The organism is Frankia sp. AgPm24 (genome assembly GCF_023243055.1).
Taxonomy (GTDB): domain Bacteria; phylum Actinomycetota; class Actinomycetes; order Frankiales; family Frankiaceae; genus Frankia; species Frankia umida.
Window position 1 is genome coordinate 56387 of record NZ_JALKFW010000204.1, and the last position, 54379, is coordinate 110765.

A 54379-nucleotide genomic window follows, 5' to 3' on the forward strand; every position below is an offset into this window, starting at 1 on the left:
ACCTGCTGTACGCGGACGGACACGACCTGTCCGATCCGTTGCTGTCGCCGCTGTTCGCGGACCTGACCGGGTTCCCGCCCACCTTCCTGCAGTCCGGCACCCGTGACCTGTTCCTGTCCAACACCGTGCGACTGCACCGCAGGTTGCGCGCCGTCGGCGTCGACGCCGAACTGCATGTCTTCGAGGCCATGCCACACGGCGGGTTCGGCGGTGCCAGCCCGGAGGATCTCGATCTGAGAGCCGAGATGCGCAGGTTCCTCGACCGCCATCGCGACCCGCGCTGACGCGGGCGCCGTTGATCGGGCGGCCATGCGCGGATGGCCACCCGATCGACGAACGTCAGGACAACGGACGCGGGTTACCCGCCTGAGACGGTGGCCCGGGGCGTGGTGGGTTGGCTGCTGGGCTGGGTGAGGGCGGTGGCGATCAGGGTGCTGAGGGCGGCGGTGCCGGTCGCGTTGGGGTGGTAGGGCGTGCCGGTCGCGTTCGAGCCGTCGATCCAGCGGTCAGTGGCAGGGGCACAGACATCGTGTCCGACGCTGGCGGTGTAGGCGTCGATGAAGGTGATGTGGGCGTCGGCGGCGGCGAGGCGGGAGGTGTTCTGCAGGGTGGCACCGATGCCCGCGAGTGTCACGCTGTCGGCGGTGGAGATGACGTTGCCGGGGCAGGTCTTCGGCTGGTCCGGGAACACCCGTGGGTAGGTGACCAGCAGGATGCGCGCCTTCGGGGCCTTGGCCTTGATCGCGGCGAACAGTGCGGCGAAGGAGGTGCGTAGCTTCGCCGCGGCGGTCTTGGTGTCCTCCGGGGTGGGCAGGCTGGTGCAGGGTTTGCCGGTGCCGGCCGCGTTCGCGCAGATCAGGGTGCTGACGGAGTAGGCGAGGTCGTTGCCGCCGGCGGTGATGGTGACCAGTCGGGTGTCCGCGGTGAGCCCGGCGATCTGGACGGGATGGTCGCCCTGAGGGGTGCTGAGCAGGTTCTGGACGGTCGCGCCGCCACAGGTGACGTCGACGAGGTGGAGGTGGAGCCGGCTGGCGAGCAGGTGGGGGTAGTTCTTGGCGGAGCGCAGGCATCCCTTGCTGATGTCGGCGCCGATGCCGGTGCCGGCAGCGAAGGAACTGCCCATCGCGACGTAACGACCCGTGATCGGGGTGGCCGATGCGGCGGGTGTGGCGGTGTTCGGCGCGGCGGACGGAGTCGGGGAGTCCGAGTTCGAGCCCGAGCTGCAGCCGGCCGCCGCGAGTGCTCCGGCGAGTCCGAGAGCGAGTAACCGGGCCTTCGTTGATGGACGCATCGGTACTACGCCTCCGGGCCGCCCGCGTGACGGCACTGGCATGGTGATCGACATCTGGACAGATAAGCGAGCAATGCTCGTATAGAGCATCGGCGTAGTATCCGAGCAATGCTCGCGTAGGTCAAGATGTCCGTGCGGGCCAGGGTGTCTGTGGGTGGTGACGTGCGCAACTCGACACGGCCGGCGACCGACGGTTCGGGTGCCGACGCTCACCGGCCGGGCTCGACGGTCTGGTGGATCGACCGGGTCGGGGTGGCGGCGCGGCGCCGACCCCGCACGGGTGGGCTCTCGACGCAGCGGATCGTGCGGGCGGCGATCGAGGTGCTCGACGAGCGCGGCTTCGAGGCGCTGACCGTGCGCGCGGTCGCCGACCGGCTCGACACCAGCAGCGGTGCCCTTTACCAGCACATCGCCAGCCGTGACGAGCTGATCGTGCTGATCGCCGATCACTACCTCGGGCAGGCGCGACTGCACCCGGGCGGCGGCACGGACTGGCGTACAGACGTCGAGGAGCTGATGCGCGAGATGCGGCGCGTCCTGCTGGAGGCGCCGCTGCCCCCGTCGGCCTCGACCGACCGGGCGATCTGGGGGCCCGGCACGCTCCGGATCGTCGATGCCGCCCTCGGCCTGTTCCTGGCCGCCGGACTGACCAACGACCAGGCCGGCTTCGCAACGGCCGCGATCATCGACTTCGTCTTCGGCGCGGTCGCGATCCAGCGCGGCAGCGGCGGCCGCGGACCGCACGGAGCCGGCGACATCAGCGCGTTTCTGAACACCCTGCCGCCCGATCAGTACCTGGCGCTGCGCACCGCTGGTCCGGCCTTCCTCGCCGCCAGCGCCGACAGTGTCTTCGCTCAGGGCATGGCACTCGTCCTCGACGGCGTGGCCAGCCGCTTCTTCGGCCAGCGCTGACCTCGCCGTTGCCCGACGGCGAGCCCGCCATCAGGCAGCGAAACCGCTCACGCAGCGAAGTTCACTGCGTACTTTTGGTGAAACAGGGCATACGGGCAGGAGGCAACGGGCTCGTTCCATGTGGAACGGCCAGTTCGGCCTGGCTGGACGGTGAGACCAGATGAGTGACGGAGCCCCTTCGGGTGTGCTTGCTGGATCGGGTGCGGGCCGCTCGCCCACCGATCGTCTCTTCCGGCGAGCGTCGGCGAGCGTCCTCGTCTTCATGCTCGCGACCCTGCTGGCGGGTGTGGTGCTGCCCGAGCGACCGGGGCTGCTCCTTTTCCGATGCCTGGCCGTGGCGGTCTACGCCGCAGGTACGGCGGTGTGCCTGGTCTGTGCTGCCCGCAACCGCGGGCGGGAGCGCCACTGGCGCCTCCTCAGCGCGGCGATGCTGCTGTTCCTCCTCGCGGTCACGGTGATAGTGCTGAGGGCGGCGGTCGTCACCGACTCGGGCCTGATCCGGCTGACGCCGGCTTCGCTGTTGTTCCTGCTGCCATGCGCGTTCGGCGTCGCCAGCCTGCTGACCTATCCGACGGAGCCGTTCGACCTCGCGGTCCGCGGTCCCGGGCCCGTCCAAGACGCTCGCTGGTACGTGATCACAATCCTCGACGGCGTCGTGGTGGCAGGGGCGGCCACGCTCGTGGCCTGGGAGACCATCCTGCACCACATGGTCTCGATAGCCGACAGTCACGCGGAATCAATCATCGTGGGCATCGCGGTCAGTGCCACCACCCTGATGCTCACCGTGGTCGTTGTTCTGATCACCACCTTCCGGTACGCGCACCGGCAGCTGGGCCTGGGCCTGCTGGGAACGGCCTTCCTGGCGTTCGCGGTGACGATGAACGTCTACCTGTACTCGGCGTCCACTGCCCAGACGGATGTCCCCCGATTAGCCGATCTCGGGGTGATCCTGCCCCCGCTGCTCGTGGGGCTCGCCGCGCTGTCACCTCCCGACAGGTCCACCGGCGACGGTCCTGCGGCGCCGCCCGGGGCCGGCCACCGGGACGACGCGCGGACGGCCTCCCGGCGTCGTGGGTGGCACTCGGTCCTGCCCTACCTGCCCCTCCTCGTCGCCGGCGTGGTCACGATGAGCATGGCGGCCCGAGGCAGCCTGCACGCGCAGTACGAGATCTGGGCACTGCTGGGACTGCTGGTGGTCGCCCTGATCCGGCAGCTGACCACGATGGCCGACAACATCCGCCTACTGGCCCGGGTTGAGGAGAGTCAACGCCAACTACGTCATCTCGCCTTCCACGACCCGCTGACGGACCTGGCGAACCGGACACTGTTCGCCGACCGGCTCGACCACGCACTCGCCCGATGGCGCCGCCACCCCCATCGCCTGGCAGTGATCTTCTGTGATCTCAACGATTTCAAGCGGGTCAACGACGCCCTCGGGCATGCCGCCGGCGACGATCTGCTGCGCGTGACCGCCCGCCGGCTGGCCGAGTCCGTCCGCGCCGACGACACGGTGGCCCGTCTCGGCGGCGACGAGTTCGCGATCCTGCTCGAAGGCGGAACGGAGGACTTCGCCGTGATCGGCCGACGGCTCACCGAAGCGGTCCGAACCCCGGTCCACCTCGCCGACACCACATACAGCGCCGCCGCCAGCTTCGGCCTCGTCATCGTCGAACCCGACAGTGCCCCCGTCTCCGCGCAGGACCTCCTCCATCGTGCCGACCTGGCCATGTACGCCGCCAAGGCCCATGGAGTGACCAGCCTGACGACCTACGGCCCCACGCACCCACCTGCGCCACCCGCGCCGCGTCCACCCCCGTTGACGACATGACCGCGGCACCTCCGCGCCGGACACGGGCATCCGGCGGATCACGCGGTCGGCGTCCGCCCCTGGCGACAGCCGACCACCGGACCGCCAAAATGATCACCCTCGACGGGAATCGGCATCCAGCGAACTCCGACGTTGGGACCGGCCGACGGACGCGCCGTCGACGTATCCACCGATCATGACCGGTCGACAGCTCGACGAGGGTGGCCTGGCCCTCGAGGTCCTCGTGGGGTTCGTCCGCGGTTGGGTCTCGAGCGGGCGGGCCTGGAGGCGAGGAGCGGCTGGTTGGTGGACGCGGTGGCGGCTCCTCAGTGGGTGTGTGCGATGAGGATGTCGCAGGGCGCGTGATGGGCGACGTCCGCTGCGATGCTGCCCAGGACCCGGGTGACGCCTTGGACGCGTTTGTTGCCTACCACGATGATGCTCGCTCCGAGCTCTTCGGCGACCCTGACGAGTACGTCAGCCGGCTTGCCGAACTCCGAGCGGGGTGTGGTTGTCAGGCCGGCGAGGCCGGCGGGGAGATCTTCGATCGCCTGTTGGGCCATCTTCAGCGCGGCATCGCTTGCGGACAGGTCGAGTTCGTCGCCGGGCCGGCCCACCTGTAACCGGTCGGTTGAGCTGAAGGCGCTGACGACGATCAGCTCGTGTCCGAGAGCGGAAGCGAGCGCCGCCGCTCTGGCGGCGGCTTTGCTCGCTGTGTCACTTCCATCGACGCCGACAATGATCTTGCCCATTTCGCACCTCTCATGGCCTGCGCGGAAGTGTGACGATAGCCGTATCCGGCATGAGGTTCTGTCCGCGCTGGCTGGTTGCCCAGGTCTCAGTTTTGATGACGCTATCGCCGTTCTGGTCGAGGTGCTTGCCGGTTGCTCGTCCACTCGGTCGGACAGCGTCAGAAAGGTGGACGTGGACGTGCTGGAGGGTGACCATCCGACGGGTTCGCGCCGTGCACCCTGCCACCGCCGTGCAGTCCGGGTATCCGCTGTGGACCCGCGGCGACGAGGCTCGGGCCACCGCCGCCGGGGATCGGCGGCCTGCTCGTGCGGCGGTACGTGGAGACCGCCACCGTATGATGCCTGTCTGCGCGTCCGCGAGGCGGAATCTGAGCCGTGCGGTCGTGGCTGTCTGGCGGCGATGACACCGACGAATCGGACGTCGACCTGCTGTACGTGCTGGCTCCCGACTGCTCTCCAAGCCTCGGCCGGTTCCATCGACCCGGCCAGCGCCAGGCTGCCCGCCGAGGCCGTCCTGAACCCAAAACAAAAAGTTCTCCCCAGGAAATCCTGGAAAGAACTTTTTCGAGTAGCGGGGACAGGATTTGAACCTGTGACCTCTGGGTTATGAGCCCAGCGAGCTACCGAGCTGCTCCACCCCGCGTCGGTGTTTCTGCACTATACAGGGCCGCCGAGGTCAGATGTCAAACGAGTGGGTCGACCAGTATGTTCGGCTGCCCTGGGTCGGCCCGACGCCCCACACTCCGCCCCCTGCCGCGCCAGGCAGGTGGGGCGCCGGCGTGTCGGCGCGGAAGCTCGCCACGCCGGCTCGCACATCATCCGGCCGCGGAGTGGCACCACACGACATCTACCGCGGAGGGCATCCGCAGCTGCGGTCAGGCCGGATTTGGCCGCTATCGGTTTGGGATTGGTCTCGCGGGACGACCACGGCACGCCATATGCCCGTGGGGCCTGACAGCTGCGGAGGCGCGTGGCTCGGGTCTGCGTCGCTGCGTAAGGATCTCCCTCGTACGGATCGAACCGATCTCTCCTATGTCCCAGGGAGGCTCCCTTGACCGACACGAACACCTACGCCTACGTCGACGCTGACACCCTCGACGTCCGGATCATCCGTGGTGAGGCTGACAAGGAAGGCGCTGTCGTCGGCCGCCTCGACGCCGCCGACCTCCCCGCCCTCAGCGACGCCGCCGACAGGCTGCTCGCGACCCTCGGCATCCGCCCCGTCAGCGACTGGAGCGATGTTGAGGGTGGCCTGTTCGCCGTCGTGGAGGAGACCGCGGCGGTGCCGACAGCCAGCTGACCGGCGACCACGAGCGCCCCGGTCTGGGTCCAGGCCGGGGCTTCTCCTTGCCCGGACAGGACGGTGGGGGCGGCGGTGAGCGGCCTCAGCGCCGACGCCATCGACGACCACCCGGTCATGCCGAGCGGGTCAAGCACGAGCATCTCTCCGTCTGTTCCGGTCACGATCATGCGTACAGCGCCGGCGGACTTCGAGCCGGCCGTGCGGTACGCCTGGCCGATCTCTTCCAGCGGGTAGCGGTGCGTGATCAGGTCGGCGAACGGGGTGCTCGGATCCTGCGGGACGCGGGCAGCGATCCCATAGTCGTGGACGCCGCGCACGACCCCGTGGACCACAAGGAAGATCGGCAGCACGCGGTCGGCGCAGTCCACGTCGTCGAGGGGCAGGGCGAGGCGGACCGTGCCGCGCGCCGGGTCGACCTCCGGCACGGTGAGCGCGCCCGAGCCGCCGCCGAGCAGTGCCGCCCTGTGCCACCGCCCTGTCGACCGAGCCTCGCGGATCGTCCGTCCCGCGGGTTGGAGCAGGCGGTCGCGGCCCCGCCCGCGACCCGGCATCTCGCCGATCTCGGTGCCCGGGCGGACGTCTTCCTGCAGAACCTGGCGCCGGGCGCCGCCGACCGGCTCGGCTTCGGCGGCGTCGCGTCACGCGCCCGCCATCCGCGACTGGTCACCGTCGGCCTGCCCGGATACGGTGCCGGCGGCCCGTTCGAGCACCGCCGCGCCTACGACATGCTCGTGCGGAGCGAAGCGGGCTCGCCTCGGTGACCGGCGGGCCGGAGCGTCCCGCGAAGATCGCCGCACCGCGGGCCGCGGGGGCCACCTGACCCGCCTCGACACCCGGTTACGGCCGGGGCCTGACCTCGGCCATCTCCGACCAGCCGGTCGCGTCGGGGATCGTCACGTTGATGATCTCTGGCGTGCCGCTCACGTAGTCGGGCAGCTTGTCGATGGCCGCCTTGAAATGGCCGGAGTTCACGTGCGCGACGCCCGCGTCCTGGTCGGCGAAGGCCTCGACGAGCGTGTACTTCGTGGGGTCCTCGGTGCTGCGGGACCAGTCGAAGAACAGGTTGCCCGACTCGGCTCGGGTGCTCGCGGTGAAGTCTGCGACGATGTCGAGCCACTGGTCCGCGAACTCCGGCTTCACCGGCCAGCGGACGACGATGAAAATCATGTCCTGAGGGTATGGTGTGCGCACCGCCAGATGATCGCCCCGCTCACGCTGGGTGCGGTCCCCACCCGACCACCCGACCAGCCGCCCGAGCCCGGCCGAATGCGCCACCTCGCGGTGCGTGATGTGCCAATAGTAGACGCGTGGTCTCTCGGGGTTCTGGTGGTCGGGGTTCGCCGGTAGGTCGACGACGCCCGAGCGCTCGCCGTGCTCGTCCGTCTCGAGTCTCCTGGTCGAGGAGGCGTCGGGCGAGGTCGTCGGCGCGTGAGCGGGCGTCCTTCTGGCTGCTGGGGGTGGGCCTGGGTGGCATCGTCCTGGCCAAGCTCGGCCAGGACCTTGTGCACGCGTGGGGTTGGTGGACGCTGCCAGCCGGGATTCTCGTGGTGCTCGCGGCGGTCGCGGCGTTGTTCGTCGTGCGCGCTCGCAGGCTCCGCGAGAGCGGGCGCAGGGTGGCCGTGGCCGCCGTCGACGGACTGAATCCGACCGAGTTCGAGCATCATGTCGCGGATCTGCTGAGACGTGACGGCTGCCTGCAGGTGCGCGTGGTCGGAGGCCGTGGGGACGGGGGCGTGGATGTGCTCGCCCGCACCCCCCGGATGGCCCGGGTCGCGGTGCAGTGCAAGCACTACCCGGGTCGCGCGGTGGGTCCGGCCGCGGTGCGGGACTTCAACGGCTGCGCGTGGACGGATCACCGTGCCGATGTCGCGCTGCTGGTCACCTCGGGCCGGTTCACCGCCGCGGCCGCGGACTTCGGTCACCGTCACCGCATCCAGATGGTCGACCGGGAGGTGCTCAGCCGGTGGATGGCCGGCGAACGGATCCTGCCCCGCGCCCCGGCGCCCTGACGATGACCGGGAGGTGCATGATTTGTGGCGCGGGCCTGTCCCGCCTAGGTTTGCGGTTCGTGGAGGTGCGACAGTCCCGGACCGCCGGGCCGGCGGTCGATTCCGCTGACGTGCGGCTCGTGCGGGCGTTGCGCGACGGTGACGAGACGGCCTTCGCGGGGCTCGTCGAGCGCTGGACGCCGACGATGCTCGCGGTCGCGAACGGCTACGTGCCCAGCCGGACCGTGGCCGAGGACGTCGTGCAGGAGACCTGGCTGGCCGTGCTGACCGGCCTGCACCGCTTCGAAGGTCGATCAAGCCTGCGGACCTGGGTGTTCGCCATCCTGGTCAACCTCGCCCGACGGCGGGGCGTGCGGGAACGACGCAGCGTGCCGTTCAGCGCCCTCACCCGCGACGACACCGGTCCGACGGTCGCCGCGGACCGGTTCCTGCCACCCGGCGACGAGTGGGCCGGCCACTGGTCGGCCCCACCCCTGGCCTGGGACCTGCCGGAGTCGGCGGCGCTGTCCGGCGAGGTCCGGCACCGACTTCGGGTCGCGCTCGACGCGCTCCCGGCCCGCCAACGGGCCGTCGTGCAGCTGCGTGACGTGCTGGGCCTCGACGCGGACGAGGTCTGCACGCTGCTCGACCTCGCACCGGGCAACCAGCGGGTGCTGCTGCACCGCGGACGGGCCAGGCTGCGCCAGGCGCTGGAGGACTACATGAACGAGGCACACACATGACCCGGGACCCGGAGATCGACTGTGACGAACTCGTCGAGATCGTCACCGACTTCCTCGAAGGCGCTCTCGACGCCGACACCCACCGCCGCGTCACCGAGCATCTCGGTCAGTGCGACGGCTGCGAGGCCTACGTCGACCAGATGCGCACGACCGCTCGGCTCACCGGCACGCTCCGCCAGGACGAGCTGCCCCCCGAGATGCGCGACCGGCTGCTCGCGGCCTTCCGCGGCTGGAAGGCGGACACCACACCGTCCGCCTGACCCGCCTTCGACCGACCGACCGACCGACCGAGCGAGCGAGCGAGTGCCGGCCGCGGGGCGGCCGCTGGCCTGGCCGTCAGGGTGCGCCGCGTCTGTGGCTGTCGGCGGTGTCGGTGGTCGCGTCGCGTCGCGGGAGGACGGGTGCGTCGCGGCCGGTGCCTTCTGGCCGGCCGGAGGCCGCGGTCGTGTTCTTCTGCTCGTGGTATTCCTCTTCGACGTTGACGGTCCAGATGTCGTGGTGGGTGCCGTCCAGGATGTTCTCGACGGTGAGCATCGCGGTGAGCATGGAATGGTCGGCGTTGTTGTAGCGGTGCATGCCGTTGCGGCCGACGGGGTGAACGTTCGGGACGTTTTCGGAGATCCATTCTCGGATGATCTCGACATTGTGGCGATAGTACTGGTCGTAGGTCGGGTATGCCTTCGGTACGCGTACCACGTAGCCGCACTCGACCGCGCCGTGGCGGACGAGCCCGAGCAGTTCCAGTTCGCCGGTGGCGAGTTCGATCAGCTCGTCGTCGGGCCTGGTCCACATGTCGTCGCCCTCGAAGACGAAGAACTCCAGGCCGAGGCAGGTCCGTCCTTCCTTGACCAGGTACGGCGACCAGGAACCGTAGTTCTGGATCCGGCCGACCCGGACACCCGGGTCATGAACGTAGATCCAGTTGTCGGGGAAGCCGAACTCGGCGGGAACGACGAGCGCGACGGTGAGGTAGTCGCGGTAGCGCAGATCGTGGGCCGCTTCGATGACCGGGGCGGGTGCTGGCGGATCCATGCCCAGGACGAGGGCTGACAGCGGCGTCGAGGAGATCACCTGGTCGGCCGGTATCCGTGTCCGCTCACCTGCCCTCGACTGGACGGTGACCGCGACCGCGCGGCCGCGCTCGTGGTGGATGGCCGCGACGGTGGTGGCCATGGTGACCGTTCCACCCATCTTCTCGACCTTGTCGCGGCAGGTCTCCCACATCATGCCGGGGCCGTACTTCGGATAGTGGAACTCCTCGATCAGACTGGTGATGTCCTTCTGGTTGCGTCTCGGAAGGACCGCGTTGACGATCGCGGAGGACAGCGAGAGGTTCTTCACCCGCTGCGCGGCCCAGTCCGCCGGCATCTCGCTGACCGGGATTCCCCACAGCTTTTCGGTATAGGTCTTGAAGAACGTCCGGTACAGTCGCCAGCCGAAGCGCGCGACCAGCCACGCCTCATAGTTGCTCTGGTCCTTCGGTGGGCGCAGCCGAGCGCGTGCGTAGGAACCGATCGCCAGCGCCGCGGTTGTGGGCCCGAGGTTGCGCAGGGCGTTGAGGGCGCGCAGCGGGTAGTCGTAGAGCTTGCCCTGGTAGTAGATCCGGCTCATCCGGGGCCGGAGCAGGAAGTCCTCGGCGGGCAGGATCTCCTGCCACAGCGCCTCCACGGAGGCGACCTTGGTGAAGAACCGGTGACCGCCGATGTCGAAGCGCCAGCCGTCACGCTCGACGGTGCGGCTGATCCCGCCGACCACGTCGTCGGCCTCGAACACCGTGACGGCCTCGCTGCGAGTGGCCAGCTGGTAGGCGGCCGTCAGACCGGCCGGCCCAGCGCCGATGACCACCGTGTGCGGACTCCGAGTCGACACTGCTTCTCCCATTCCCTCGCTGGACGGCGAACGGCGATCCCCATGGGGCATAGTCGCCTAGATTATTGGACTCTACTGTCTAGATTTCGAGTCACATGAGTCCATGAGGGTAGCGTGTGGCTGTGGCCACCGACGAAGCGGGTGCCAGCGTCGCCGCGCTGGGCCGGGGCAGACTGGCCAAGCGTGAGGCGATCATGCGAGCCGCGTTCGACGTCTTCGCGCGCCAGGGCTACGCCGCCACCAGCCTCGACGACATCGCCTCGGCCACCCCGGTCTCCCGGCAGACCGTCTACAACCACTTCGGCGACAAGGAGAAGCTCTTCCTCGCCGTCGTCGACGAGCAGATCTCCTCGAACCTCGACGCACTACGCGACGCGACGAACACGTTCCCCGCGCGGGTGGACACCCTTGAGGACGCGGCCGCCTACCTCCTCGACCTCGCCCGGCGGATCACCGCGGTCTTCGCCAGTCCGACCACCGCCTCGCTGCGACTGCTCATCCAGACCGAGGCCCCCCGCCACCCGCGACTGCTCGCCCTGTGGCGTTCCCGCGTCACCGCGCCCGTCTGGCCAGCCCTCATCGGCAGCCTCGCCCGCCTCGCCCACGCCGGCGCCCTGACGATCGACGACCCCGCTCGCGCCGCCGGTCAGTACCTCACCCTGGTCACCGGAGTCTCCTGGCAGATGACCGAGCTCGGCACCTTCGCCCTCACAGCGCCCGCGGACCTCGACTCCCCGGAGCTCGACACCGCCATCCGAGCCAACGTCGCCCTCTTCGTCCGTGCCCACACACCCACCGTCACCCAGGCCCCCAACGGCACCAGCGCGCGCGGATAGAAAGATCGCGTGGACACGCGCGCCACCTGCCGATGGGTCCAGCCAGGCTGGCCGGCAGTCATTCACAGGCCACCCTGGAGTGCTCTGAGCAGCGCGGGCCCGGGGTGGGCCGCGACGCTCACGTTCGCCGCGACGAGGACGAGCGACGCCACGATCAGCACCGCGGCCAGCGCGGCGTAGGCGCGTGTCACCCGCTTCGCCGCCTGGTCGGCCGGGTTCCTTCGCCACAGCAGCACGCTGACGGCCAGCAGGGCGACGGCCACGACCGCGGCGACCACGGCCATCACCACGTGGTAAAGGGCGAAGTCGGCTGTCATCACGTCCAGGGGTGGTGTGGTCGGGGCGCCCGCGCGCGCGTCGGCCAGCTGGTGCGCGGCCTGGTCGAGCGCACCGGCGAGTGCCGGATCGGTCCGTCCCGCCGGCAACATGGGCAGCAGGGACGAGAACGGCGCCGCCGCACCCTGGATGTTCGCCATCGTCGCTGCCAGCGCGACCAGTGCGAGCGTTGTCGAGAGCACGCCGGCCGACACCAGACCGGCTCGCCGCGGCGCACCGCGGGTGTTCAGGGAACGCTTCCAGAGCGCGATCGTCAGCATGATGAGGACCGTGAGCAGGAGCGCGGAGACCAGACCTTTGACCAGGTGGAAGCGATACCAGTAGTCGACGACTCTGCTGAGGTGCGGAGAAAGCCGCCGGTCGCCGGAATGCCAGTACTCGACGAATCCGCCGCGCATGGCCGTGACGCGCCGCTGGTTGGTGACGAGGTCGCCGTCCGCGTCGCCCGCGGCCAGCCGGCTCGGGGCGAGAACGAAGGCGCCGAGGAGCGCGGCGGCGGACAGCACGAGTGCCAGCAGCGGGCGGCCCGCGGTGCCCGCCGGGCCGGCGACGCCACGGGTGGACCGGCCCGGACGCGTCCGGGGAGCCCTGTCGGATGAAGGTGTGAGCATGGATCACACGGTGTCGCGGGCGCGCAGCCTGGTCACCGGAGCGGGCCGGACAAACAAGGTGTGGCAGGCCCCACCCGGTCAGCCGGACGGTCGCGCTCAGGCGCTCAGGCGCTCAGGCGCTCAGGCGCGCAGGTGGGCGAGGACGGCGAGCACGCGGCGGTGCTGGGCGTCGTCGGGGGGCAGGCCGAGCTTGGCGAAGATGTTGCCGATGTGCTTTTCGACGGCGCTCGCGGACAGCACCAGCCGCCGGGCGATGGCCGTGTTCGAATGGCCCTCGGCCATCAGCCCGAGCAGTTCCCGTTCCCGTGCGGTCAGCGACGCCAGCGCCCGGCCGCCCCGCCGCCCGTCCAGCAGACGCGCGACGACCTGCGGGTCGAGCATCGTCGCGCCGCCGGCGACCCGCTCCAGCACGTCCAGGAACTCCCCGACCCGACCGACCCGGTCCTTGAGCAGGTAGCCGATCCCGCCCGAGCCGTCCGCGAGCAGGTCGGCCGCGTAGGAGGTCTCGACGTACTGGCTGAGTACCAGCACCGGCGCGCCGGGCAGGTGTGCGCGGACCTCGATCGCCGCCCGCAGACCCTCGTCGGTGTGTGTCGGCGGCATCCGAACGTCGACGACGCTGACGTCCGGGCGATGCCGCAGCACCGCCTCGACCAGGGACGGGGCGTCCCCGACGGCGGCCACCACCTGATGGCCCTCCTCGGCGAGCAGCCGGATGAGGCCCTCCCGCAACAGCACGGCGTCGTCGGCCACGACGATCCGCAGCCCACCCTCGGGCGCGGATCGCCCGTGCGGTGTCGCGCCGGTGGCTGTCAGCGGCACGGCAGTTCCGCGGTGATCGTCGTCGGGCCGCCAGGTGGGCTGGTCAGGTGCAGCCGTCCGCCGACCGCGCACACCCGGTCCCGCAGGCCGCGCAGACCGTGGCCCTTGTCGAACGCGGCGCCGCCGCGGCCGTCGTCGGTCACCCAGATCCGCAGCAGGTCCGCCTCCTGGCGCAGCCCGATCACGCACCGGCCGGCCTGGCTGTGCTTGGCGACGTTGGTCAGTGCCTCGGAGACGACGAAGTACGCGGCCGTCTCGACCGCCGCCGCCGGCCGATCGCCCGTGGCTGGTGCGGTTCCCGGACCTCCCGGACCTCCCGGATCTCCCGCGTCGAGTTGGACGGGAACCGTGGCGCGCAGGGCGAGTTCGGCGAGCGCCGCCCGCAGGCCGCGATCGACGAGGATCGGCGGGGCGATGCCCCTGGACAGGGCCCGTAGCTCCGCCAACGCCTCCTCGGCCTGGACCATGGCATCGGCGAGTGCTTCCCGCACGGTCTCGGGCCTGCGGTCGAAGTGGCGCTGCGCGCGGCCCAGTTCCATCGCCAGCCGGACCAGGCGTTGCTGCGGTCCGTCATGGATGTCGCGTTCGAGCCGGCGCAGCGCCACCGCCTCGGCGCTCAGCGCGGCGGCGGTCTGCGCCCGGGCGGTGTCCCGTTCCCGTTCGAGCCCGCGGATGCGGCGCTGTCGCGGGGAGACGTCCGTGAGCAGGGCCCGTCCAAGACCTGCCTGGACGGCCACACATGACCTGGTCAACAGGGGTACGGCCAGCACCAGCAGCAGCCCGAGCACCGTGCCGAAGAGCATCCGCGTGGTCGGTGTGGTCAGGCCCAGGCTCACGTCGACGTGGTAGGGGCCGCCACCGGCGCGCAGTGTCATCGGCGGTGGTGTTCCCGCGGCCGTACCCCAGTTGCGGACCGCGGTCGTCGCGGCGCCGAGGCCGACGATCCACCACAGCGCCGTGACCACAGCGGTGACCAGCGCGACGGGCGGCAGCAACACCGCGTGCGCCAGACTGAGCCACCACCCCGAGCTGGACGAGGTATCGCCACCGTTCGACCACGGTCGCCGCCCCCGTCCCGGCCATCCTGGCCGTCCCGCTCGTCCAGGCCGCTGCCGTGGCCGCTGGCCGGGTGCCGCCGTGCGGACCCGGTCGATCCGCCACCACTCCAGATCGGCCGACCAGTACACCGGCACCGCGGCACCGGCCACGACCGGCGTGCGCGCGACGAGCCGGCCCAGCAGCCCCACACACAGACCGGCGACCACGGCCAGCACACCCGCGACCGCGCTGACCGGCCCCGTCAGCAGATACACCGACTCCGCCAACGTCCGGCGCCCCACGCGGACCACGCGACCAGCACCCGGGATGGACCAGCCGCGGGCCACCGCGGCGAACGAGCCGGCCATGGTTTCAGCCTAACGGCGATCTTCCGTCCGCGGACACCCCCGCGCCAGGCCGACCCTGTCAGCTCCTGGACGTGTCCGTCCCGCTGGCCCGCGATGCGGCGCGGACGAATATGGCGCAAACGGTGAGACCGGGAGGCGCGTAACCAGGAAGATGATGCCGCGGTGGAGCGGGTGTGAGCCGTGCGGGGGATGAGCGGTTCGGGGGAGAGGTGGCCGGATGCCTGGCCGTCGGCGTCGCTATCGCCGGGATGAGCCGGAGATCGACGAGTCCATGCTGCCCAGCGGGTTCACCGGGCCGGTCGACATTCCGGATCCACCGTCACCGCCGCGGCTTCCCTGGCGTGGACGGGTGCGTGCCGCCGCGGCGAGCGCCCGGGCCACGGCCGCCGGGTTGCCGCGGGTGCTCCGGTTGTGCTGGCGGGCGAGCCCGTCGGCGACGGTGTTCCTCGCGCTGCTCACCGTGGTCGTGGGCCTGTTCCCGGCGCTGACGGCCTCGACCGCCCAGCTGCTCGTCGACGCGGTGGTGCACGCGGTCCAGATTCACGCCGGTGACCAGCCCGACCGGGCGTCGTTGTACCTGCCGCTGCCCGGTCGCCCTCGGGTGGCGACGCTCACCGGCAACCAGGTGGTGTGCTGGCTCGTCGTCATCCAGTTCGTGGTGTCCACCCTCAGCCAGGTTCTCTCGGCGGCACGCGGCATCGTGCAGCGCGTCCTGTCCGACCAGCTCGAGCTCACCGTGGAGACGCTGGTCGTCGAGAGGGCAAGCCAGCTCGAACTGGGTTTCTTCGAGGAGTCCGAGTCGTATGACCTGTTGCAACGAGCGTCGCAGCAGGGTGGCCGCCCGTTCGCCATGCTCACCACGTTCTTCGGACTCCTGCAGACCGTGGTCACCTTCGTCAGCATGATCGGCCTGCTGGTCAGCCTGAACCCGCTGCTCGGTCTGATCGTGCTGGTGGCGCCGATCCCGGCGTTCATCGTCGACACCCGGTACGGCCGGCAGGCCTATCAGCGCAGCCGGTGGGCATCGCCGGTCAGCCGGCGGATCTTCTACCTGCAGCGGGTGCTGACCACGAACCACGATGCCAAGGAAATCCGGATCTTCAACCTTGGCCCCTATCTGGTGGAGCGGTTCCGGTTACTCCTGACCAACTACAACCAGCGCCAGCGTGAGATCGTCATCCGTCGCCAGCTCGCCGAGCTGGGCTGGAGCCTGCTCGCGGAGGTGGCGCGTTCGGGTAGCTATCTCTACGTCGCGTTGCAGGCCGCCGCGGGACGACTCACGCTCGGCGATCTCACCCTCTACGGCACGGCCTCGATCAGCGTGCAGGGCGGCGTGTCGAACATCCTCGGCTCCCTCACCGAGATGTACGAGAACAACCTGTACGTCGACGACCTGTACCAGCTGTTGGCGATACCGACCGAGGCGGAGCAGCAGGCCGCCCGACGGGCGAGGCTGGTGGCGGTCGAGGCCGTCGAGGGGGCCGCGCCGGCGCTGGCACCGCCGCTGGCCCGCCTGCCGACACCGTTGCGTGGACGCGTCGTCTTCGACCGGGTCACGTTCCGTTACCCGGGCACGGATGTCCTGGCGCTGGACGAGATGACCTTCGAGGTCGACGCGGGGGAGACGATCGCGATCGTCGGGCGTAACGGCGCCGGCAAGTCGACCCTGATCAAACTGCTGTGTCGGCTCTACGTACCGGACAGCGGCCGGGTCCTCATCGACGGCGTCGACCTCGCCGACGTGGACGTGGACGCGCTGCGCGCCCAGATCGGCGCCGTCTTCCAGGACCACGTCTCCTTCCAGGCCAGTGCCGCGGAGAACATCGGTCTGGGTGAACTCGACGCGCTGTCGGACCGGCCGCGCATCGAGCAGGCCGGCCGGGACGGCGGCTCGGACGGCTTCATCCGCAAGCTCCCGTACGGCTATGACACGTCGCTGAGCCGCTGGTTCGGCAAAGGGGTGGATCTCTCCGGCGGTGAATGGCAGAAGGTGGCCCTCGCCCGCGGGTTCATGCGCTCCGCTCGCATCCTCGTCCTCGACGAGCCGAGCTCCGCTCTCGACGCACGCGCGGAGCACGACCTTTTCACCCGGCTGCGGGCCCTGGCGACCGGCCGCACCGCGTTCTACATCTCGCACCGTTTCTCCACGGTGCGCCAGGCCGACCGGATCATCTTCGTCGACGACGGCCGGATCACCGAATCCGGCACGCACCGTGAACTTATGGCGCTCGACGGCCAGTACGCCGAACTCTTCACCCTCCAGGCCGCCGCCTACATCGACGATCCGGCCTGAGCAGAACGCCGTTTCCCCGTCACCCGAGGGCGAGGGCCGCCGGGTTACCGATCGTCCATGGTGGGAGTGCGATCGAGGGGAACGGGAACGGCCCCACCGTGACAGGTGGAAGGTGCACGACGGGCAGGCAGATCGGCGGGAACGGACGGGTCACGTCCAGCACGGGGCGGTAGCTGGCCGTCGCGGTCGCCGGAAGGCTCGCGATCTGGGGGCCGAACTCGATCGTGGCGGTCGCCGCGGCGATGTCGGTGATCGAGCCGGCCGCGACGTCCGCGCAGGTCGTGACGTAGGTGGCCGTGCAGATCATGCTCTCCGACGGTGCCAGGTCGGTGCCTGCGCACCGCACCGGGCTGGTACCGGGGTGCGGGTCGAGCACCGCGATGTTCGTGAGCGCGTTGAAGGTGCCGGTGTTGGTGAGCAGGTACTGGTAGGTCAGTGTTTCACCGGCTCCGCGAAACGTCGCCGGGGCGACCGCTTTCGCCACGGTCAGCCCGGACGTCCCGATCTTCGACACGATCACGGATTGCGTGATCGAGAAGTAGGTCGCGCCGCTGGGGGTGACACCGGAGACGTAGGCGTAGTTGCTCACCTGGCCGCGGATGACGTCCTCCTCGGTTGTCAGGTAGGAGAAGGTGCAGATGATCCGGGCGCCCGCGGCGAGGGTGGTGGTGGGGCAGTGAACGGGTGACAGGCCGGGGTAGGAGTCGTGCACGGTCACCTCGGTGAGCGGGGCATCGGTGTTGTTGGTGATCCGGTAGCTGTAGTCGAGGCGCTGGCCCGCCGCGGTGAACCGATACTGCGCCACGGACTTCTGCAGATCGATGTCATCGTTGAACAGCGACCGGTAGGCACGGGCCGATTCCCAGGTGGAGAAGACCGCCGGGCCCGACGGGGGTTGGCCGGTCGCCTGCCCCGCACCGAACACCTGGTTGAGGGTGAAGTCGCGGCCGGAGGCGGAGTAGGGGGCCGTGCAGTTCATCGACGCGCCCGGGTCGAGGGTGCTCCGCGGGCAGGTCGTGTACAGCCCGTACCACGCCGTGAAACTCTCGACCCGGACGTTGGTGAGGGGCACCGTGCCCGTGTTGGTGACCACGAACGTGAAGGTCAGCGCAGTGCGATTGGTGGTGAACTCGGTGGGGGAGACGCTCGCGGCGATCGAGATCGACGCATCCTCGGGTGCCGCCGCCATGGCGGACGTGCCAGCCGCGGCGAGCAGACCGAGGGTGAGGAGCGCGGCGAGAAGCGCCCGCCCGGCCACCTGGCGGGCCGGGCGGCCTCGGGCGGCGGGTCGCCACCGGAGCACATCAGACGAGAACAGGGCGGGCACGACGCGCTCCTCGAGCTGGCTTCAGGCTCCGCTCCGGTTCCGCGGGTCAGCGGACGGTCGGCGGATCGGACGCCCGCCGCGGCGCGGTCCGGAGGAGGCCGAGCGGGGCCCGATCGTCACATGGAGTTACCACATGTGGGTGGAGGGGTAACGGTGTGTCGTCCGGCTGGCCGCTGGAGCCGGGATGGGTCAGGACCTGCGGCGCGGGGTGTGCCAGGAGCCGATGGCCAGCCGGGCGGCCAGGCCGAACAGCCAGAACAGCGCCAGTCCGAACAGGGCGGAGACCATGATCGCGGCGAACAGCGGTGCGGACTGGAGACGCTGGGTGTAGTCGTCGATGAGGCTGCCCAGGCCCCGCTGCCCCTGACGGAAGAAGAAGTCACCGACGATCGCGCCGATGACCGACAGACCGGCGGAGATACGGAGCCCGGTGAACACCGCGGGCAGCGCGCTGGGGACCTCGAGGTACACGAGCCTGGCCCCGCGGCCGGCCTGGCGCAGCGTGAACAGGTCATGCTGCCCGGCGTCGGTCGACTGGAGCCCGAACAGGGTGTTCGTGATGATGGGGAACAGCGCGACCAGGACGCACACGACGGTACGTGACCAGAAGCCGTAGCCCAGCCAGAACCCGATCAGCGGCACGATCGCGAGGATGGGGATCGTCTGGAGTGCCACCGCCCAGGGGTAGAACGACCGCTCGATCCAACCCGCCTGGCTCATCAGCACGGCGAAGACCATCCCGAGGACGGCGGCGATGGCGAGCCCCACGAGCGCGACCTTCGCCGTCGCGCCCAGCGCCACCAGGGTCTCGTGGAAGGTGGTCCAGTCCCCGAACCCGTCGGTGACGACCTCGTGTGGCGGCGGCAGCAGGAAACGGCGGCGGGGAGCCAGCGCGAGGTAGGTCACGGCGTACCAGATGCCGATGACGACCGCCAGGACCACCAGTGGCGGCCCGGCTCGTCGCACCGCACGCACCGCACGGGTCGCACGCATCGCGCCGGCCGCGCGGCGCGGTTCGGTAGCCATCACGTGAACGACTCCGCCAGCGCCGCCGAGACGGTCCGGGCGACCTCGCCGAAGGCGGCGTCAAAGCGCAGGTCAGCGGGCCGCGGGTAGGGGAACGGGACGTCGATCTGTGCGACCACTCGGCCTGGTCGGGCGGACAGGACGACGACCCGACGAGCGAGCCACACCGCCTCGGTGACCGAATGGGTGACGAACAGGCCCGCGAACCGTTCCCGGATGTGCAGCCGCTGCACCTGCTCACCGAGGCGCTGCCGGGTGATCTCGTCCACCGCGCCGAACGGCTCGTCGAAAAGCAGCAGTGACGGCCGCACCGTGAGCGAACGGGCGAGGGAGACCCGCATCCGCATGCCGCCGGACAGCGCGGCCGGTCGGTGGTGCTCGAACCCCTCGAGTTCGGCGAGGGAGATGGCCGCGGCGACGAGCGCGCGCCGCTGGCTCCTCGGCAGGTGGTCAAGCTGGGCGAACAGTCCGACATTGCTCTCGACGGTGCGCCACGGCAGGAGCGTCGGATCCTGAAAGACGTAGCCGGGAGCGTCCGGCCCGTGAGCAGCCGTCCCGCTGGATGGTTCGGTCAACCCCGACGCGATTCGCAGCAGCGTGGACTTTCCCGAACCCGATGGTCCGACCACCGTCACGAACTCACCGTCGGCGACCGTGAATGACACTCCCCGTAGCGCGGCGGTACCGTCCGGGAAAGTTTTCCCCACATCGTCGAACGCCAATGCGATTCCCGGCACAGTGGACACCGACTCTCCCCTCTGGCGCAGGATCCTGTGGTCGTGAGGACGGGCGCCGGCGGCCACCTGCTGGTGTCCTTGGCTGAGCGGATCGTAGCCCCCGGTGCAGAGCCTTCTGAGCGCACTCCGAACGTCTGACCTCCATCATCATCCAGTATGCTGAGGGGAAAGCTGCCGGGCGCAGGTGCCGGGTGAAGGCGGGGTAATGACGCTGCAACGGGCGGGTGGGCCGATCGTGCGCCGCGTTGTACTGGGTACACAGCTGCGCCGACTTCGCGAGGCGAAGGGCATTAGCCGGTCGGAGGCCGGCTACAGCATTCGGGCATCCGATTCGAAGATCAGTCGACTGGAACTGGGTCGGGTCAGCTTCAAGGAACGCGATGTGGCCGACCTGCTCACCCTGTATGGCGTGACGGAGGAGAAAGACCGCGCGCCGCTGCTCGAGCTCACCCGCGAGGCGAACGAGCCGGGCTGGTGGCAGGGGTTCACCGATGTGATGCCGGGCTGGTTTCAGCCGTACCTGGGCCTGGAGGAAGCGGCGATCCTGATCCGCACCTACGAGCTTCAGTTCATCCCCGGGCTCCTGCAGACCAGGGACTACGCCCGCGCCGTCATAGCCGGTGCTCGCCAGATAGACGCCGCCGACGTGATCGAACGTCGGGTACAGGCACGGATGAGTCGGCAGGCCGTTCTCGACCGGGCGGACTCGCCCCGGCTCTGGGCGATCATCGACGAGGCGGCGCTGCGCCGCCCGGTCGGCGGGCCGGAGGTCATGCAGGCCCAGCTCAAACACCTGATCGCGCTGACCGTGAAATCGAACATCACCATCCAGGTGATTCCGTTCAGCGGCGGCCCCCATCCCGCCGAAGGTGGCTCGTTCAGCATTCTGCGGTTCGGTGAGCCGGATATCGCCGATGTCGTCTACCTGGAGCATCTGACGGGCGCCATCTACCTCGACAAGCCGGAGGACCTCACGCGCTACACGCTCACCATGGACAATCTGGCGCTCAAGAGCACAACGCCTGCTGAGACCGCGGAAACCATCGAGCAGATCGCCTTATACCACGCCACCTGACGCCCGTCCTCGACTCGAGAACGTGGCGTCAGAGCTTCCGGCCGACGCCGCACAGGTCATCGATCGCCACCGGCGGCTCGGCCGCGGGGTTCGGCCGCCACAACGGGGTCGAGACCAGTCCCGGTTCGACGAGTTCGAAACCGTCGAGGAAACGGGCCACCTGCTCGGGAGTACGCATGTGGTACGGGAACTTCTCGTGCGCGTGGAGATCGTGGATGGAATCGGCCCGCTCCTCGCCCATGACGGCGTAGGTGCCGTCCTTGAACACCAGGTAGCTGCCGGTGGGAAGGGCGTCGTGCAGTTCGCGCACGACCGCGTAGGCCTCGTCGAGGTCGGCCACGTTCCCCATGATCCCGAGCATGATCAGACCGATCGGCTGGGTGAAGTCCAGGGTCTCGCGGGCGGCCTGAAGAATCTTCTTAGGCTCGCGGACGTCGGCATCGACGTAGTTGGTGACGCCCTCGGGGGCGCTCACCAGCAGCGCCCGCGCGTGCAGCAGGACCAGCGGATCATGATCGACGTAGACGATCCGGGAGTCGGGGGCGATCCGCTGCGCCACCTCGTGGGTGTTGTCCGCCGTCGGCAGACCGGTGCCGATGTCGAGGAACTGCCGGATACCGACCTCTCCGGCCAGATGGGTGACCGCGCGGCCGAGGAAGGCCCGGGCCTGCCGGGCGATCTGCACGATCTCGGGAAGCAGCTCGTAGAGCCGGTCGCCGAACTCGCGATCGACGGGATAGTGGTCCTTACCGCCCAGCCAGTAGTTCCACACCCGCGCCGAATGCGGCACGGTGATGTCGACAGCGGGTGCCGAAGCCTCGCTCATGGGTGACGTTCCCTTCGCCGTGTGGCTGCCGGACCCCGATGTCGGGTGTCGGGGACCGTCCGGGGCGTTTCCGCCCCGGACGCCGCTTTCTTCCGCTGCCATGCCATGCCGTGCCATGCCGTGCCATGCCGTGCCGTGCCGTGCCGTCGCCTGTGTCGACGTCGTTCGCTACTTCAGGGCCACCGTCACTTCAGGGCCACCGTCTTGTCGAGGAACTCGTTGGTCACCAGATCCGACGCGGCCAGCCCCGCCTTCGGCGCGCTGCCCTTCGCGGTGAAGACCGGGACGAGCCGACCGATCAGCTTGTCCACCCGGGCCGAATCGAAGCTGCCCAGCACCCCGTCGTTGCCGTTGGCGATCAGTCCGAGCTTCTTCTGGGTGGCGTTTCCGTACTCGAGAAGGCCCGCCGAGAGGGTGAACCCTCCGGTGTGCAGGGTACTGACGACCTTCAGGATGAGCTTGTTCACCGGCGCCGGGTCGGCGACGTAGTCCCGCTGCGCCTGCTGCAACAGGGGTACCAGCTTGGCGAGGCAGGCACGCTGGGACGACACCTTGTCCGCCCGGACGGCGAGGGCCGAGATGTACGCCGGGTACTCGTCCTGGAGAAGCAGTTGCTTCACCGGCTTGCCCCAGGCCTTGACGTCGTGCTCGAGCAGATAGGGCTCGTTCGTGACGAACGCCTGCTGCGCGATCTTGCCGTCGGCGGCGACGAACCGGTCGGGCGAACCCTGATAGGAGGTGTCGACCTGGGCCTTGTTCAGCAGCCCCTCCCGGACGAAGACATCGGGAAAGGACGTCCCACTCGCACTGGCCAACACCGTCGCGCCCGAGTCACGAACCTGGGCGACGCTGGTGAAGTTCCACTCCGGGTTGCCCCAGATCAACGCCAACGGAGATTTCTCATAGGGTGCGAAGACAGCGACCGACCGCTGCTTCCCGGAGGCCTGCACGGCTTCGTCCGTGCCCACATAGCCGGCCAGGATGCTGTCGTCCTGAGCGAGGAGCGCGGTTACCGGTTGGAAGCCGGTCGCCGGCCCGCCCGCGCGCACCTGAAGTCGCACACCGGTGGTGCCGAGTTCACCCTCGATTCGGTTCTTGTTCACGTCGATCGTCGGGTTCGGACCCAGAAGCTGATAAAGGTAAGCGTCGGGAAGCCCGGGCCACCAGTTCGCCTGAATGGCGACCGTGGACGGGCAGATCCCCTTCAGCGGCGTCGTGTAACGCGACGCGGCGGTGGACCCCGTGGCGGCGGACCCTGTGGCCGATGAGCTCACCCCGGCGGACCCACCCGACGAGCCGGAACACGCGGTCAGGCCGAGCGCCAGTACCGCGGCGCATCCCGCCACCCAGTGGCGGCGAAACATCGAAACTCGCACCAGCCCAGATCTCCTCAGTACTGTGATATTGGCGAACACCCGCGGTGAGAACATCCGGGACTCGCGATGCTCCTGACACGGCGGGTCGCCTCCGCCCGCCGTCAGGATTCCACACCCTAGGGCGCCGGATGATGCGAGGTGTCAGTTTCCCGAAGAAGTCAGGTACTGGTGGTCGGCGCACCTGCGCCACCCGAACCGGCCTGACATCACGAAAGCCCAGGTCAGACCACTGGTTCTCGGCATGATGGCCGGGCTGAACGGAACATTCGTTCGGTTCTGTGGCACCGTCTGGTCTTCGGGCGACCCGCGCCGTCAGCCGAGGTCGGCGGCGCGGGCCAGGAGATGGTCGCGTCCGCGTTCGTTGCTGGTCAGGGCGGCGCCCCGACGTTCACCTACCAGCCCCGCGCCGCTCCCGGCGACCGCGCCCTAGCCGTCCACATCGCCGGCGCCGGCGATGATCAGTGCGAAGGCGGCCAGGACGGCCACGAGAAAGCCGAGGACGGCCAGCGGTGCGAGTCCCGCGCGGGCACCGTCACCCAACAGCAGTGTTCCGGCCAGGGCCGGTAGCAGCGTCTCGCCGGCACACTGGCCGGCCATCGCCGTGGTGACCGCCCCACGTTGCAACGCGACGGCGAACAGGGCCAGGCCCAGCCCGCCGTAGGCCAGCAACGCCCAGGTCGCGGGGTCGGTCGGCACGTCCGACCATGGTCGGGCCTCGATCAGCCGGGCACACAGCGCCGCCCCGCCAAAGGCCAGCCCGGACAGCAGCCCGAGCAGCGCGCCCGCCCGCCGCGGCCAGGCCCGCAGCACCAGTCCGACCAGGCCGACGAGTACCGGGACCCCGGCGACGAGCCCCCAGGAGACCGCCGTCGACGCCGGATCGGCCCGTCCCGGTCGTGCGGTCAGCGCCAGCAGCACCATTCCGGCGCCCAGCGTGGCCAGGGCAACCACCTCACGGCGGGAGAGCCGGGCGCCGAGCGTGGCTACCGCGAGCACCGCTGTCACCCCGACCGAACCGGCGAGGATGGCCTGGACCGCGAACAGTGGCAGGCCCCGCACCGCGAGCAGGGAGAGCAGCCAGCCCAGCAGGTCCAGCCCGAGCCCGGCCAGGTAGGGCAGCTGGACGGCGAGGTGGGCCAGCGCCGAGGGCCGGAAGGCCGCGGCGACCTCCCGCGCACCGTCTCCGCTGCCGGCCTGACCCGTCGCGCCGCCCGCCGACGCCGACGCCGTGGACGTGGACGTTGGCGTGGACGTGGACGTGGACGTGGACGTTGGCGCGGTAGCGGTCGTGGTGCGGGCCGCACCTACCGACTGGAGAACCGAGCCGGCCCCGTAACACAACGCACAGGCGAAGGCGGCCAGAACGGCGAGCAGCACAGCCGCGACGGTACGCCAGCACCATCCACCAGAGCGCGAGCGGTGACCGGGCACCGTTGCCTTCATCGCGGATCGTCAGGCCCACCATCGCCGTCACCAGCGCTGGTCCTCAGCCGGTTCGGAGCTGACCACAGGCTCGAAGGTGGAATCGCCACCGTCCGTGACGGTCACGATGTGGACGTCATGAGCGGTGTCTTTCCCTCGCCTCGGCTATGCGCGGGTGAGTGGGACGGCCGCCGCGTAGACGACCACCTGCTGGGGACGAACGATCTGGTCGCGCCACAGGTAGCCGGGCCGGACGGTCCCGGCGATGCGGCCCGCCTGCTCGGCGTCCGGTGCCGGCCGGGACGCCACAGCCTCATGCCTGGCCGGATCGAACGGTCCCTCATCGGCGATCCAGCCCACCTCACGGTGGATGATCATGGTGCCGATTCGCCGGGTGATCCAGCGGGCGAAGGCGGCCGCTGCCGCGGGGTCGGCGATCGCCTCGTCGTCGGTCAGGTCGACCAGGCCGTCGGCCACGGCGATCAGATCGTGGACGATGTCCGGCGGCCGTCGGTTCGGCGCGTCCTGGCAGTTCGGTGGTTCGCGCCGCGGCGACAGCAGCCGTCGGATGCGCACGAGACCATCACCTCACCTTCGACGCGTCACCCGGCCGGGCGGTCGCCTCTGGCTCGTCCCTGCTGACGAAACACGGCCACTCGGTGCCCGCCAGTGGCGAAACCTCCAGCTCCTGATGGCGTGGGTGGACCGGAAGGACGGTGCCCGCATCCATCGTGTTGTCCGGCCCGGCCTCCCCCCGGACGGCCGGGCCGGACAGAAACATAGCCGGAACCGTGGCACCGAAAGTGGCGCTTTGTCGGCATGATGAGTACCGGTTGTCCCGTCCTGTCCTGTCAGGACGGGCGAAACGGGCGAAAACCACCCACGTGCCCGAACGGGATGGCAGATGCCGCGGGACGTGCCGCGGCCCGGCCGGGGACGGAAGCGATGTCGTACACGGGGGAGACAGCGTCGGAGGACCCGGACGGGGTCGCCAGCTACCAGGATCCGCACGAAGCGATCACCCGGCTGTGGGGACGCTCCAACGACCGGTCGGTCGAGTCACGAGCCGGGCTGTCCAAGACCACCATCAACGACCTGCGTAACCGGCGACGTCGGGTCACCGAGCACTCGGTGACCCGGATCGTCGAGGCCTTCGATCCGCGGCGACGCACCGCCTGGTTGGCCGCCTGGCATCGGCTGCAGCACAGCGCCAGCCTCGGCCAGGCGCCCTGCTGTTCGGCGGCACCGCCTCGACCGCCTCGACGGCGTCGAGCGCGCTGCAGGCCGCGCGTACCGCGACCGGCCCGTCGGGATGCTACGACCTGCCGCTGCGAACGACGGCGACCGTGGTCGACCAGCGAGGTGCCGCGCAGTACGACGTCCGGGTCTCGCAGGCGCCCTACACCTGTTACCCTGCCTGGAACCCGTCCTTTACTACCCCGGGGACGTGCTCACCGTGTCCGGCGAGCTCTGCTTTCGTGGGCCGCGGGGCATCATGGGCTATCCCGGCTATCCCGGGATCACGACCCGGATCCACATGATGCTGGTTGACCGGGGCGGGGCGACGGTGCTGGCCCGCGACGCCGAACGGCTCGACGGATTCACCGACCGCGATCTGGCCGTGCGCGGGGCCGACATCATCGGCTACTTCGACATTCCCTCAGCGACGATGACGCCCCCGAACAGCTGACCCGTCAACCGTCCGTGGATCTGAGGGAGTCGCGGTGCGGCGGCGATCCATCCCGGCGGTGGACCGGCTCGTCCGGGGGCGCGACGAGCCGTGACCGGTAGGCCAGCACGACGAGCTGCGCCCGGTCGCGGGCGCCCAGTTTGGTCATCGCCCGGTTGACGTGGGTCTTGGCGGTCAGCGGGGAGAGGTACAGCTGTTCGGCGATCTCGTCGTTGGACAGCCCCGCCGCGACCAGACGGACGACCTCGGCCTCGCGGTTGGTCAGCCGGCCGGAGCCGGCGTCACCGATCGGGGTGGCCGGCGTGGTCGGGCGGGGCCTCGCGACATAGTCGGCGATGAGCTGCCGGGTGGCCAGCGGGGACAACAGGGACTCGCCGCTGGCCACCAGCCGCACGGCCCTGACCAGTTCGTCCGGCTCGGCGCCCTTGCCGAGGAAGCCGCTGGCTCCGGCGCGCAGCGCGTCGAAGACGTACTCGTCGATCTCGAACGTGGTCAGGACCAGGACCCGGGTGTTCGCCAGCCGCGGCTCGGCCATGATCGTCCGGGTTGCGGTGATCCCGTCCAGTCCGGGCATTCTGATATCCATCACGACGATGTCGGGCTGCGTGTGCAGAGCCAGTCGGATGGCCTCGTCACCGTCGGCGGCCTCACCGACGACCGTGAGGTCCGGTGCCGCGTCGATGAACACCCGGAAACCCGCCCGGATCAGCGGCTGGTCATCGGCCAGCAGGACCCGGATCACCATCGCAACTCCACGGTGTGCGTCAGGTCGACCTCGGTTGCCGGGGGACCCGCCGATACGGGGTCCGCGTGCGACGATTCTGCCCGCACGGATGCTGCGGCGCGCGGCTGCGCGGCGGGTTCGGTCGACTGTGCGGGTTCGGTCGACTGTGCGGGTTCGGTCGGTGTGGGCGGTTCGTTGTTTCCGTCGGGCTGGGGCGGAAGGGGCAGCTGCGCCGACACGACGAACGAATCGTCGGGGGTGCGCCCGATCCGCAGCCGACCATCGAGTGCCGCCGCCCGTTCGCGCATACCCGTGATGCCATGTCCGGCGACGAAGCCGGCCTCGATGATGTCGGCCTCGGCGACCAGATGGTTGGTGCGGCCCCGGCCCGCACCGCTGTTGAGGATCTGAAACCGTAGTTCGTGCTGGTCGTAGGTGAGGCGGACCGAGGCTCGTCCGCCGCGGCCATGTTTGTAGGCGTTGGTCAGGGACTCCTGGATGATCCGGTAGGCGGCAAGGTCGACCAGGGCGGGCAGCGGCCGCGGCCGGCCGTCCACCTGACAGGCCAGCGGCAGGCCGCTGGACAGGAAGCTTTCCACCAGCTTGTCGAGGTGGGCCAGCCCCCGCGCCGGGCGGGTGAGAACGGGTTCGCCCGGGTCGCGCAGCACCCGGACGAGGGAGCTGAGCTCGTCGAGCACCGTCCGGCTGGCGCGCCGGACGTGCCCGAGTGATTCGGCGGCCCGCCCGGGGTCGCTGGTCAGAACATGCTCGACGACGGCGGACTGCACGTTGATCAGAGCGATGTGGTGGCCGACCACGTCATGCAGCTCCCGCGCGATGCGCAGGCGTTCTTCGGTGACCTGCCGCCAGGCCTCCTGCTCACGTCCCTGTTCGGCGCGGATGGCCCGGTCCTCGACAGCCGCGACATAGTCCCGCCGGCCGCGCACCGAATAGCCGGCAACCGCGCAGAAACCGACCCAGCTCCAGGCCGAAAGCAGATTGTTGACCGAGGGTCCGCTGAGGACGTTGATGATGGCCAGAAAGACGGCGATACCGGCGGCACAGTGCCAGCCGATACGGCCACGACGGTACTGGGTGACGGTGTAGAGCGCCGCCCCCATCGCCAGCCCCAGCGTCGGCGCCGCGCGGCCGTCGCTGATCCAGCCGACGGTGACCAGCGAGACGGTCACCGCGAGGACACCCACCGGTCGGCGCCGACGGGCCAGCAGCACCAGGGCGGCCAGCACGGCCAGCGTGAGGGAGAACGGGTCGTAGAAATCCGACGTGGCCCGGGACGAGTCGAGGCCCCCGACCATGCCAAGACCGAAGGCGAGCAGCGCTACCAGGCGGTCGACCGCCCTGGGCCGTGCCGCTGCGGCGCGGATGACGAGCCAGGTCGGCGTGGGTCCGGCGGACATCCTCCTCACGGTACCCGTCCAGGGAATTCCGTCATCCACCGTCCGTGGTACTGCCGAATACCACGAACGCAGTACCCGTAAATGTCTGCGGCTGCCAGATGTTCTTACCGCCGGCGGCGGGCAGTTTGTAGCGTCATGGCTCACTTCCTACAACTGCTCGGACGCGTCTCGTTCCGGCGACGCCGGCTGGTTCTCGTGCTCTGGTTGGGTGCCCTGTTGTTGAGCGGTCTGGGTGCCGCCACGCTGTCCGGTCCGACGTCGGACAGCTTCACCCTGCCGGGCACCGAGTCCCAGCGCGCCGGCGATCTGATGGCGCAGCGTTTCCCCGCCACCCGGGTGGACGGGGCGACGGCAAGAATCGTCTTCGCCGCACCGGCCGGCGCGCAGCTCACCGAGCCCACCTGGCGATCCGCGGTGACCGGGGTGATCGCCGAGCTGACCGGCAGCGCCGACGTCGCCTCGGTGTCCGACCCCTACCAGGGTCAGATCGCCAGGAGTGGCGGCGTCGGCTACACGCGGGTCACCTACGCCGTGCCTGCCACCGATCTGTCCGAGGACGCACGGGACACCCTTACGCACGCCGTCGACGCGGGCCGGGCCGCCGGCCTGACCGTCGAGGTCGGCGGGGATGCCACCGACGAGGAGGGCAGCGGAGCCACCGAACTGGTGGGGCTGATGGTCGCGGCCCTGGTCCTGGTCGTCACCCTGGGTTCGCTGGTCGCGGCGGGTCTCCCGTTGCTGGTCGCCCTCGTCGGCGTCGGCATCTCGCTGGCCTCGGTGACGGCGGCGACCGGTTTCCTGGAGCTGTCCTCGAACACCTCGACGCTCGCCCTGATGCTCGGTCTCGCCGTCGCCATCGACTACTCGCTGTTCATCGTCTCCCGCTACCGCGACGAACTCGACCGCGGCCTCGACCACGAGAGCGCCGCTGGTCGGGCGGTGGCCACCGCCGGCTCTGCGGTGGTGTTCGCCGGCCTGACCGTCGCGATCGCCCTGGTCGGCCTCGCGGTGGTGAACATTCCCTTCCTGACCGAGATGGGCATCGCCGCGAGTTTCGCGGTTCTGCTCGCCGTTGTCATCTCCCTGACCATGCTGCCGGCCCTGCTGGGCTACGCGGGCGACCGCGTCCGCACGCGTCGGCGGCACCAGGACCAGCGCCCGCCCCGGCGCCGCCTCCCGTCCGCCGGTCGTCACCTTCCGTCCGCCGGGCGTCACCTGCCCCCGGCTGGACGGCACCCCGAACCCGAACCCGAAGCCGAAGCCACGCGCGGGCGGCGCTGGGCGGAGCGGGTCACCCGGCGCCCGGCCGCGGTCCTCGCCGCCACCGTGATCGGCCTGGGTCTGGTGGCCATGCCCGCCCTCGACCTCCAGCTCGCCCTGCCCGACGACGCCACCGCGGCACCGGACAGCTCGGCCCGTAAGGCCTACGACCTGCTCTCCAGTAACTTCGGCGCCGGATTCAACGGTCCCCTCACGATCGTGGTCGACGGGCATCCGACCGGCGGCGCCCGGGTCGATCCGATGGAGGCCGCCGGTGTGATCGCCACGCGGATCGGCGCGCTTCCCGACGTCGCCGCGGTGACACCGGCGACGCGGAACCCGGCCGGTGACACCGCGGTGTTCTCCGTCGTCCCGCTCTCCGGTCCGGCGGACGCGAGGACCAGTGACCTTGTCCGCGCCATCCGGGAACTGCCCGTCCCCACCGCCACCGAGGTCTCGGTGACCGGAAGCACGGCGCTGGCCGTCGACATCACCGATTCACTGGGCGATGCGCTGCTGCCCTATCTGATGGTCGTCGTCGGTCTCGCGCTCGTTCTGCTGTGCGTGGTCTTCCGCTCGATTCTGGTGCCGCTCAAGGCCGTCGGAGGATTCCTGCTCACCGTCGTGTCCGCGCTGGGCGCCGTCGTCGCGGTCTTCCAGTGGGGCTGGTTCGACACGCTGCTGGGCATCGAGGGCCAGACCGGCCCGATCATGAGCCTGCTTCCCGTTCTCGTCGTGGGTCTGGTCTTCGGCCTGGCGATGGACTACGAGGTCTTCCTGGTCACCCGGATGCGTGAGGAGTTCGTCCACGGCGCCCCGCCCAGACAGGCGGTCGTCACCGGTTTCGAGCACAGCGCCCGCGTGGTCACGGCCGCCGCCATCATCATGATCAGCGTGTTCGCCGGTTTCGTTCTCACCCCCGACGCTCTCATCAAGCAGATGGGCTTCGCGCTGGCGCTCGGTGTCGGCATCGACGCGTTCCTCGTCCGGATGACCCTCGTGCCCGCCGTCATGACCCTGTTGGGACGCAGGGCCTGGTACCTTCCCCGCCGCCTGGACCGAATCCTGCCGAACGTCGACATCGAAGGCACGTCCCTGCGGGATGACTCGCAGACCCTCGCGGTGAACATCCTGCCGCTCCAGACGGACCTGCCCCCCACCGCCACCGCCACCAAGACTGGGAGTGACGGTCGGTAGGTGCTCGGGTGGACAGGGTGCCGGCGGGTCGTCTCGATGGCGACTCGCCGGTGCGCCGATGGTGTGCGCGGGCGCGCGGGTCACCCCTGATCCGGGCGGACGGTCGCCCGCGGGTGGTCGCGGCGGCGGGCCAGGTAGGCGGTCTCGGCGGTGTTGGTGCTCAGGGCGAGAGCCCGGTCGTAGGCGGCGCGTGCCTGCTGGTCGCGGCCGAGGCGACGTAGCAGGTCCGCCCGGGTGGCGTGGTAGGCGTGGTAGGTGGACAGCGGGGCCGCGAGCCGGTCGACGGCGGCCAGGGCGACCTCCGGTCCGTCGAGTTCGGCGACGGCGATGGACCGGTTGAGCACGATGATCGGCGCCGGGTCGAGGCGGATGAGCTGGTCGTAGAGGGCGATGATCTGCGACCAGTCGGTGTCGTCGGCGTCGCGGGCCGACGTGTGGACGGCGTTGATCGCGGCCAGGATCTGATAGCGCCCCGGCGCCGACCCCGCCGTCGTGGCCGCCGCGACGGCGGCGAGACGTTCGCGGACCAGCCGGTGGCCCTCGGCGATGAGCGCCGTGTCCCAGGCGCGGGGGTTGGGTGGGACACCGTCGGTCGGCCACCGTTCGACGGCGGTCGCGAACGCCTCGGCCGCCGCCTCCTCGGCGCGGTCGAGGTCGCCGAGGCGCCTGGTCAGGATGGCGACCACCCGGGCCCACTCGGCGCGGTGGGCCCGCGTGATCGCCGCCTGGACGTCGACCTCGCTCACAGGAACGGACGGATCTCGATCCTGCGGTTGCAGGCCTTCGAACCCTCGGCGGCAAGCGCCAGGGCCACATCGAGATCGGCGGCCTCGAGGATCCAGAAGCCGGCGAGGAACTCCTTGGACTCCACGAACGGTCCGTCGGTGACCAGCGCCTCGCCACCCCGGTTGTCGACCACGGTCGCCGTGTCGGGGAACCCGAGACCGCCGGCGAAGACCCAGTGCCCCTGCTCCTGGAGCCGCGCGTTGAACACGTCGATCGCGGCCTGCTCCTGCTCGGTGCCGAGTTCGGGACGGTCCTGGATCACGGACATCAGATACCGCATCGCGAGATCAGCTCCTGTGGTTCGCGGGCGCCCCGGTGGGCGACCGTCGCTCACCCCTGCTACGAACGCCGCCGCCCCGATTCGACACCGGGCCCCGCGGAAGTTCCCACGACCGTTCCCGCACACGTTCGCATGTCGCCGCGCGGCCGGGTCGGGCCAGGATCGATCCGGCCACGCGGCGACGTCCGTGCGCTACTCGCGGCTGGCCGGATGCCCGGTGCACAGCGCGGCGCGCAGATGGGCGTCGCGGGGGGAGGGCCGACGGTCGAGTCGGCTCCGCAACAGGGCCTGGGCGATGTCGGGCCGGCCGGCCTGGACGGCGCAGTAGATCGTGGTGTCCTCGACGATCTCGCGCTGGGCGGCGCTGCCCCCGAGCCGTTCGACACCGGGCAGGGCGACCAGCGCCTCGGTCGCCCGGTCGGGATCGCCCAGGGTGAGGTGGATCAGGGCGTCGGCCAGCGGTGCGACCGTGTCGGTGAACACGGTGCTGGTGCGGGCCGCCGCGGACCGGCGCAGTGCGGCGAGGCGCTGGCAGTCCCCGACGGCGGCCAGCGCGATGGCCGCGTGCAACGCCACGAACGGCGTCGGCGGATCGACGAGCAGGCCACCGGGGACGGTGTCCAGCACCGGGCCGAGATCCACCGACGTCCAGGTGCCGGCGGTGAAACCACGCCACAGCAGCGACGCGGAGTCGACCAGCGCCCGGACACCGGCGACGGCCGGCGGCGCGAGCTGGGCGGTGAAACGTGCCCGGACCGCGCTGTCCTCGCCGAGGGCGATCTCGTGCATGGCCGCGTGCCAGGAGAAGTGGGCCCGGTGCGACGAATCCGAACCGCAGGCCGAGATCCAGGTGTCCAACCAGGCCAGCCCGGCCGCATGGTCACCGGTCTCGTAGTGGACGTGGGTCTTCGCGTGGACGGCGTGCCCGGCGGTCGGCTCGACGGCGAGCGCCAGCGCCGAAAGCTCGGCCGCCTCCTCGTAACGTCCCTGTTCCTGACGGGTGAAGGCGAGCAGCCCCCGGTACCACCAGTTGTCGCGGTAGACCGGAGCGAGCCCTTCGACCAGCGCCCAGGCCTCGGCCGGAAGTTCCGTCGCACCGCTGAACGCGATGGTGGGCACGGCGATGCTGACCGCCAGGGCGTCCTCGGGGTAGGCGTGGATGTAGCTGAGCAGCGCCGCCGCCGACCCGGCTCCGCCCGGTTCGTGGATGCGGGCGGTGACGACGTCGATGAAACGCCGTTCCCGCTCGTCGGCCCGTCCGGCGTACCGCCGGGCCTGCGCCAGGGCGGCCTCGACGTCGACGTCGGCGCCCCATTCGGCGCCGAGCAGCGCCAGCACCGCCTGCCCGAGGGCGAACCGCGGGTCGGCCTCGACCGCCTCGGCCACCAGCGTCTCGGCGCCCGACCGGACCCGCAGGATGCGACCGAGCCCGGCGACGTAACGACCGGCCGCCGCCGAACTCGCGGTCAGCGGCAGACCGTAGGGGTCGTGCACGCGTCGGACGCCCCGAGGTCCGGGGAGCGCGGCCACGAGGGCGGGGGCGAGCGCGGCGGCCTGGCCGCGGATCTCCGGCATCGCCGTGCTTTCCCACAGCTGCCCGCGGCGCAGCGGTCCGATCGCCCAGATCGCCGGGTGGGGCCCGTCGGCGGCGGCCAGGCGGCCGGACGCGTCGGTGGCGAAGCCCAGATCGAGTGCGTCCGGGGTGGCCAGGCCCGCGGCGAGCAGGTTCATGACCAGGGGATCGTGGCTGGTGCGCACACCGGAGCCCGCACCGGTGCAGTTCAGGACAGCCGCGGCGAGCACCCGGGAGCCGTCGCTGAGCGAGACCTCGACACCGGTCTCGGTCTCGCGTGCGCCGACGACCCGCGCGGCGTGGGTGACCAGCGAACCTTCGGTGCGGCGCTGCTCGAGCCAGGCGTGGACGGCGGGGTCGACGCGGTGACGCACCTGATCCCAACGGCGCACCGTGGTCGCCAGGAACGTCGCCTGGTCGGCGACGGGCAGCCGCGACCACAGTTCGGCGGTCAGCGGGCGCAGCGCGTCCACCGCCCGCCGCCAGTCGCCCCCGGCGGCGCGGATGTGCGCGAAGACCAGCCGGCGGGCCTGCCCGAGGCTCATCGGCCCGGCGGGCAGCCGCGGGGCGGCCAGCGGCGGCGCCGGTTCGACCGCGTGCGGCAACGGCAGCAGCCCGTGCCGCGAGGTGACGTGCAGCCGCACCCCGGCCCGGCTCCAACGCTGGGCCATGTCGGTCATCGTCAGGCCGGCGCCGACGAGCAGCACGTCGCTGCCGGTCGGCACGTACGCCTCGGCCTGCGAACGCCACGGATCGGCGATGAACCGGGGTGAGCGGGCCAGCGCCGAAGGCACCCAGGAGGTCGTCGAGGCGCCGTGGCCGAGGGCCAGGACGACACCGTCCACCGGGTGGCTGGTGCCGTCGTCGAGGGTCAGGCGCAGCCGACGACCATGGCGGCGGATGTCGGTGGCGCGGGCGCGCACCTGCTCACAGCGCACACCGCTCGCGGCGCGCAGCGTCTCCTCGAGGGTGTGACGAAGATAGTCGGCGTAGAACTGGCGGGGCGCGAAGCCACCCGGCGGAAAGTCGACCGCGACATGCCGGCGAAGCCAGCGCAGGAAATGCTGCGGATCATCATCAAAGGCGCTCATCTTCGCGGCCGGCACATTGAGCCGGTGCCGCGGATCCCGGGTCAGATACGCCAGACCCGTACCCACCTCGTCCGGTTCGACCAGCAGTATCGTGAACCTTCGGCCGGTAACCGACGCGGACCTTGCCAGCTGGGCGGTGGCGAGGCACCCGCTGGCCCCACCACCCACCACCGCGACGACCACCGGCGCACTCATCGGGACCGTCGACAGCTTGTACGCGGACACCTGAGCATGAAGATCTCCTTTTCCGTCCATTCCCGTCGCCAGCAGAGTAGGCACAGTCGGGGCGGTCGGTGAACTGGAATGACGGAATACGGACACCCCGGACACACTCGGTCCCCGAGATCGACGGACCAGAACGGCGACGTCGGGAAAACGCCTGCGGATCCGTGCCCCCGCCCGAAGCCCCTCGGTCGTGTGGGTCGGTGGCATCACCGTGCTCCCGCAGCGGCGCGGCCACCGCGCTGCGGGGAGCGCGCAGTAGGCTGACCGGCCATGCCAGCGCAACCACTGCGGGAACTCGTCGAGGCGGGCTGGGCGCGGGCCCTCGAACCGGTCGCCGACCAGATCACGGCCATGGGCGACTTCCTGCGGGCGGAGATCGCCGCCGGCCGTAGTTACCTGCCCGCCGGCCCGCACGTGCTGCGCGCCTTCCAGCAGCCCTTCGACGACGTGCGGGTGCTGATCGTCGGCCAGGACCCCTACCCCACACCCGGTATGGCCATCGGCTACAGCTTCGCGGTGGCACCCGAGGTGCGCCGGCTACCGGGCAGCCTGCAGAACATCTTCCAGGAGCTGAGCACGGACGTCGGCGCGCCCCGCCCGTCCAACGGCGACCTGACCCCCTGGACGAGCCAGGGGGTGCTCCTGCTGAACAGGGCGCTGACGACGGCCCCGCGCCAGCCCGGCTCACACCGCGGCAAGGGCTGGGAGCCGGTCACCGAGCAGGCGATCCGGGCGCTGGCCGCGCGGGGCAAACCGCTGGTCGCGATCCTGTGGGGCGCCGACGCGCGCAGCCTTCGGCCCTTCCTGGACGGCGCGGCGGTGATCGAGTCGACCCATCCGTCCCCCCGGTCGGCCGATCGCGGTTTCTTCGGGTCCCGTCCGTTCAGCCGGGCCAACGACCTGCTGCTGCGCCAGGGCGCCCAGCCCGTCGACTGGAGCCTTCCCTAGCCGGCAGCCGGGCAACACGGCGATCACCTGGTGGCGAATGCCGGATCCGTAGAGTGGTGATCGTCGGGGCTGGTAGGTGGGAAGGGCGGTCCGGTGGCGCGCTGGTTCAACACCGCTGGTCCGTGCGTGCCACGTAACCATTTCATGATCCCGGCGGCTCGGCGTCTGCCGGAGATCCCGCGGCTGGTGGCGCGGGAGGGCTACTTCGTCGTCCACGCGCCTCGGCAGACGGGCAAGACCACCACGTTGCAGGCGCTCGCGGACGAGCTGACCGCGACCGGCCAGTACGCGGCGCTGCTGTTCTCCTGTGAGGCCGGACGTGCCTGGGGCGACGACATCGGCGCCGCCACCCGCGCGATACTGGCCCGGGTACGAGCCGAGGCGCAGAACGGCCTTCCGGTGGACCTGCTCCCGCCGCCCTGGCCGGCGGCTCCCGACGGTGCGCTGTTCGCGCAGGCACTGACGGAATGGGCCCGGGCATGCCCGCGGCCACTGGTGCTGTTCCTCGACGAGATCGACGCGCTGCACGGACAGACCCTGATCAGTGTTCTCAGCCAGCTGCGGGACGGTTCCCGTGGCCGGCCCGCCAACTTCCCGATGTCGGTGGCGTTGTGCGGCCTGCGTGACGTCCGTGACTACCGGGCTGCCTCCGGGGGCGACCCGTCCCGGCTGGGTACGGCGAGCCCGTTCAACATCAAGGTGAGGTCGTTGCGGCTGGGGAACTTCAGCGCCGACGAGGTGCGGGATCTGTACGCCCAGCACACGGCCGACACCGGTCAGGTCATCACGGCGGACGCGGTGGCGCGGGTGTTCGAGCTGACCGCGGGCCAGCCGTGGCTGGTCAACGCCCTTGCCGCTGAGATCGTCGACGAGATGGCCGTTCCCGTGTCGACACCGATCACGGGCGACCAGGTGGAGCTGGCGAAGGAGCGGTTGATCCTCGCCCGCGCGACGCATCTCGACTCGCTGGTGGACAAGCTGACCGAGCCACGCGTGCGACGGGTCATCGAGCCGGTCCTGGCCGGAACGACGCTGCTGTCCGACCCCTACGACGATGACCTGAGCTACACCCGCGATCTGGGGCTCATCACCCCCGACCCGCCGGTGCGGATCGCCAATCCGATCTACCGGGAGATCATCCCTCGGGTGCTGGCCGCCGACGTCACCGCGAACGTCACCGCCGAGCCGCGGTCGTTCGTACGCGAGGATGGACGGCTTGATCTGGCGAAGCTGCTGGCCGAGTTCGCCGACTTCTGGCGGCTGAACGGTGATGTTCTCGCCGCCCGGCAGGTCTATCACGAGGCCGCGCCGCAGCTGGTGATGATGGCGTTCCTGCAGCGGCTCATCAACGGCGGTGGCTATGTGGAACGTGAGTACGGCGTGGGCCGTGGTCGTATCGATCTGCTCATCCGCTGGCCCCATCCTGGTTCGGACGGGCGGCGGGTCTGGCAGCGGGAAGCACTCGAACTCAAGGTTCGGGGCGGGGGTGACGCCGACCCACTGCGGGAGGGCCTGACCCAGCTTGACGCCTACCTGGACCGTCTCGGCCTCGACACCGGAACGCTGGTTGTCTTCGACCGCCGTCCAAGCGCCCCGGCCATCCACGAACGCACCTGCATCGACACCACCACCAGCCCGGCCGGGCGCACCATCACCCTGCTCCGCGGCTGATATCGGCGTCCACCGCAGTCTCAGGGCTTTCGGGCGACGCCGACGAGGAATGCTGAGGCTCGCGTCGGTCTCGAAGAAGTGGAGGATCGGGAACAGGGACAGGCCGATCGACCGGGTGAGGTCGAGGGTCCCGCGCAGCTCGGCCGCGTTCAGGATCTTCGTCACGTCATGCGGGTCGGCGTCGAGGTAGGCGGTAGCGCCAGCCGGTGTGCTTACATAGAGGCAGACGGCTCACCACCTCGCCGGTCCCGGAGGATGCTCAGTCAAGACAAAATTCGTTTCCCTCGACGTCCTGCATCACGATGCAGGAATCGTGGCCGTCATACAGCAGTCGCACGCGCACCGCGCCGAGCGCGGCCAGTCGTGCGCATTCGGCTTCGAGCGTGACGAGGCGCTCTTCACCCACGAGCCCGGAGCCGACCCTCACGTCAAGATGCAGCCGATTCTTGACGACCTTTCCCTCGGGAACGCGCTGAAAGAACAGTCGCGGGCCCAAACCTGAGGGATCAATGCAGGCAAACCATGAACCCTGATTCTCGGGAAACCGGGAGTCGTTGAAGTCGTCCCAGGTGGCGAACCCTTTCGGGGGAGGCGACACAACGTACCCCAACACCTCGCACCAAAAGCGAGCCACGCGCTCAGGTTCAGCGCAGTCAAAGGTGACCTGGAACTGCTTGATCGATGACATGGGCGCACCATGGCATGGGATGCCTTTGTTCATCTCCCGCATTTTGGCGGGAGGATGGACCCTGAGGGCTGCCGCTGCGTCGTGCGGTTGCAGGAGCCGGGCCGTGCATGTACAACGCGGGTATGGAATTGTTGTTCGCCCGATTGCCAAAAGAGGCTGACGAGAATTCTGAACCTACACCGGCACGATCGGTGCCACCCGTTGGTTGCACATGTCTACGTGTGGAGATCAGTGTGGGTAGGGCCGCGACCACTCCCGCGCGGGAGCTGGGCCGCCCCAGGATGGCGTTCGGGTAGCCAGGGGATCACGGGTGGTGGGATGTCTGGCATGCCGTTCCGAGCGCACATCGGACATCCCCCGAGTCGTTGGACTATCGGTTGTGGATCCACCAGACCGCAGCCGTGGCTGCGGCGCCTCCGGCCGTGGTGCCGGCGCCGCGCAGGGCGGCGATGCCCACGATGGAGAGGAGGTGCCGCAGGGCACGGGGCCCGCGCCGATGGTGGTTCTGGCTCGGGTTGCCTGCGGGTGGATGGAGGGCGGTGGGGGTCTTGGCGCTCATGTGCCCAGACTGGGGTGGGTGTTGTCCGGAGCGGTCCGGTGGATGGGTCGGGATGCCGGACATGCCTCTTCGATCATCATTAGGCTGAACCCAGTCAGGTGCTAGGGGTCACGGGGGTGGCTGTGGTGAGGCGAGATTCGATCGGTCGGACGCGGGCCGCCGTGCGGGAGCTGGTGGCCGCGGTGGGTGACCCGCGGCCGGATCGGCTCCTGGATTGCATGGTCGGCGAGTACCAGGTGGGCCGTTCCACGGTGTACGCCTTCTTTTCCGGTCGGGATCTGGCTGAGTGGAAGACCGTTGCGGCACTGGTCCAGGCGTGCCAGGAACATCACCGGCGGGGTCACCTGAACGGCCTGGCGCAGCGGGAGCACCAGGAGTGGGTCTCGCGGGGCCGGTTTGACCTGGCTGGGTTCGCCGACGTGTACCGGCAGGAAACCGAGCCTGGTGAGGGCGAGAATCCGGCGTGGGTGGCGGCGCGGACGCGGTATCTGCAGCGGGTGCGGGAGCGGTATCCGCGGGTTGATCTGGAGATTCTTACGCCGCTGACCGATCAGGGTGAGCATCCGATCATGTTGGTGGAGCAGGTCTTCACGCCCCAGCATGTCCGTGCCGACCCGCCGCCGATGGAGGTGCCGCGGGAGGTGTGGCGGCGGCTGGCCGACGCCGGTCACGACGAGTCAGACCTGCCGGACGAGGTCGACCGGGAAAGGCTGCAGGCCGCGCTTCGCGCCTATCGCGACCGGCCGGCCCGTCCCGTCCTGGACGTCCTCGCCGATCCTGCCTGCAGGAAGCTGGTGGTGCTGGGAGATCCGGGTGCGGGCAAGTCCACGCTGGCCCGCTACCTGATGCTCACCCTCGCCTGCCCCGCCGGCGCACCGGACGAAGCCGTGTTGGGCCCCGCCGCGGACGGCGCCCTGAGCGCCGGTGCGCCGGGCCCTGCTCGGCGGGTACCACAGCCGCCGGCAGGGCTGGCGGGATGGCTGCCGCTGCTGGCCGAAGCCACCAGCGCCAGACCCTCGACACCGCGGGGTTCGGCCACTGGATGCTCCAGGACCTGGACCCTGATCAGATCCGCTCCTTCACCACCGGCTGGTACGCCCGGTCCTGCCCCACCGATACCGCGCAGGCCAGCCGGCTGACCGCCCGGCTGCTCGCCGCGGTCGACGGCTCGACGGCGGTCGCGGAGCTGGCTGGTAACCCGATGCTGCTCACCATCCTGGTGATCATCGGCCGGCGCCGCGAGCTCCCGCGGGACCGGCGCAGCGTGTACGAGCACGCGGTCACCGTGCTGGTCGAGCACTGGGACGTCAACAAGCATCTGCGCGACGCCAACGTCGACACCGATAACGCGTTCCTCGACGTGACGAACAAGCTGGAGCTGCTGCACCGGGTCGCCCGCGGCATGCAGGACGCCCCGGCTGGGCTGGCCGGCAATCACATCCCCGGCCCCGACCTGGTCGCAGCGTTCCAGACCTACCTGATCGACGAGTTCAGCCTGCCCGCCGTCCAGGCGATTACCGCCGCACGGGCCATGCTGGAGCAGTTCCGGACCCGCAACTTCATCCTCGCCCGCTTCGGATCCCAGGTGTACGGGTTCGTGCACCGGACATTTCTGGAATACCTCGCCGCCGACGACCTCAACCAGCGCCTTATCAACCTCGACATCAGCCAGGAACAGATACTCGCCGTCTATGACCGCCACTGGCCAGACCACGCCTGGGCCGAGCTTCTTCTCCTGCTCACCGGGATGATCCCGGACCGGCTCGCCACCCGAGCCATCCGCCAACTGCTCGCCGCTGATCCCCGATGGCGGGTCCGCACCACCCCGCCCCGGCACCTGATCCTTGGACTGCAGGCCGCCGCCGAGATCCGCAAAGCCTCAGCCCTCACCCCTCACGCCGAAGCGATCACCGACGCCCTCATCCTCCTCCTGGGAGAGGCCGATGCACGCGAAACGCGGTTCGCACCCAACGACTCCCTGTCCGCGGATGTGAATGCGGTGCTGGCTAGGCTGTTGCCTCATATCGGCCCTCATTGGGCAGGCCGTGACCGGTACCAGAACTGGTACCACGCCAACGGTCAGCGGCCGGGCTGCTCCTACCCGTATACCGCCGCCCGCGCCGCCGCCCGGATCTACATGGCCCAGCTACCCCACCCACCTGCTGACCTGCATGACGCCGCGACTCACCCACACTGGGCGCTCCGCGAAGCGGCGGTCGAGGCGATTGCTGCGGGTTGGGCTGACGACGAGGCCACCCTTCCGCTTCTGCGCGACCGAGCTACCACCGACGACGACAACGACGTGCGGCAGGCTGCGGTCGAGGCGATCGAGCGGATTGAACTTGGATATCGACGCCGATCACGCGGAGGTCGGTAACTTTCGATAGCCTGACCATCTTCGCCTGGCTGGCCGACGCCGACCCGACCAACGCCAAGGCGCAGCGTGACCTGAACGCCTCCTACAAAAGTTGGGGGATCTGGCACGGGCGACCGGGAACCTGGCGCGGCCGAACGTGCCTACCGCGACAGCCTGACCATCGCGGAGCGGCTGGCCGGTGTTCAGATCGGTTGGGCCTCGATCCGAGAAGGTCGGCATCGCCGGTGTCCGGAGCCAGTCTCGTTCCGCGCCCGCCGTGGCACTCAGGCCGGCGTCCTGCGCATCGGTCGTATCGCTGACGAACATCACCATGGTGACGCGATCTGATGCGCCGACAGAAGACCACCCAGAGTGCGGTGGCTACCATCGCAGCGTAGAAGTCGTTCGGGTGGCGCGGTATCGTCGCGGATGTCGGTGGCTGTTGGCCGCCGTGCGGCGGTGGGGCTCGCCGGACCCGAACCGCGGCATCCGCTGCCGCCAACGGTCCCTACTTGTGCCAGGTCGTGTCCGGTTGCTCGGGCACCGCGCAGGTAGGGAGACAGATATGGACGGCGCGTTCCCGCCGAAGGCCGAGCGACCCACCGATCCGGATGTGGATCTGCGTGTTCCGGCGCAGCGTCGGGAGCTGGGCCGTGGGCCTGTGCTGCTGCTGGCGGTGATCGCGGTCGGTGGGGCGGTCGGGGCGTGCGCCCGCTACGGCGCGTCGCTGCTCTGGCCGGATCCGGCCGGGGTGTTCCCGTGGACGACCCTGCTGGTGAACACGGTGGGCTGCGCGCTGATCGGGCTGCTCATGGTCGTGATCACCGAGGTGCCGGCGGTGCACCCGCTGACCCGGCCGTTGCTGGGCACGGGGGTGCTGGGCGGATTCACCACCTTCTCCACCTACGCGGTCGACGCGCGACGGCTGATCGACGGTGAGCACACCGGTCTCGCCCTGGCGTATCTGGCTCTGACCATGGCGCTGGCGCTCGGTGCGGTCTGGGCGTCGGTGGTCGCGACCCGCCGGCTGGTCGGGCGACGGTCGCGGTGAACTGGCTGCTGGTGATTCTGGGGGCGATGGTGGGAGCGCCGGCGCGCTACCTCGTCGACCGGGCGGTGCAGGCCCGCCACGACAGCGCGTTCCCCTGGGGCACGTTCACGGTCAACATCGCTGCCAGCCTGATTCTCGGGCTGGTGACCGGTGCGGTTCTGGCGGGGGCCGCGTCGTCCCGGGTGGGGCTGCTGGTCGGCACCGGGCTGTGCGGGGCGTTGAGCACCTACTCGACGTTCTCCTACGAGACGCTGCGCCTGGCCGAGAACGGCAGCGGCCTGCTCGCCGCCGCGAACGTCGCCGCCAGCATGTTCGGCGCCCTCGGCGCCGCCGTCCTCGGGATGGAGGTGGCCCGGGCGGTGTGGGGATGACCGGACGCGGGCGGGGCTTCGCCCACGAACACCCTGACTGCCGCCTGGGGCGGGGTCGGTCTGCCGGCGGTCAGGCGGAGTCGGAGGTGGAACCCGAGGGGGAGTCGGGCGCTGACGGGTCGTCCGGGCCGGGGCTGATGGGGGAGGGGGAGGCATCGTCCGGGGGTGTCGTGCGGCGGTGTCGACGGGTCCGCAGGACGGCGAATCCGCCGGCTGCCAGTGCCGCGGCGCCGGCTACCGTGCCGGCCGCGTAACCCCACGGGCCGGGCAGGCCGAGTGGGCCCTCGGAGTCCGTGTCCGCGGCGGCGCCCCGGGCACCGCTGGCAGTGGCCGGGGCGCAGCGGGCGGTCGTGGCCTCGTCCCGGTAGGTCCTCTCCTCGGCGGTGGGGGTGTCCTGGCCGAGGGTCGGGTCGCCGGTGCGCAGGGCGGCGCGGTCGGCGGTGTCGAAGCGGCCCACGACGTCGGCGTAGAAGCCGACCTGCGCGGCGGCCAGGTCGGCGTCGAACTTCTCGAGTTCGCCGTCCGGGGAGACCACGACGAGATAGCTGGGCCCGGCGATGCCCGAGACGTGGGGAACACCGGCGAGCTTGTGGAACGGCGCGCCGGGGGTGATCTGCAGTGGCGGTTTGAGCAGTGCGTGCCGTTGCAGCCCGGAGGCGACCAGCGCGGGCTTGGCGATGGTGTCGAGGGTCGGGCCCTGGGTGGTCCAGATGGCGTAGAGCTCGTTCTCGCCGGTGGCGTGGTAGCCGCGTACGGGATCGTCGATCCATTCGGTCGCGCCGAGATGTTCGATGCTGACCGCGCCCACCGCGCGCCGGACCAGATCCGGGTGCCGCAGGATCCAGGCCCGGGAGTTCTCGATGCCGACCCGTCCGGACATGTGCCCGGGGTACAGCGCGAACACCAGCGTCCGGCGCAACCGCTGCCCGGGCGGCAGCGCGGCGAAGTGCCGGGCCAGGGCGACCGCCGCGACCCCGCCGTTCTCCTCGAACGCGTTCTGCCCGTCGGTGTGGGTGTTGACGATGACGCACTCGTCGCTCTCACCGGGCAGCACCGCGGTGATCTGGCGCAGTCGGGTGCGCCGGACGGGGGAGATCAGGGTCAGCCGTGTGCGTGGCCGGGCCGCCGCCCGCTCCCGCAGCCGCGCGCCGACCTCGCGGTCGACGACGAGGGCGGGCAGCGGCTGTGGCCGGGTGGTGTGCGGCGAGTAGTTGCCGCGCAGCGCCGGGCGGGACGCGGCCGTGGTGAACACGACGCCGGCCAGCCCGAGCACGGCGAAGTCGTTGAGGTCGGGCCATAGCCCCAGCCACAGACGGGTGTAGTCGATCCGCGCCCAGTCGGCCTCGTCGTGCCCGTCCCACTGCAGGTAGGCGGAGATCGCGGTGAACACGTTGGCGGTCAGCCGGCCCGGGGTGGGCAGGTCGACCAGCAGGACGGCGCCGTGCAGCGATCCCGCCGGCACGGCGGCCACCCAGGCCCGGATGGCGGCGGTCACCGCACCCGGGTCGAGGAGCGCCTCGAGCGGGCCTGGCATCGGGAAGCCCTTGGCCAGCACCAGCGGGCCGGTGACGCCCTGGGCGGAGGTACCCGCCGAGCGCACGTACGAGGTCGCCACCTCCACCGGGCCGGCGCCCGGGCCGTCGAGGATCTCCAGGGCGAAGTCGGCCGGCTGGTAGCTGTCGTAGGTGTACTCCTCGCAGGGCTCGATCCGCAGCCCTGCGGCGGCCAGTTCGTCGGTCAGCCAGGTGCACCACTCGTCGTGGCCCGGCCAGCCCGGCAGCCGTGGCCCACAGTCGACCATCCGCCGCACATCCGCCCTGAGCCGCTCCGGAGTCGCCACGGCCACGACCCCGGCCGTCGCCGCGCCGCCTGCTGCCACGGTGGACGTGCCGGTGCCGGTGCCGGTGCCGGTGCGGGTGCCATCGGTGTCGGCGGGTGGCGCGGCGGCTGATCGGCGGGTGAGGCTGGCGCCGATGGACGCGGTGGCCGCCGCGAGCAGCGCACCGCGGACCAGGGTGCGCCGGGTGGCGCTGGAATCACCGTCTGCCACCGTCTCCCCCTCGTCGCCGTCAGGACCGCATGACCGTCAGGACCCCGCCGTCGGTCGTGAGCTCGCCGTCCGCGAGTTCGTCCGTGGGCTCGTCCGCGGGCTCGTCGTCCGTGGGCGTGCGGTCCTCGGGATGGGCGGCCGATGTGCGGGCCGCCAGTCTGTCACGTAACGTCGTGAGACGGGTGATCTCTGCGTCCAGCGCGGCGATGCGACGTTCGACGACGCCGCTCGTCGCGCTGCACACCCCGCGGGGATCGCCGTAGCGCGGCAGGGTGTCACCCTCGAGCAGGTGCAGCCGGTCGGTGCAGGCCCGCACGTCCTCGACGGTGAGCCCGAGCGCCAGCAGCTCACGGATGATCCGAAGCCGGTTGACATCGGCCTGGTCGTACACACGCTGCCCCGAGGCGGTGCGCCGCGGTGGTGGCAGCAGCCCGCGCTGCTCGTAGAACCGTAGCGCGCGCTGGGTGGTGGCGGCCGCCGCCGCGGCCTCCCCGATCTTCATCCGCGTCCTCCAGGGTGCCCTACACCTCGACGATGACCGTGCCGAAGTGCTGTCCCGCGATGGTCTCTGACAACGCACGTGCGGCGTGTTCGATACCGGAGACACGCACCGAGGGAAAGGTGATCTCGCCGCGGCCAAGCCAGTCGCCGAACCGCTCGCTCCAGTCGGTGGCCACCGTGTTGTCGAGCCCGCGCAGCGTGATGTGCTTGAGGATCAGCGCGAAGGTGTCCAGCGCGACGGAGGCGACGGTCCCCGTGGAATCCGGGGCGAGCTGCCCGGCCAGCGCCCCCACCAGAACGATCCGGGCGCCTGGTCGGGCGGCGGCCACCGCCGCCTGGAGCTGTTCACCGCCGACGTTGTCGATCACGACGTCGATGCCGTCCGGGGCGGCCTTCGCGAGCCCGTCCACGAACGGCGCACCGCCACGCAGGACGACGTCGTCGTAGCCGAGCTCGTCGACCAGCCGCCGCGCCTTGGCCGCAGAGCCGGTGCTGCCGATGACCCGCCCGGCGCCGAGCAGCCGGGCGATCTGCCCCGCCAGAGAACCGACCGCACCGGCCGCTCCGGACACGAAGACCGTCTCGCCCGCCGCCAGCCCGCTCTGCCGCAGTGCCGCGTAGGCGACCCGCGCCGAGGAGAGGTGGGCCGCCGGATCGGCCAGTACGTCACCCAGCGGCTGGACCTGCGCGACCGGCACGGCCGCGTACTCCCGCCAGCCCTGCCAGTGAAAGACCAGCGCACCCGGCCGCAGACTGGCGTCGGCCGGTGCGGCGACGACCTCGCCGACGGCCGCGCCGAACAACGTGTCACCCGGATGGATGGGCGGGAACGGCGCGTCCTCGACCCCGCCGCCCAGTACCGTGCGCAGCGCTGCGAACACATGGAAGTAGCGGTTACGCACCAGCACCTCGCCGTCACCTGGCGTGGGCACCGGCACTTCGGCGACGGCGAAGTCCTCCGGTCGGGGCAGACCGACCGGTGTGCTGACAAGACGAACCTCACGGGAACCGGACATGCGCGCGACCGTAGCCCCTGACCCGCACGTCAGGGTCAAACCCCGGTGGTCAGCAGACGGGTGGTCAGCAGACGGTGGTCAGGAGACGGCGGTAGGGGTGCGCAGGGTGATGAGGGTTTCGAGGTAGGTGGAGGGGAGGGCGACGGGCTGGCCGTCGAGGTTGCGGTTCCAGCGGCGGGCGAGGGCGGTGAGGTCGGCGGCCAGGGCCGCGCGGCCGGTGTCGTCGAGGGCCTCGAACGCCTTGTGGGTCGGGCCGTACCAGCGGCGGAAGGTGTCGGTGAACTCCTCGGGGGAGGCGTAGCGGAACACGCAGGTGCGCTCGAGCGTCCGGATCTCGGCCGCGTCGGCGCCGAACAGGGCGGCCAGGTGCTCCCGGGTGCCCCACAGCAGCGGGGAGGCGACCCCCGCCGGCGGGGGCACGTGGCGGCTGATCGTCCGGAACATCTCGCCGATGAAACCGTCCGGGGTCCAGGTGACCAGCCCGAGCAGGCCCCCGGGCCGGGCGACGCGGATCATCTCGGCGGCGGTGCGCTGGTGGTCCGGGGCGAACATCGAGCCGAAGACGGACAGCACCGCGTCGAACGAGGCGTCCGGGAAGGGCAGCGCCTCGGCGTCACCGAGCCGGAAGTCGACGTCGAGTCCTTCGGCGGCGGCCCGGGCACGTCCCCTGGTCAGCAGTTCGGGGACGTAGTCGACGCCGACGACGCGGGTGCCCGAGCGGGCGGCGGCGAGCGTCGCGTTGCCGCAGCCGCAGGCGACGTCGAGCACGTCCCAGCCGGGGCGCAGGTCGGCGGCCTCGGCGAGCAGCTCGCTCTGTAGCACGATCCGGCCGGCGATGACGGTGTAGTCGCCGCTGGACCAGATCTTCTGCTGCTTCGCCTTCACCGCGGCGAGGTCCGGGCCGGGGGCGGTCGTCGTGGGGCTGGTAGTGATCGTGGTGGGGCTGGTGGTCATGGTGGTTCCTCCGGTATCGGGCCAGCTCAGGCCGGGTGGGCGAGGCCGGCTGGGGCGCCGTGACGAACGCGGCGCGGTGTCTGTCCCGAGGTTGCGCCGGGGGCGGTGGGGTCGACCAGTCGCATTTCTGGACCTGGGGTGTCGGCCGGACGTCAGTGCTGACCGCTGCCGGGCGATGCCACCAGCGCGCTGGGCGTGATGCAGTGGTGGGGTGCCGATCCATTCCGACTACTGCCCCATCGCGCTCGGCGTCGAGATCCTCGGCGACCGGTGGACACCGCTGGTGATCCGCGAGCTCATGGCCGGCGCCGAGGGGTTCAACGACATCCACCGGGGCCTGCCGCGGATGAGCCGGACCCTGCTGACCGGACGGCTACGCGCGCTCGAACGGCACGGGCTGGTCCGCCGGGAGGTCGCCGAACGGGGCCGGCCAGGTCGTTATGTGCTCACCGAGGCCGGTCAGGCGATCACGCCGATCGTCTGGTCGTTGGGGCAGTGGGCCGCCGAATGGGTCTTCGATGACCCGGATGACGGTGATTGCGATGGACTGTCGCTGATCTGGCGGCTGCACCAGCATGCGGTGCCCGAGCGACTACCCTCTCGGCGAACGCTCGTGCACCTGACGTTGACCGGCCCCGGTGCCGCCCAGGGCTGGCTCGACGTCGAACGGCCCGCGATGACCGTCTGCAAGGAGGAACCGCGTCAGGACGTGCACCTGCGGGTCACGGCCAGCGGCAGGCAGATGCACCGCTGGTTGGTCGGACGCACGCCGTTTCGCGCCGTGCTCGACGCCGGCGAGGCCGAGCTGCACGGGCCGGCGGCGCTGGTCCGCGCCTTTCCCACCTGGTTTGACACCACGACCTTCGCCGCCGCCCAGAGCCGTCACCATCAGCACACGGACGGTCTGGGCGAAGCCGGTTAGCACCCGGGCCGGGCGCACCGCCGTCGGTGCTTGTGCCCGGTGAAGGTCCGCGCACGAACGATCTCGGTCATGGACAGGAGAGGACAGTCATGGTTCGTGGGCTCGCACACGCACGTCTGGGAGTCGGCGCGATCGCCGGCCTGCTGACCGTCGCCACGCTGGCGGCCGGTTGCGGGGGCGACACCACAGGGGGAACCAGCATCGCCGCCCCACACGCCTCGGTGACGGAACACGTCTCGACGCCGGCCCCCGACGCGACATCGTCATCCCCGTCATCCCCGTCGGCGGCCACCTCCGCCGAAGCCGACATGGGCGCGATGACGGTGAATCCGTCGGCGACCCCGGCCAGCCAGGTTCCCGGGGCTCGCGAGTCGACGTTCATCCTGCTCAACACCAGGCCGCCGGGGCACAACGACGTTCGGGGAACCGCCTGGCTCGCCCAGAACGCCACCAGCGGCACCACCCTGACCGTCACCGCGACCGGCCTGGTAGCGGGTGGGAAGTACGTCGCGCACCTGCACGCCAAGCCCTGCGCGGTGGACAACGGCGGTGGACACTTCAAGTTCGACCCGAACGGTCCGGCCGCACCGCCCAACGAGGTGCATCTGGCCCTGCCCGCCGACGCGGCCGGCGCCGTCCAGGGAACGGTCACCAATGCCCGTCCGGTGGGCGACGCCGCCCAGTCGGTGGTCATCCACCCCGTCGACGCGTTGGACAAGCGGGTGGCCTGCGCCGATCTGTGAGCCCGCGCCAGCGGTCCAGCCCAACGATGGTGCTCCTCGAGCCCTGTGACGATGACCTGAGCCATGTCCGCGACAACATTCCCGCGCTCGGCGTCGCGTTCGTCGGCTTCGGTGCGGTGGGCGGGATCGTGGCGCAGTGGTGGTGTTCGGCTATGCGGCGGTGAGCGCGGTCGGCGCGATCGCGGCGGTCGTGTCCAGGAACGAGTCGGGGACGGGATAGTCACCGAGAATGTAACGGAGAACCGCCGCGTGCATCGCCTCGACGGGGGCGATCGTCGCCGCGGTGGAGATACCGGTGGTGTTCGTGACGTTGGCCAGCGCGGAAAGATACGTCTGGGCCGCGCCGGTCTCCAGATCGAGGGCGATTCTGGCGACCTCGGGCAGCGTTTTGGCCTGGTTCAGTTTCGCGACCTCGCCGGCGGCGATCGTCAGGGGTGCGCCGGTGATCTCCGGGAGTTTCGCCGAGGCCAGCACACCGTTCCAGGCCCTCCCATGGTCGGTGTGCTGCGACCGGACAACGGTGACGAACTCGCCGATCGCCGGCGGCACGGTGCCGTAGGTGCCGGCGCCGGCCTTCGTCAGCACCGTCGAATAGGCGGCGACCGCGAGGTTCTCCAACGCGGCGGCGAGCGCCACGACCTTCAGATCACCGGTGTACCGGCCACCGGTGGTCGCGGCCGCGGACGAACCCATCCCACCGGTGTTCGAGCCGCCACCGGACGAGGAACTTCCGCAGGCGGCGAGGACACCGGCACCGACCGCGGTGAGCCCACCGAGCAGAACTCCCCGCCGGTTCGCCGCCCGCGCGCCCAGGCCCCGGCCCAGATCCCGACCCAGGTCGGTGAGCTGCGCGGCCGCGGCGGGAAAGGTGTCCCGGTGAGCCTGATCGAGATCGGCGGTCATCGCCCGCAGTTCGGCGTCGCCCACGTCCAGTCGCCTGCTGCTCATCGGAGGGCTCCTTCGGTGGCCGGCGAAGCCATGGTGGTGGGGTAGAAGGCGTTCGGGAAGGCGACGCTGCCCGCGGCCTTGGGCAACGTGGCCAGATTCGGCGGCAAGGTGATCAGAGCACCATTGCTGACCGGCAACAGCGCCTGGACGGCGAGCAGCACCGCCCGGTGCTGCGCCTCGACGGCGGCCACACTGCCGAGCAGCATCCGCAACATGGACGTGCCCACCTGGCTGACGTTGCGGGTGTAGGTCTGCGCGGCGACGTCCTCGAGGGTGATGGCGAGCGCGACGACATCCCCCGGGCCCTTGATGGTCGGCACCGCGGCCTTGACGACCGCCGCGTATTTCGGGTCGGGACCGTTCTGCTCCCTGCCACCAAGCTTCACCACGGCGGCGTTGAAAGCCTGGGCGTGTTCGGCATGCTGGGCCATCGTCTTCATCGCGAAGGCCTTCACCACACCGTTCGCCATGGTCCCGCCGATGAACGGCAGTGTCAGCGCCGTCGTGTAGGTACTGACCGCGAGATTCTCGATCGACGCCGCCGTCTGCAGAATCGCGATGTCGGACGTGGCGGCCGAGGCCCGTCCCGCGCCGGCCGCGACCAACCCGGTTCCGGCGATCCCCACCATGGCCGCACGCGGGGACCTGCGCCGCCTCGTCGTCCCGCGTCCCCGCCACCAGCCGCCTTCGCCAGCCTGGGTCTCGGCCTCGGCCTGGGTCTCGGCTTTGGTCTGGGTCTGGGCCTGGGCCTGGGCTTCCGCAGCGTGCGCTGCCGGCGGTGCGTCGGTGGGCCGTTCGGTGGCGCCGCCAGCCTGCTGTCCGGGGGAGGCCGTGGCCTCGAGGTAGTCACCGACAGCGGCCCGGTGGCCGCGCATCGCATCGCTGTGCAGGTCCTGTGACTGTTCGACCAGCTCATGTAGCTGCTGGTCATCAACGGCGTCGGTCACCGCACCCCTCCCTGTCCGTACCGTGTGACCCGCGCTCGCCTGGTGCGGAGCTCGGTGGTGCACACGGTGGGAGTTCGAGGCCGCGGCCCGACCGGATGGGTGTCGCCGCCGGAAATCTGCCGTCGGACCGCTGTGGTCGCCGCCCACACCCCCGCTTGGTGATCGGCGCTTCGCCGCCCTGCTGGACGTCGGATCATGGGGCCGTATGATCGTCGATCGCGTTCTCCGGATCGTCCGATATATGCACAAATAGGAGATTTGTGCAGCGTAATGGCGCGATGCCGGGGCCACGACGCCCTCTATCGCTGCCAGATCACGGTCATGTTCATGGCATGCCGAGGGTTGTTCAAGGATCTCGGCCTCCCTGCACCGAACATCCCTCGGCATGGTGTCGAACAGCCCTCGGCATCCGACCATGAATCGGGATGGCGGCGGGGAGAGGTGTCGGCGCTCAGCCATCCAAGAGAAAGGTGCGCAGAGACCGGCGCCGAACGTCTGCGGATGGTCGCGGCTATGGAAAACGGGGTGAGTCCCCGCGGCTGGGCCCCGGTGCCGCCCGGCGTGGTGAAAGCGGGGCAGCACCGGGACCCAGCCGATCGAAGGCGCGGTGACCCGGCGGCGCCGCGACCCGGCGGTCCGGCGACGCGGCGGCCTGGCGACGCGGCGGCCTGGCGACGCGGTGGCCTGGCGACGCGGTGGTCCGGCGGACACGCGGATGTGGTGTGGTGCGTGGACCTGGCCCGTCCGCGGGATCAGGTTCGGTCAGGTCCCGTCAGGTCGACTCAGAGGTAGTCGACGTAGTCGTCGTGGTCGAGTCGAGGGAGGCGGGGGAACCAGGGGTTGGCGCCCGGCTTGCCGATGTTGACGACGAGGATCGACCTGTACGAGCGGTCGGGGAAGAACTCGGCGTCGACGCCGGCGGCGTCGAAACCGGCCATCGGCCCGGCGGCCAGGCCGGCGGCGCGCACGGCGAGGATGAAGTAGGCGGTCTGCAGGGCGCCGTTGAAGCGGGCCACCTCCGCGCGGCGCTCCGGGTCACCCGTGAACACGTCGCGCATCTCGGGGCGGGCCGGGAACAGCTGCGGCAGCCGGTCGTGGAAGTCGACGTCGACCGCCAGGATCGCGACGACGGGGGCCGACTCGGTCTTGGCCCGGTTGCCTTCGGAGATCAGCGGTAGCAGGCGCTCCTTGCCTTCGGCGGTGGTCACGAAGGTGATGCGCAGCGGGTTGATGTTGGCCGACGTCGGTGGCCACTTGGCCAGCTCGGTGATGGCGCGGAGCTGGTCGCGGGAGACAGGCTCGTCGCTGAAGGTGTTGGCGGTGCGCGCCTGCGTGAACAGCAGCGCCACAGCGGCGGGGTCCAGCACGAGGTGATCGGCAGCCAGCTTCTCGACGGCCAGGCTGGCTGTCGACGGATCTTCGCTGGTGGGGATCTCGGTGGTGGAAGTCACGGGTCTCCGATGGGTGCGAGTGGGCGTCGTGAGGATCTACATCTGGTGGCCGGGCCGGCTGGCAGGCCATCCACGTCCTGCGGTGCCGGCGCGGCCGACAGGTCAACCATGTCGCCGGCCGGGTTATGCCGGCGCCCACGGGCCGAGGGGGCCGCGTTCAGTGGGATGCTGTGGCGCGCACCGCCCAGCAGGCCGCGGTGTAGCGGAAGTGGTCGGCCTCACGGAAGGGTTCGAAGGCGGCGCGGACGATGTCGACGACTGTGGCGCGGGTGGCCTCGTCCAGGTCCGGTAGAAGCCGGCTTACCGGGCCGACCAGGGTGAAGTACTGTTCCAGCTCCAGTTCGGACAGGACGCACGGCTCGTCCACCGGGACGATGTCGATGTTCGTCCAGCCGCCGCCGCGCAGAAGTCGCTCGGTGTGTTCTCGGCGGGCGAGCGAGAACGGGCCGGGTCCGTCAGGATCGCGTTGGGCGAGGCCCGGAAGAATCGGTGCCGCCGCCCGTTCGGCCGCCGTGAAGAAAGGATTCTCGGCCGGGCTGCGCCAGGAAACAAAGGTGAACTGCCCGCCGCCGCGGGTGGCGCGGCGGACATTCGTGAACGCGGCGACCGGATCGTCAAAGAACATCACCCCGAACCGGGAGATGACCGCGTCGAACCCACTCGGCGGAAAGGGATGACGCGCCGCGTCGGCATGCACGAACTCGACCGGCACCCCCGCCCGCAGCGCACGCGCACGCGCCGCGGTGAGCATCAGTTCGGAGACATCGACACCAACACAGTGCCCTCCCGAGCGAGGTTCCCCCGCGTCACCTCCGGCGGTGCCGCCGGCCCGGCGGGCGGCGGCGAGCGCCGTCGCACCGCCGCCGCAGCCCACGTCGAGCACCCGGTCACCGTCGACGATCCCGCTGGTCAGCAGGTCCGCGAACGGTTGGTACATCCGGTCGAGCAGGTCCTGCGCCGCGACCCATCCGCGCCCTGCCGCACCGTTCCACATCGTCTCCTGCCGCCCACCGGTGATCACCGCGTTGCCGCCCGCCGCGACTTCGGTGCCGCCGACGGGCCCGCCGACGCTCTCTCTCGACCCATTCATGATCTTGGCTCCTTGTTCTGACGCTCGCCGCCCGCGAAGCGGGTAGCCCCGCCCGCGGGCAGCACGTGCCGCCCGCCCAGGGGGCACGTGCCGTCCGCGGTGGGATGGGTCAGGCGGCGGCGAGGCCGGCGAGATCGGTGTGCATCTCCCAGACCAATATCTCCGCCGGGCCGGACGCCGCCGCGGTCACCCGATGGCCGCCGGTCGCGGTGAACCGGACGGCGTCCCCCGTGGCCAGTGTGCCCGCGCCCTCGAGTTCCACCTCGCCCGCGGCGACGAACAGATGCAGCCAGGGGGCCTCGGGCAGGGTGACCTCGCCGCCGGGCCGAAGCCTGGCGGCATGCAGGGCCGCGTGCCGGTTACGGATACGGATCGCGCTCTGCCCGTCATGACGCGCCATCCCGGACGCGACCGGCACCAGCCCGCCGCGCAGCAGTTCGTCCCCGATCTCCAGCTGCTCGTAGCCGGGGTCGATGCCGCGCGTGTCCGGTGCCACCCACATCTGGACGAAGTGCACGGGCTCGTCGTGCGGCTCGCCGCCGAGCCGCCAGGAGTCGTTCTTCTCCGAGTGCAGGATGCCGCGACCGGCACTCATCCGCTGGGCCAGCCCCGGGTAGATGACCCCGGTGGTGCCGATGGAGTCCTGGTGGACCAGCGAGCCGCGCAGCACCCAGGTGACGATCTCCATGTCGCGGTGCGGATGGGTCTCGAAGCCCGTCCCGGCGCGGACCGTGTCGTCATTGCTCACCAGCAGGACGCCGTGGTGGGTGTTGTCCGGGTCGTAGTGGTGGCCGAACGAGAACGAGTGGTGCGAGTCCAGCCAGCCCGTCCGGCTCGCCGCCCGGCTGTGGGAGCGGCGGATGTCCACCGACGCGGTGCTCGTCATGACGGAAACCTCCTACCTTCGGCGCATCCGGACCACTCCAGTGGATGCTTGCACGTGCAACTACCGAGGTGGTCCAACTCTTCCCGGCCCCGTCCGGTACAGGACGCGCCCACCGGGTATGCAGCCGGGCAGTGATCGGCAGAGTACGGATCGGCAGAGTACGGATCGGCAGAGTACGGATCGGCAGAGTACGGATCGGCAGAGTACGGATCGGCAGAGTACGGA

51 protein-coding genes, 1 tRNA gene and 3 pseudogenes (1 of these 55 only partly in view) are annotated in these 54379 nt (G+C 70.5%); 23 read left to right on the forward strand and 32 right to left on the reverse strand.

The window, feature by feature from the left end; genetic code table 11:
* Positions 1-284: the end of an alpha/beta hydrolase gene (locus tag MXD61_RS19135; RefSeq protein ID WP_248814850.1), read on the forward strand. 658 nt of this gene lie to the left of the window's left edge; 284 of the gene's 942 nt are visible here — the last part of the coding sequence; its start codon lies off the left edge, out of view; it ends in the stop codon at positions 282-284.
* A 74-nt stretch (positions 285-358) separates the two neighbouring features.
* On the opposite strand, the gene MXD61_RS19140 is transcribed toward MXD61_RS19135, so the two are convergent.
* Complete coding sequence (locus MXD61_RS19140; RefSeq protein ID WP_248814851.1) at positions 359-1291, reverse strand: SGNH/GDSL hydrolase family protein; 933 nt, start codon at positions 1289-1291, stop codon at positions 359-361.
* A 162-nt stretch (positions 1292-1453) separates the two neighbouring features.
* Here MXD61_RS19140 and MXD61_RS19145 point away from each other — a divergent pair, with 162 nt between their 5' ends.
* Positions 1454-2203, forward strand: coding sequence for a TetR/AcrR family transcriptional regulator (locus MXD61_RS19145; RefSeq protein WP_248814852.1), 750 nt, complete (start codon positions 1454-1456; stop codon positions 2201-2203).
* 160 nt (positions 2204-2363) lie between these two features.
* Positions 2364-4031, forward strand: a complete 1668-nt coding sequence (locus MXD61_RS19150) for a GGDEF domain-containing protein (RefSeq protein ID WP_248814853.1) — start codon at positions 2364-2366, stop codon at positions 4029-4031.
* A 73-nt stretch (positions 4032-4104) separates the two neighbouring features.
* On the opposite strand, the pseudogene MXD61_RS19155 reads toward MXD61_RS19150, so the two are convergent.
* From MXD61_RS19155 to MXD61_RS19165, 3 genes and pseudogenes are all read right to left on the reverse strand, one after another.
* Positions 4105-4197: pseudogene (locus MXD61_RS19155) on the reverse strand (IS6 family transposase); the annotation flags it as partial.
* A gap of 139 nt (positions 4198-4336) precedes the next feature.
* Positions 4337-4762: a universal stress protein gene (locus tag MXD61_RS19160; protein WP_248814854.1), complete on the reverse strand. Its 426-nt coding sequence runs from the start codon at positions 4760-4762 to the stop codon at positions 4337-4339.
* A gap of 569 nt (positions 4763-5331) precedes the next feature.
* Positions 5332-5405 (reverse strand) — tRNA-Met (locus MXD61_RS19165).
* Positions 5406-5813: 408 nt separating this feature from the next.
* Here MXD61_RS19165 and MXD61_RS19170 point away from each other — a divergent pair.
* Together MXD61_RS19170 and MXD61_RS19175 are read left to right on the forward strand one after the other, a co-directional pair.
* On the forward strand, positions 5814-6062 hold the full coding sequence (locus MXD61_RS19170; RefSeq protein ID WP_248814855.1) for a hypothetical protein: 249 nt from the start codon (positions 5814-5816) through the stop codon (positions 6060-6062).
* Positions 6063-6529: 467 nt separating this feature from the next.
* Positions 6530-6870 (forward strand): annotated as a pseudogene (locus MXD61_RS19175) (CoA transferase); the annotation flags it as partial.
* A 32-nt stretch (positions 6871-6902) separates the two neighbouring features.
* On the opposite strand, the gene MXD61_RS19180 reads toward MXD61_RS19175, so the two are convergent.
* A complete protein-coding gene (locus MXD61_RS19180) occupies positions 6903-7340 on the reverse strand; it encodes a putative quinol monooxygenase (protein ID WP_248814856.1) in 438 nt (145 codons plus the stop codon).
* A gap of 182 nt (positions 7341-7522) precedes the next feature.
* On the opposite strand from MXD61_RS19180, the gene MXD61_RS19185 reads away from it, so the two are divergent.
* The 3 genes from MXD61_RS19185 to MXD61_RS19195 are packed head-to-tail and all read left to right on the forward strand — an operon-like array spanning position 7523 to position 9056.
* Entirely contained in the window at positions 7523-8074 is a 552-nt protein-coding gene (locus MXD61_RS19185) for a restriction endonuclease (protein WP_248814857.1), read from the forward strand.
* A 59-nt stretch (positions 8075-8133) separates the two neighbouring features.
* Entirely contained in the window at positions 8134-8796 is a 663-nt protein-coding gene (locus MXD61_RS19190) for an RNA polymerase sigma factor (protein ID WP_248814858.1), read from the forward strand.
* A complete protein-coding gene (locus tag MXD61_RS19195; RefSeq protein ID WP_248814859.1) occupies positions 8793-9056 on the forward strand; it encodes an anti-sigma factor in 264 nt (87 codons plus the stop codon). The genes MXD61_RS19190 and MXD61_RS19195 overlap by 4 nt, the downstream gene beginning before the upstream one ends.
* A gap of 76 nt (positions 9057-9132) precedes the next feature.
* Here MXD61_RS19195 and MXD61_RS19200 read toward each other — a convergent pair whose 3' ends face one another.
* Positions 9133-10677, reverse strand: a complete 1545-nt coding sequence (locus MXD61_RS19200; RefSeq protein ID WP_248814860.1) for an NAD(P)/FAD-dependent oxidoreductase — start codon at positions 10675-10677, stop codon at positions 9133-9135.
* A 110-nt stretch (positions 10678-10787) separates the two neighbouring features.
* On the opposite strand from MXD61_RS19200, the gene MXD61_RS19205 reads away from it, so the two are divergent.
* The gene (locus MXD61_RS19205) at positions 10788-11501 is read left to right on the forward strand and encodes a TetR/AcrR family transcriptional regulator (RefSeq protein WP_308222791.1); all 714 of its coding nucleotides are present in this window, start codon (positions 10788-10790) and stop codon (positions 11499-11501) included.
* 62 nt (positions 11502-11563) lie between these two features.
* Here the strand turns inward: MXD61_RS19205 and MXD61_RS19210 are convergent, their stop codons facing one another.
* The 3 genes from MXD61_RS19210 to MXD61_RS19220 form a co-directional block, all read right to left on the reverse strand.
* A complete protein-coding gene (locus MXD61_RS19210) occupies positions 11564-12448 on the reverse strand; it encodes a hypothetical protein (RefSeq protein ID WP_248814862.1) in 885 nt (294 codons plus the stop codon).
* Positions 12449-12568: 120 nt separating this feature from the next.
* Positions 12569-13213, reverse strand: coding sequence for a response regulator transcription factor (locus tag MXD61_RS19215; RefSeq protein WP_248814908.1), 645 nt, complete (start codon positions 13211-13213; stop codon positions 12569-12571).
* A gap of 47 nt (positions 13214-13260) precedes the next feature.
* Positions 13261-14676 carry a sensor histidine kinase gene (locus MXD61_RS19220; RefSeq protein WP_248814863.1) on the reverse strand — a complete coding sequence of 472 codons (1416 nt, stop codon included), beginning with the start codon at positions 14674-14676 and terminating at the stop codon, positions 13261-13263.
* A gap of 217 nt (positions 14677-14893) precedes the next feature.
* Here MXD61_RS19220 and MXD61_RS19225 point away from each other — a divergent pair, with 217 nt between their 5' ends.
* Complete coding sequence (locus tag MXD61_RS19225; protein ID WP_248814864.1) at positions 14894-16969, forward strand: ABC transporter ATP-binding protein; 2076 nt, start codon at positions 14894-14896, stop codon at positions 16967-16969.
* A gap of 19 nt (positions 16970-16988) precedes the next feature.
* Here MXD61_RS19225 and MXD61_RS19230 read toward each other — a convergent pair whose 3' ends face one another.
* The 3 genes from MXD61_RS19230 to MXD61_RS19240 form a co-directional block, all read right to left on the reverse strand.
* Positions 16989-18296 (reverse strand): hypothetical protein, encoded by a 1308-nt coding sequence (locus MXD61_RS19230; RefSeq protein WP_248814865.1) that lies wholly within the window; start codon positions 18294-18296, stop codon positions 16989-16991.
* Between the two features lie 189 nt (positions 18297-18485).
* Positions 18486-19322: an ABC transporter permease gene (locus tag MXD61_RS19235; RefSeq protein WP_374629187.1), complete on the reverse strand. Its 837-nt coding sequence runs from the start codon at positions 19320-19322 to the stop codon at positions 18486-18488.
* Positions 19322-20068, reverse strand: coding sequence for an ABC transporter ATP-binding protein (locus MXD61_RS19240; RefSeq protein WP_248814866.1), 747 nt, complete (start codon positions 20066-20068; stop codon positions 19322-19324). The genes MXD61_RS19235 and MXD61_RS19240 overlap by 1 nt, the downstream gene beginning before the upstream one ends.
* Positions 20069-20264: 196 nt before the next feature.
* Between MXD61_RS19240 and MXD61_RS19245 the strand changes: the two genes are divergently transcribed.
* A complete protein-coding gene (locus MXD61_RS19245) occupies positions 20265-21134 on the forward strand; it encodes a helix-turn-helix transcriptional regulator (RefSeq protein ID WP_248814867.1) in 870 nt (289 codons plus the stop codon).
* A 28-nt stretch (positions 21135-21162) separates the two neighbouring features.
* Here the strand turns inward: MXD61_RS19245 and MXD61_RS19250 are convergent, their stop codons facing one another.
* The 4 genes from MXD61_RS19250 to MXD61_RS28535 all read right to left on the reverse strand — a co-directional run bounded on the left by MXD61_RS19250 (position 21163) and on the right by MXD61_RS28535 (position 25334).
* Positions 21163-21960 carry an SAM-dependent methyltransferase gene (locus tag MXD61_RS19250; protein ID WP_248814868.1) on the reverse strand — a complete coding sequence of 266 codons (798 nt, stop codon included), beginning with the start codon at positions 21958-21960 and terminating at the stop codon, positions 21163-21165.
* Positions 21961-22145: 185 nt separating this feature from the next.
* Positions 22146-23063 (reverse strand): hypothetical protein, encoded by a 918-nt coding sequence (locus MXD61_RS19255; protein ID WP_248814869.1) that lies wholly within the window; start codon positions 23061-23063, stop codon positions 22146-22148.
* Between the two features lie 699 nt (positions 23064-23762).
* Positions 23763-24779 (reverse strand): hypothetical protein, encoded by a 1017-nt coding sequence (locus MXD61_RS19260; RefSeq protein ID WP_248814870.1) that lies wholly within the window; start codon positions 24777-24779, stop codon positions 23763-23765.
* 144 nt (positions 24780-24923) lie between these two features.
* Entirely contained in the window at positions 24924-25334 is a 411-nt protein-coding gene (locus tag MXD61_RS28535; protein ID WP_248814871.1) for a nucleotide exchange factor GrpE, read from the reverse strand.
* An 880-nt stretch (positions 25335-26214) separates the two neighbouring features.
* Here MXD61_RS28535 and MXD61_RS19270 point away from each other — a divergent pair.
* Positions 26215-26448 carry a hypothetical protein gene (locus tag MXD61_RS19270; RefSeq protein WP_248814872.1) on the forward strand — a complete coding sequence of 78 codons (234 nt, stop codon included), beginning with the start codon at positions 26215-26217 and terminating at the stop codon, positions 26446-26448.
* A gap of 4 nt (positions 26449-26452) precedes the next feature.
* On the opposite strand, the gene MXD61_RS19275 is transcribed toward MXD61_RS19270, so the two are convergent.
* Entirely contained in the window at positions 26453-27193 is a 741-nt protein-coding gene (locus MXD61_RS19275; RefSeq protein ID WP_248814873.1) for a response regulator transcription factor, read from the reverse strand.
* A complete protein-coding gene (locus MXD61_RS19280; protein WP_248814874.1) occupies positions 27187-28590 on the reverse strand; it encodes a sensor histidine kinase in 1404 nt (467 codons plus the stop codon). The genes MXD61_RS19275 and MXD61_RS19280 overlap by 7 nt, the downstream gene beginning before the upstream one ends.
* 135 nt (positions 28591-28725) lie before the next feature.
* Here MXD61_RS19280 and MXD61_RS19285 point away from each other — a divergent pair, with 135 nt between their 5' ends.
* A complete protein-coding gene (locus MXD61_RS19285; protein WP_248814875.1) occupies positions 28726-31047 on the forward strand; it encodes an MMPL family transporter in 2322 nt (773 codons plus the stop codon).
* Between the two features lie 80 nt (positions 31048-31127).
* Here the strand turns inward: MXD61_RS19285 and MXD61_RS19290 are convergent, their stop codons facing one another.
* From MXD61_RS19290 to MXD61_RS19300, 3 genes are all read right to left on the reverse strand, one after another.
* Entirely contained in the window at positions 31128-31793 is a 666-nt protein-coding gene (locus MXD61_RS19290) for a hypothetical protein (protein WP_248814876.1), read from the reverse strand.
* Entirely contained in the window at positions 31790-32113 is a 324-nt protein-coding gene (locus MXD61_RS19295; RefSeq protein ID WP_374629192.1) for a YciI family protein, read from the reverse strand. The genes MXD61_RS19290 and MXD61_RS19295 overlap by 4 nt, the downstream gene beginning before the upstream one ends.
* Before the next feature lie 192 nt (positions 32114-32305).
* Positions 32306-34972 carry an FAD/NAD(P)-binding protein gene (locus MXD61_RS19300; protein WP_248814878.1) on the reverse strand — a complete coding sequence of 889 codons (2667 nt, stop codon included), beginning with the start codon at positions 34970-34972 and terminating at the stop codon, positions 32306-32308.
* Between the two features lie 300 nt (positions 34973-35272).
* On the opposite strand from MXD61_RS19300, the gene MXD61_RS19305 reads away from it, so the two are divergent.
* Both MXD61_RS19305 and MXD61_RS19310 read left to right on the forward strand, forming a co-directional pair.
* Positions 35273-35950, forward strand: a complete 678-nt coding sequence (locus tag MXD61_RS19305; RefSeq protein ID WP_248814879.1) for a uracil-DNA glycosylase — start codon at positions 35273-35275, stop codon at positions 35948-35950.
* Between the two features lie 93 nt (positions 35951-36043).
* Positions 36044-37621, forward strand: coding sequence for an ATP-binding protein (locus MXD61_RS19310; RefSeq protein WP_248814880.1), 1578 nt, complete (start codon positions 36044-36046; stop codon positions 37619-37621).
* 78 nt (positions 37622-37699) lie between these two features.
* Here the strand turns inward: MXD61_RS19310 and MXD61_RS19315 are convergent.
* Positions 37700-37831, reverse strand: a pseudogene (locus tag MXD61_RS19315) (SAM-dependent methyltransferase); the annotation flags it as partial.
* Between the two features lie 49 nt (positions 37832-37880).
* Positions 37881-38309, reverse strand: a complete 429-nt coding sequence (locus MXD61_RS19320) for a VOC family protein (RefSeq protein WP_248814881.1) — start codon at positions 38307-38309, stop codon at positions 37881-37883.
* A gap of 684 nt (positions 38310-38993) precedes the next feature.
* On the opposite strand from MXD61_RS19320, the gene MXD61_RS19325 reads away from it, so the two are divergent.
* The 4 genes from MXD61_RS19325 (at position 38994) to crcB (ending at position 42646) form a co-directional block, all read left to right on the forward strand.
* Positions 38994-40007 (forward strand): hypothetical protein, encoded by a 1014-nt coding sequence (locus MXD61_RS19325; RefSeq protein ID WP_248814882.1) that lies wholly within the window; start codon positions 38994-38996, stop codon positions 40005-40007.
* A gap of 62 nt (positions 40008-40069) precedes the next feature.
* Positions 40070-41245, forward strand: a complete 1176-nt coding sequence (locus MXD61_RS19330) for an NACHT domain-containing NTPase (protein ID WP_248814883.1) — start codon at positions 40070-40072, stop codon at positions 41243-41245.
* Between the two features lie 544 nt (positions 41246-41789).
* Positions 41790-42275: a CrcB family protein gene (locus MXD61_RS19335; RefSeq protein ID WP_248814884.1), complete on the forward strand. Its 486-nt coding sequence runs from the start codon at positions 41790-41792 to the stop codon at positions 42273-42275.
* Positions 42272-42646, forward strand: a complete 375-nt coding sequence (crcB, locus tag MXD61_RS19340) for a fluoride efflux transporter CrcB (RefSeq protein ID WP_248814885.1) — start codon at positions 42272-42274, stop codon at positions 42644-42646. Before MXD61_RS19335 ends, crcB begins: the two co-directional genes overlap by 4 nt.
* A 70-nt stretch (positions 42647-42716) precedes the next feature.
* On the opposite strand, the gene MXD61_RS19345 is transcribed toward crcB, so the two are convergent.
* The 4 genes from MXD61_RS19345 to MXD61_RS19360 all read right to left on the reverse strand — a co-directional run bounded on the left by MXD61_RS19345 (position 42717) and on the right by MXD61_RS19360 (position 47167).
* Positions 42717-44696 (reverse strand): hypothetical protein, encoded by a 1980-nt coding sequence (locus tag MXD61_RS19345; protein WP_248814886.1) that lies wholly within the window; start codon positions 44694-44696, stop codon positions 42717-42719.
* Positions 44697-44715: 19 nt separating this feature from the next.
* Positions 44716-45198: a MerR family transcriptional regulator gene (locus MXD61_RS19350; RefSeq protein ID WP_248814887.1), complete on the reverse strand. Its 483-nt coding sequence runs from the start codon at positions 45196-45198 to the stop codon at positions 44716-44718.
* Between the two features lie 19 nt (positions 45199-45217).
* Positions 45218-46213, reverse strand: a complete 996-nt coding sequence (locus MXD61_RS19355; protein WP_248814888.1) for an NADP-dependent oxidoreductase — start codon at positions 46211-46213, stop codon at positions 45218-45220.
* 78 nt (positions 46214-46291) lie between these two features.
* Positions 46292-47167 (reverse strand): class I SAM-dependent methyltransferase, encoded by an 876-nt coding sequence (locus MXD61_RS19360; protein WP_248814889.1) that lies wholly within the window; start codon positions 47165-47167, stop codon positions 46292-46294.
* Between the two features lie 211 nt (positions 47168-47378).
* Here MXD61_RS19360 and MXD61_RS19365 point away from each other — a divergent pair, with 211 nt between their 5' ends.
* From MXD61_RS19365 to MXD61_RS19375, 3 genes are all read left to right on the forward strand, one after another.
* Positions 47379-48089: a helix-turn-helix domain-containing protein gene (locus MXD61_RS19365; protein ID WP_248814890.1), complete on the forward strand. Its 711-nt coding sequence runs from the start codon at positions 47379-47381 to the stop codon at positions 48087-48089.
* Between the two features lie 89 nt (positions 48090-48178).
* A complete protein-coding gene (locus MXD61_RS19370) occupies positions 48179-48832 on the forward strand; it encodes a superoxide dismutase family protein (RefSeq protein ID WP_248814891.1) in 654 nt (217 codons plus the stop codon).
* 26 nt (positions 48833-48858) lie between these two features.
* Positions 48859-48996 (forward strand): hypothetical protein, encoded by a 138-nt coding sequence (locus MXD61_RS19375; protein ID WP_248814892.1) that lies wholly within the window; start codon positions 48859-48861, stop codon positions 48994-48996.
* Here the strand turns inward: MXD61_RS19375 and MXD61_RS19380 are convergent.
* Together MXD61_RS19380 and MXD61_RS19385 are read right to left on the reverse strand one after the other, a co-directional pair.
* Positions 48983-49780: a ferritin-like domain-containing protein gene (locus MXD61_RS19380; protein ID WP_248814893.1), complete on the reverse strand. Its 798-nt coding sequence runs from the start codon at positions 49778-49780 to the stop codon at positions 48983-48985. The two genes, MXD61_RS19375 and MXD61_RS19380, sit on opposite strands and share 14 nt — an antisense overlap.
* Positions 49777-50409: a ferritin-like domain-containing protein gene (locus MXD61_RS19385; RefSeq protein WP_374629201.1), complete on the reverse strand. Its 633-nt coding sequence runs from the start codon at positions 50407-50409 to the stop codon at positions 49777-49779. The genes MXD61_RS19380 and MXD61_RS19385 overlap by 4 nt, the downstream gene beginning before the upstream one ends.
* A 66-nt stretch (positions 50410-50475) precedes the next feature.
* Between MXD61_RS19385 and MXD61_RS28955 the strand changes: the two genes are divergently transcribed.
* Positions 50476-50679, forward strand: a complete 204-nt coding sequence (locus tag MXD61_RS28955; protein ID WP_374629202.1) for a hypothetical protein — start codon at positions 50476-50478, stop codon at positions 50677-50679.
* 830 nt (positions 50680-51509) lie between these two features.
* Here the strand turns inward: MXD61_RS28955 and MXD61_RS19390 are convergent.
* The 3 genes from MXD61_RS19390 to MXD61_RS19400 all read right to left on the reverse strand — a co-directional run bounded on the left by MXD61_RS19390 (position 51510) and on the right by MXD61_RS19400 (position 54154).
* Complete coding sequence (locus tag MXD61_RS19390) at positions 51510-52127, reverse strand: malonic semialdehyde reductase (RefSeq protein WP_251080245.1); 618 nt, start codon at positions 52125-52127, stop codon at positions 51510-51512.
* Positions 52128-52335: 208 nt separating this feature from the next.
* Positions 52336-53172 (reverse strand): class I SAM-dependent methyltransferase, encoded by an 837-nt coding sequence (locus tag MXD61_RS19395; protein WP_374629204.1) that lies wholly within the window; start codon positions 53170-53172, stop codon positions 52336-52338.
* 205 nt (positions 53173-53377) lie between these two features.
* A complete protein-coding gene (locus MXD61_RS19400; RefSeq protein WP_248814897.1) occupies positions 53378-54154 on the reverse strand; it encodes a pirin-like bicupin family protein in 777 nt (258 codons plus the stop codon).
* Positions 54155-54379 lie beyond the last annotated feature (225 nt).

Excerpts from the sequence above, each read along its gene's own strand:
- MXD61_RS19140 (WP_248814851.1), bottom strand. The coding sequence starts at position 1,291 with ATGCGTCCATCAACGAAGGCCCGGTTACTCGCTCTCGGACTCGCCGGA.
- MXD61_RS19150 (WP_248814853.1), top strand. The coding sequence starts at position 2,364 with ATGAGTGACGGAGCCCCTTCGGGTGTGCTTGCTGGATCGGGTGCGGGC.
- MXD61_RS19160 (WP_248814854.1), bottom strand. The coding sequence starts at position 4,762 with ATGGGCAAGATCATTGTCGGCGTCGATGGAAGTGACACAGCGAGCAAA.
- MXD61_RS19195 (WP_248814859.1), top strand. The coding sequence starts at position 8,793 with ATGACCCGGGACCCGGAGATCGACTGTGACGAACTCGTCGAGATCGTC.
- MXD61_RS19200 (WP_248814860.1), bottom strand. The coding sequence starts at position 10,677 with ATGGGAGAAGCAGTGTCGACTCGGAGTCCGCACACGGTGGTCATCGGC.
- MXD61_RS19210 (WP_248814862.1), bottom strand. The coding sequence starts at position 12,448 with ATGCTCACACCTTCATCCGACAGGGCTCCCCGGACGCGTCCGGGCCGG.
- MXD61_RS19220 (WP_248814863.1), bottom strand. The coding sequence starts at position 14,676 with ATGGCCGGCTCGTTCGCCGCGGTGGCCCGCGGCTGGTCCATCCCGGGT.
- MXD61_RS19225 (WP_248814864.1), top strand. The coding sequence starts at position 14,894 with ATGCCTGGCCGTCGGCGTCGCTATCGCCGGGATGAGCCGGAGATCGAC.
- MXD61_RS19235 (WP_374629187.1), bottom strand. The coding sequence starts at position 19,322 with ATGGCTACCGAACCGCGCCGCGCGGCCGGCGCGATGCGTGCGACCCGT.
- MXD61_RS19245 (WP_248814867.1), top strand. The coding sequence starts at position 20,265 with ATGACGCTGCAACGGGCGGGTGGGCCGATCGTGCGCCGCGTTGTACTG.
- MXD61_RS19250 (WP_248814868.1), bottom strand. The coding sequence starts at position 21,960 with ATGAGCGAGGCTTCGGCACCCGCTGTCGACATCACCGTGCCGCATTCG.
- MXD61_RS19260 (WP_248814870.1), bottom strand. The coding sequence starts at position 24,779 with ATGAAGGCAACGGTGCCCGGTCACCGCTCGCGCTCTGGTGGATGGTGC.
- MXD61_RS19275 (WP_248814873.1), bottom strand. The coding sequence starts at position 27,193 with ATGGTGATCCGGGTCCTGCTGGCCGATGACCAGCCGCTGATCCGGGCG.
- MXD61_RS19280 (WP_248814874.1), bottom strand. The coding sequence starts at position 28,590 with ATGTCCGCCGGACCCACGCCGACCTGGCTCGTCATCCGCGCCGCAGCG.
- MXD61_RS19285 (WP_248814875.1), top strand. The coding sequence starts at position 28,726 with ATGGCTCACTTCCTACAACTGCTCGGACGCGTCTCGTTCCGGCGACGC.
- MXD61_RS19295 (WP_374629192.1), bottom strand. The coding sequence starts at position 32,113 with ATGCGGTATCTGATGTCCGTGATCCAGGACCGTCCCGAACTCGGCACC.
- MXD61_RS19300 (WP_248814878.1), bottom strand. The coding sequence starts at position 34,972 with ATGAGTGCGCCGGTGGTCGTCGCGGTGGTGGGTGGTGGGGCCAGCGGG.
- MXD61_RS19305 (WP_248814879.1), top strand. The coding sequence starts at position 35,273 with ATGCCAGCGCAACCACTGCGGGAACTCGTCGAGGCGGGCTGGGCGCGG.
- MXD61_RS19320 (WP_248814881.1), bottom strand. The coding sequence starts at position 38,309 with ATGTCATCGATCAAGCAGTTCCAGGTCACCTTTGACTGCGCTGAACCT.
- MXD61_RS19330 (WP_248814883.1), top strand. The coding sequence starts at position 40,070 with ATGCTGCTCACCATCCTGGTGATCATCGGCCGGCGCCGCGAGCTCCCG.
- MXD61_RS19335 (WP_248814884.1), top strand. The coding sequence starts at position 41,790 with ATGGACGGCGCGTTCCCGCCGAAGGCCGAGCGACCCACCGATCCGGAT.
- MXD61_RS19350 (WP_248814887.1), bottom strand. The coding sequence starts at position 45,198 with ATGAAGATCGGGGAGGCCGCGGCGGCGGCCGCCACCACCCAGCGCGCG.
- MXD61_RS19355 (WP_248814888.1), bottom strand. The coding sequence starts at position 46,213 with ATGTCCGGTTCCCGTGAGGTTCGTCTTGTCAGCACACCGGTCGGTCTG.
- MXD61_RS19360 (WP_248814889.1), bottom strand. The coding sequence starts at position 47,167 with ATGACCACCAGCCCCACCACGATCACTACCAGCCCCACGACGACCGCC.
- MXD61_RS19370 (WP_248814891.1), top strand. The coding sequence starts at position 48,179 with ATGGTTCGTGGGCTCGCACACGCACGTCTGGGAGTCGGCGCGATCGCC.
- MXD61_RS19375 (WP_248814892.1), top strand. The coding sequence starts at position 48,859 with ATGGTGCTCCTCGAGCCCTGTGACGATGACCTGAGCCATGTCCGCGAC.
- MXD61_RS19380 (WP_248814893.1), bottom strand. The coding sequence starts at position 49,780 with ATGAGCAGCAGGCGACTGGACGTGGGCGACGCCGAACTGCGGGCGATG.
- MXD61_RS19385 (WP_374629201.1), bottom strand. The coding sequence starts at position 50,409 with ATGGTGGGGATCGCCGGAACCGGGTTGGTCGCGGCCGGCGCGGGACGG.
- MXD61_RS19395 (WP_374629204.1), bottom strand. The coding sequence starts at position 53,172 with ATGTGGAACGGTGCGGCAGGGCGCGGATGGGTCGCGGCGCAGGACCTG.
- MXD61_RS19400 (WP_248814897.1), bottom strand. The coding sequence starts at position 54,154 with ATGACGAGCACCGCGTCGGTGGACATCCGCCGCTCCCACAGCCGGGCG.